Here is a 45,177-nt window from a genome sequence, read left to right as displayed (position 1 = left end):
TATCCCTTTAAACACATGGCAGCCCCAGTCACAATGGCTCGTGTGTCTGATTGGGTTCCTCTTCTATCGGCAGGACATTTTTCTTATCTGACTATCTGGCTTTTTCTGGGATTGTGTCTGATAGCTGGAATAGGGCTTCTTTTTTCTTATCGGGATGTTCCAAAAAACTTGGGACTTATTTTAGCATCGCTTTATTTTTCTTTTTTGGCCTTTAAGCATCAACGTTTCGTTTTTTATGCTGTAGTGGTGATGTTTGTTTTGTTGGGAAGTTTAAGTTCTCTTAAATGGGTACGGGAAAAAGCAGGAGAGTTTTTTTTGCGGGTAAAATTTCTTCTGTTGGGAATCCTTGTTGTGATCCCTTTATTGTGGGCCAGAAATGGCTGGATTCAAGGGGCGCGGTACAATGCTGAACAAGGCCGTCTGGATTTTATTTTAGGAAGATCTCTCAGTGTTGGATTTGATCATTCTGCTTTTTCGTGGGCGGGAGGAAATTATTTGTTTGCATACCCTCCAAAAGGAGCTGTTTATAATTCGATGGATTTGGGGGGATATCTGATTTTTCGTTTATGGCCGCGTAATAAGGTTTTTGTGGACACCCGCACTCCTGTTTACGGAGAAGAGTTTTTGCATCAGGTGATGGGCGTGGCCAATAAACCGGATGAACTAACCAAACTTTGGGAAAACTTGGGCGTTAAAACCCTGGTGCTTTCAAAAGCACATTTGGGCCAGAACAAACCCCTGGCCGATTATTTGCAATCCCAAGAGGACTGGGAAGTCGGTTATGATGATTCTTTGATGGGTGTATGGGTGAAAAAGGAGATTTGGTGAAGATCGGTTTATTAAAAGAAACAAAGAAGAATGAAGGGCGAGTGGCGTTAACTCCTGAAAATATTGGCGCGCTTGTTCGTACGGGCCATCGTGTATGTGTTCAGAAAGGGGCGGGGGAACTTTCCTCTTTTGCCGATAGCCAGTACAAAAAAGCAGGGGCCCGCTTATTACATTCATCTAAAGAAATTATTTTGCAATCAGACCTTCTGCTTAAAGTAAAAGAGCCCACCATGGAGGAACTTGAATGGATGCGGCCTGGCCAGATGATTTTTTGTTATTTGCATTTGGCGGCTTTCCCCAGGCTTACCCAAAAAATCCTTCGAAAAAAAATCATCGCCCTTGGTTATGAGACATTGCAAGCCCCCGATGGGCATTTGCCTCTTTTAATCCCCATGAGTCAGATTGCCGGTCGCCTGGCCACCCAAAATGGCGCCCATTTGTTACGCATTGATCAAGGAGGGCGCGGTGTTTTGATGGGGGGCACCGACAAAGTTCCTGGGGCTACGGTGGTGATTTTAGGGGCGGGAGTTGTGGGGGAAAATGCGGCGCAGATGGCCATGGGCCTTGGAGCCACCGTGCATATCTTGGATGTTTTTGAAAAACGCCTTCAAAATTTGAAGAGAAAATACGGGGACCGTTTGCATGTCCACCCTTCAACATCCAGGTGGAGAGCCAAGCTGGTTCCTATAGCTGACTTGCTTATAGGAGCGGTTCTTATTCCCGGAGCCAAAGCGCCCAAACTGGTTTCCAAAACTTTGGTCAAAAAAATGAAGAAGGGTTCCGTCATCATTGATGTCGCTGTCGATCAGGGAGGCTGCATTGAAACTTCGGAAGTAACAAGCCACGAAAATCCCGCCGTCGTCAAACATGGTGTGCTGCACTATGGGGTTCCTAATATTCCTGCAGTGGTTCCCTTGACCTCTACTTTGGCCTTAAGTACCGAAACCTTCCCTTACGTTTTGCGTATTGCCCATTATGGCTTGGTGGACGCTTGTAAGCGCTGGCCCGAACTTAAAGGGGCGATCAACTGTTACGAAGGTAAAATCATCCATCCTGCCTTGTTGTAATATAAAATTCAAAAATTTTGTAGTTCGAAGACAAGAGGATATTAAGGATGTAACATGGATTTTTTTGAGCAACTTTCCCCAAATTCAATCGAAAAGAGAGCATGTCATCCATTGCTAAAACACCCCCCACTTCCCCAGGAACTGTATCCATGGAGGATAAGCTTCCTGCCGACCCATCGGGACAGGGCGAACCTATGGCTGCTGGGGCACAGTCTGCATCGGGTCCCGATACTTTTGTGGCGGGTGGAGTTTCTTCTTCTGCTGCCACAGCTATGTTTCCGGTTTTAGATCCGGTTATCCAGGACGATGTAGCCGATGTGGTGGAATGGTTTCGGGAGGATGATACTGACATCCTGCCGCAAGTAGAAAAATATATCCATGGACCCTATCGGGAACATATCCGTATCAGCAGTGAAAATATCCTGAAAATGGCGGACAAAATAACCCGTGGCCATCGAGGAGATCCAGACTCTTCCAAACGACCGCTGGTCATGATCCTGGGTGCGGGCCCTTGCACCGAGATCCCACTTAGAAAATTAGCAAAAGATTTTAGGGTGATTCTTGTAGATATAAGCCTTGAAGATATCGACTGTGCCCGTAAAAATTTGCCGAAGGAATTGCAGCCCTATGTAGAATTGAGGGTGCGGGATGTTTCGGGAGGTATTACAGCCAAGTGGGTGCGTGGCGCCAAAGAAATCCTTAAACGGAATCTTAATATTTATCTCACACGTGCGCGTTATTTGGATTTACTTACCGATCTAGAAAAACAGGTGTCGGATGTTGATCCCACTGCAGGTGAAGATGTCGACTTTCTTATTTCCACTTTTGTCAGCAATGAGATGGCCTGGGGTCCGGATGCCGTATTTTCCAACCGTTTTTTGGAAAAATATAAAACTTCATTTTCGACAAAAATGGGAAGGGAAGTCTTTGAAAAACTGGCATGGAAAATGACTCAAACGCATGTGCAAGGTCTGGCACGGTTTGCCAAGAGAAAGGGGCGTCTGGTTTATTTTCAAACAGAGATCACTCATCGAAGGCCTCGCAATGATTTTTCATTTATTGTTAGCCCCGGGAACAAACCTGTGAATGATCTCAGCAAACTGGTTGAGGGGATAGAAGGGATTGATATTTCTGCTCCACTACAAGCCTCCTGGCAGTTTCCGGTTCGGCCTGGCCATACCATGTTTGAAGTAGGTGCGCTGGGGATGGCATCGGTGGTGGTTCCAGCAGACCCGTCCCCAGAACCTCCGCGAGGAAGTAAAAGAGTTCCAACAACTTCATCTTTATCTGCTCAGGGTGCGGTTTCCAGCATTCAATCTGGAAATAAAGGTCCTCACCGGGGACAGAGAACCATCCATAGGGGAGTGGTTCGTGGGTTGAGTCCCACTCATACCCGAATGCCGCGTGTGCCTGGATTAACAGGGATGGCTCGGGTTTTGGCTCGCTGATGGTTTTAAATAACGCAACCTTTTCTTCATCCTGCCGAGATTAAAAACATTCCAATTCAATGGGAGGTTTATGCCTGTATTGCTGAACACATTTCGGCCTGTGAGTGGTTTTGGTCCCAGGAGTTTTGCGCCTCGACGGATTTCTTTGAGCGTGATGCATCCTGCAAGCAAACCTCAAGTTAGACCGTCTCCGAATAGTTTGGCTTCTCTTTCTGGTGCTTTTAAGTGGGGAAGGAGAGTGGATTTGGGAATTTTTGGTAAAACGGTTTCCCCACAACCTTCTTCACCTGATTTTAACGACATCACTCATCCTAAAAAACGGCCCTATGAACAGATGGGATCCGCGCTTTTTGCAGGGGGTATGGTGGCGGCATCTGTGTTTGATCCTACGCTAGCGAATTCCCTCATGGTTCTTGGCGGTGATGCCAAAGGGCATGTGAGTACCGCCCTGACAACCTTATCAAACCTCTGGGTGAACCTGCGTGGAGGAAACTGTGTGTGGGAGGTCTGGGTCGATAATGAGCATCGAGAGGCTTTTTATGATGGGATTCGTGGCGCTGTTTTTAATTATCTTGAAACCAACCGATCCCGTTTACACCCCAAGCTTATCGATCCCAATCGTTTGGTTGATTATGTGCAAGCAAGATGTGCCGCAGGCGTTTTAAAAGAGTCGGCCATCGGGGAATATTTAAGAACCTTGGAAGCTTTTTATGAGCGTATTCAGTTTAAAGAAACAGGATTTCCCCATAGTTTCAATTTTGATTGGGATTCGGGCAAAGTTGTCATTTCTCTTTTGCCGAACGGAAACATTTGTGTGGAGCCGAGATATTTTTCTGAATATTCCCGCAAACAATGGGCCGCTATTACAGGAATTTTCCAAACTTTTGGTTCTGTTGTCGAAGGAATTGAAGAACTTGAATTCGGGGACGAAGCCGCTGTGGGTATGGTGGGGGCTAGTTGGGCAGGGCATTGTCTTTCTACCTTGGATGCAAGGCTTGTTGTGAAGGGGATTGAAAATCTGCCTCCTTCATCCCGGGGTTTTCTCATTGATGTTACCCACACAGGGGGCAGTATTTCCGAGGGCCCCCCCTTACTTTTGGCGGCCCAGATGCTTGGAATGAATTTTCGTGCGGTGGCCAGAAAAAACGTTCCTGTTCTTGGTCTTTTCCTTCAACTGGCAGATGGCACACGCAGCATCATGATTGACCGTGAAAAACCGCGGCAAGCACGGCAAAAAATAAAGGCGGATTCAGAAAAACAGGCGCTCACTGGGGCCACGGCTCGCCATACTTTTGTTTTTGGGTCGGGGACGCGAAGTGAAAGAGAAGAGGATGAGAAGGGGAATCTTGTTCATTCCCGGTTGCATCCCCATAAAACCCAGGTGGTGTTTATGTCGCTTATTTCAGGCCAACCCATTGTCCCCACCGTGGTGAACGGGGCTGGCATTATTGATCCCAAGGGAACTTGGGGATGGGTTGTCAAGGGGCAGACCATTGAAGTCATTTTTGGCAAACCCATTGATCCCAAACCCATTTTGGCCAAGCACCGGGAAGCCCTTTTAGGACTTATAAAACCTGGTGCGTATAGACTTACTGAAAAAATTTCTTCCGGAAAGAAAAAAGGCAAATACGAGACAAAACTAATGTCATGGCCCGAATCTTTTACTGAAGATGATTGGCAACAAGTTCTTAAAGAAGTCTTGTATTCTTACCATGTTGAAGGGGTGGAAATAATTCCCTTGGATGAAAAAGCCCAAAACAAATTCAAACAAAGAACGGGGCTTGAATGGGAAACAGTTTTGGAGACGGTATCGTATGGGGTTTTTAAATTGATCCAGCCGGACTTTTACGGGCCGATTCTTCAATTCTGGAAGGACAATTACAAGGGCCCCATTGCCCAAGAAGATGAACAATGGGTCGGATGAAAATCAATTTTTTTGACGAAACAAGCTTAAAATAAGCCCAAAGCTGATTCCAAAGGTAAAATGCAGGAAAAGCCCCACCCATAAAGGTGTGATCATGCGAAGGTAGGGATCAAAAGTGGGCATGAAGAGTTGAAAGCCGAAAACCCAAACAATGGCGCTTGTCACCCAGCCTAAAATGACCAAAGAAAGAGGGGAACTTTTTTCGTTTACCAATTGGGCAAAGAGGGAACCATAAAGGATACACAGACTGGCATGCAATGAAGCTCCGTAAGCCATGATGAAGACAGGGGCGTCAAAGGCTAAGGCCTCGCCCCCATAACGGATGGCGGCCAACAACTTAAGGGACTGGCTCCAATCGCCAAAGGTTTTGGCAGTAAAGATGGAGGCGATGACCATGGCCAATATCCCAGCACCCAGGGCACTGAAAATACCGGATAAAATCCATCTTAAGTTAAAGCGTGTCCAAATGTGAGTAATTGTATTGAGTTCGGAGTTTGTTGTCATAGGGGGCCCGAAATACTTAAAAAGTGTTTTTTGGGCAAGAAATTTCTCCATTTTTTTCTCCATTTCATTTTCATTTTCTTGACAAGCTCGGGGCACTCCACTATAAAATTTCCAGCTTATTTTTTGAGGCATTTGAAAATTGAATCCCAAGAAAGTACACAATTTGCCAGTTTCATAAAACCTCCCAATGGGAGGTTTTTTTTTGACCATGAAAAAACTGCTCGATACCAAACAACTTAAAGAGACCATTTCTTCCATGGCCGATACTTTGCTGGCTAGCTGGAAAAAAGGGGGCCTCAATATGCAGGACGTGGCTTTTGTGGGGATTCGTACGCGAGGGGTGCCCCTGGCTGCCCGGTTAAAACTTGAAATCGAGGGCAGAACCAAACAGAAGGTCAATATGGGGATTTTAGATATTACCCTTTATCGGGACGATCTATCCCAATTGGCAGAATACCCGGTCATGAAAAAAACTGAGATCGATTTTTCGCTGGAAGGAAAAACGATCTATTTGGTGGATGATGTTTTGTATACGGGACGCACAGTTCGGTGTGCGCTGGATGCCTTGTTTGATTTTGGTCGCCCCAAGGCGGTCAAGCTGGTGGTGATGGTGGAACGCAATGGGCGTGAGCTTCCCATTCAGGCGGATATTACGGGAGTGCGTTACGATGCCAAGCCCGGGGATAACGTCAAAGTCAAGTTTGTTGAAACCGATGGCGAGGATGGAGTGGGGGTGCTTGAATAAATGATGAAATTTGAAAGAAAGGATTTGTTGGGTATTGAAGATCTTTCGCGTAAGGAGATTGAATTTATTCTTCATACAGCCCGCACCTTAAACGAGGTTTCAAACCGCGCAGTCAAAAAACTTCCCACGCTCCGTGGAAAAACAGTCATTAATTTATTTTTTGAAAGTTCCACACGCACGCGCACTTCTTTTGAAATTGCCGGCAAAAGATTATCGGCCGATGTCATCAATATTTCAAAAAGTGGTTCTTCAATTGAAAAGGGAGAAAATCTTTTAGATACAGCCAAAAACCTTGAAGCCATGGGACCGGATATTATCGTATGTCGACATTCCTCGGCAGGCGTCCCGTGGGTCTTGGCCAAAAATTTGAAAGCTTCGGTCATTAATGCGGGGGATGGGGCCCATGAGCATCCTACCCAGGCCTTGCTTGATATTATGACCGTGCAAGATGCCAAGGGTAAAACCGATGGACTCAATATTAGTATCGTGGGGGATATTGCTCATAGCCGTGTAGCCCGGTCCAATATTTATGGTTTTTTGAAAATGGGAGCCAAGGTAACGGTTGTGGCCCCCTATACCATGATGCCCCATGGGATTGAAAAAATGGGGGTAAGGGTTTCCCATCAGTTGCAAGAAGGAGTTCGCGATGCCGATGTTATTATGATGCTGCGAATTCAACAGGAACGTCTGGGGTTGGCTCCATTTTCTACATTAAGGGAATATTCACAATTATATGGACTTAACCTATCAGTATTAAAGAATTGCAAGAAGGATGTAGTCATCATGCATCCGGGCCCGGTCAATCGGGGCGTTGAGATTGATGCCCAAGTGGCCGATGGCCCTTATTCTGTTATTTTAACTCAGGTGACCAACGGAGTTTCAGTACGGATGGCCTTGCTCTATCTGTTGGCAGGGGGGAAATAGTTGTGCTGATGTGCGGGGGTGCGGATGTTAATTGGGGGCTTCTAAAATTAGAAGAAAGATGAAAATGGGCACATTATTGATTACAAATGGAACGCTGATTGATCCCAAAAACAAGAAGAATGGGAAATGGGATCTTCTTATTGAAAATGGGGTGGTCAAAGATATTTTGAAATCCGGTTCCGTAGGGGCGGGTTTAAAACCCGCCCATAAAAATTTTCAGGTCATTGATGCCAAAGGGTTGGTTGTCGCCCCGGGCTTTGTTGATTTACACACCCACTTAAGGGAACCCGGCTTTGAATACAAAGAAACCATCGAAACAGGGACAGCTTCAGCCGCGGCCGGAGGTTTTACTTCAGTGTGTTGTATGGCCAACACCAATCCCGTCAATGATCAAGCCTCTATTACCCAATACATTTTAAAGCAGGCTAAAGAAAAGGGTCTGGTTAATGTTTTTCCTATAGGAGCTGTCACTAAAGGATTGGAAGGAAAAGAACTTTCTTTAATGGGGGAATTGAAAAAAGCAGGATGTGTGGCTGTTTCTGATGATGGAAAAACAGTTCGTAATGCCCAGCTCATGCGGTTAGCCATGGAGTATGCCCGCAGTTTTGATTTGCCCGTGATTACCCATGCCATTGATCCCGACTTGGCAGAGCGAGGGGTGATGAGTGAAGGATCTATGTCCACTTCTCTGGGGCTTCGCGGCATCCCCAATGAAGCTGAAGATATTATTATTGCCCGGGATATTTACTTGGCCCAACTCACCGGAGCTCGTTTGCATGTGGCCCATGTTGCCACGCGTGAAGGGGTGGAACTGGTGGCTAAAGCCAAGAAAAAGGGTTTGTCCATCACCTGTGAAGTGACTCCCCATCATTTTACACTCACCGATGATGCTGTATCCGGCTATGACACCAACACAAAAATGGCTCCCCCTCTTCGCAGTGAAGAAGACAGACGTGCGCTTATTGAAGGTTTGCGCGATGGCACCATTGATGCTATTGCCACCGACCACGCACCCCATGCGCTTATTGACAAAGAAGTGGAATATGATTGTGCCTGTTTTGGCATTGTTGGTTTGGAGACCGCTTTGGCATTGTCCCTTAAATTGGTTGAATCCAAAAAACTTAAAATTGAGGACGTTATTTCCCTGTTAACCTGGAAGGCGGCTTCCATTGTGGGTTTAAGGAAGGGAGATCTGGCTGTGGGTGCGGATGCGGATGTGGTGATTTTTGATCCAAACCAGGCATGGACAGTCCAAGCTTCGGCCTTTCAGTCCAAAAGCAAAAATTCCCCTTTCGATGGCATGAAGGTGAAGGGAAGGGTGAAAACCACGATTGTTTCGGGGAAGATTGTATATACGATGTAGGGACAATCCTAGGATTGTCCCTACGATTTCAATTTATGAAACCAGCGCATCTCATTTTACAAGATGGAACGATTTTTTCAGGGAGCTCGTTTGGCTATGCTGGTTCCAAGCACGGTGAAGTGGTTTTTAATACATCGATGTCGGGTTATCAGGAAATTTTGACGGATCCCTCTTATCAAGGGCAAATTGTGGTCATGACTTATACTGAAATAGGGAATTATGGGGTCAATGCCCTAGATGTTGAATCATCGAAAATTTATCTCTCGGGATTTGTGGTTAAAGAACTTTCACCCACGGTGAGTAATTTCAGGGCGCGGAGCGATTTGGCGGCTTATTTAAAAAAGAATCGCATTCCCGGCATTGAAGGCATTGATACACGAGCCCTTGTGCGCCACATTCGAGAGAAGGGTGCCATGCAGGCCCTTATTGTGACCGGGCCTTTAACCAACAAAACTTCTCTTGTTAAAAAAGCCCAAAAACTTCCAGGCATGGAAGGACAGGATTTAGCCAGAATTGTTAGTTGTCAGAAACCTTACCAGTGGAAGAAGGGCACCGAGTCTTTTATGCGGGCATCGAAGAATGCGAGAAGGCAGAAAAAATACAAAGTGATCGCTTACGACTTTGGCATCAAGCAGAACATTCTCCGAATGTTTGTGGATCATGACTGCCAGGTGAAAGTGGTGCCAGGAGATTATCCCGCTCAAAAAGTGTTGGCAGAAAATCCGGATGGTGTATTTTTGTCCAATGGACCCGGGGATCCGGCCATGTGTACGTATGCCATCAACAATGTCCAAAAGATTTTGGGCAAAAAACCTATTTTCGGAATTTGTTTGGGCCATCAAATCTTGGGACTGGCCTTGGGAGCTAAAACATACAAATTAAAATTTGGACATCACGGGGGCAATCAGCCCGTGATGGATTTAAGCACGCGCAAGGTGGAAATTACCGCCCAAAACCATGGCTTTGCTGTTGATTGTGAACACTTAAGTGATGTCCTGGTAAGCCACATCAATTTAAATGATCAAACCGTTGAAGGAATAAAACATAAAAAACTTGCCGCTTTTAGTGTGCAATATCACCCGGAAGCAGCCCCCGGTCCGCATGATAGCCATTATTTGTTTCAAAGATTTATTGATTTAATGAGGTAGGGGCGAACCTCGTGTTCGCCCGAGATATGCCAAAACGAACCGACCTAAAAAAAATCATGATCATCGGTGCCGGTCCCATTGTGATTGGGCAGGCCTGCGAATTTGATTATTCGGGAACCCAAGGGGTGAAGGCTTTAAAAGAAGAGGGCTATGAGGTTGTTCTTATCAATTCCAACCCTGCCACCATCATGACCGATCCCGGTTTGGCGGATGCGACCTACATTGAACCCATTACTCCCGAAGTCGTTGAAAAAATCATCGAAAAAGAACGCCCGGATGCCCTTTTGCCAACCCTGGGGGGACAGACGGCCTTAAATACCGCCATGGCTCTGGCTAAAAAAGGGGTTTTTGAAAAATATGGCGTCCAGCTTATTGGGGCCAATGTCGGGGCCATTGCAAAGGCTGAAGATCGTGATCTCTTCAAACAAGCCATGCAGAAGATTGGGCTTAAGGTTCCCAAGAGCGCCCTTGTTCATAACATAAAAGAAGGACTGGCTGCCGCCAAAGATATCGGGTTCCCTCTTATTTTAAGGCCTGCATTTACCTTGGGAGGTACAGGCGGCAATATTTCCTACACCATGGAGGAATACAAAGAGCACATCAAATGGGCTTTGGATTGTTCCCCTGTTTCCCAAGTATTGGTGGAACAATCCGTTTTGGGATGGAAAGAATATGAACTGGAAGTGATGCGCGACAGGAAGGACAATGTCGTCATTGTTTGTTCCATCGAAAATTTTGACCCCATGGGGATTCATACCGGGGATAGCATTACAGTGGCCCCCGCCCAAACCCTTACCGACAAAGAATACCAGTTCATGCGCAATGCCGCCTTGGCCATTATTCGTGAAATTGGGGTGGATACCGGGGGGTCTAATATTCAATTTGGGGTTAATCCAAAAACAGGGGAACTTGTCATCATTGAAATGAACCCGCGTGTTTCGCGTAGTTCGGCCCTGGCTTCCAAGGCCACGGGTTTTCCCATTGCCAAGTTTGCAACAAAACTGGCCGTTGGTTACACCTTGGATGAAATCAAAAACGACATCACCAAGGTAACGCCCGCTTCCTTTGAACCCACCATCGATTATGTGGTCACCAAAATCCCCCGATTCACTTTCGAAAAATTTCCCCAAGCCGATGACCGCCTGACAACCCAGATGAAATCGGTGGGCGAGGTCATGGCCATTGGCCGTACCTTTAAAGAATCGCTCCAAAAGGCCATTCGCTCCCTTGAAATTGGCACCTATGGTTTTGAAGAACAAAACTTAAAATCAACAAATAAGGCATCGCGTTTAAAAGAGCTTAAAGAACATTTAAAAGTGGTGCGCGGCGATCGTTTGTGGTGGGTGGCCCAAGGCTTTCGCGAAGGGTTAAGCGTTGATCAAATTTTCAGGGAGACATTTATCGACCGGTGGTTTTTGGTCCAGATCAAGCAGATTGTCGATTTGGAAAAAAATATCAGGAAGCTTTTTTTGAAATCAAAGGACAAAAAGTTCGGTACGCTTTCCTCAAAGCATGCTCCCTTATTTTTGCAGGCTAAAAAATGGGGATTTTCTGATCGGCGTTTGGCCAAGCTTACAGGTCAAACAGAAGATGGCATTCGTTCTTTCCGTGAAAAAAACAAGATCGTTCCCGTTTACAAGCGTGTGGATACTTGTGGGGCCGAGTTTGAAGCGTTCACACCTTATATGTATTCCACCTATGAACAGGAAAACGAAGCCCAGCCCACGACAAAAAAGAAGGTGGTTATTTTGGGCGGTGGTCCCAACCGCATTGGTCAGGGCATTGAGTTTGATTATTGCTGTGTGCACGCAAGCCAGTCCCTTGCCGAAGAAGGTTTTGAGACCATCATGATCAACTGCAATCCGGAAACGGTTTCAACCGACTACGACACTTCCGATCGCCTGTATTTTGAACCGCTGACCAAAGAGGATGTCATTCGTGTTTTGCAGGAAGAAAAGCCGGATGGAATTATTGTCCAGTTTGGAGGACAAACGCCGCTCAAATTGGCGGTTCCATTATACCAATGGGGCGCTCCCATTATCGGGACAAGCCCCGATGCCATCGACCGCGCTGAAGATCGGGAACGTTTTGCGGCCATGCTTGGTAAACTCAATTTACGTCAGCCCAAAAACGGCATCGCCCGTTCCACCGAAGAGGCCATTGTCATTGCCAAAAAGATCGGATACCCCGTTTTGGTTCGTCCTTCCTATGTTTTAGGAGGAAGAGCCATGGAAATTGTTTATGACGAAGATGATTTGAAAAAATACATGACAACAGCGGTGCAGGCTTCTGAAGACAGGCCCGTTTTGGTTGATCAATATCTGGAAGGAGCCATCGAAGTGGATGTGGATGCCCTCTGCGATGGTAAAGACGTTGTTATCGGCGGCATCATGGAACATATTGAACATGCCGGTGTACATTCAGGAGATAGTGCTTGTTGTTTGCCTCCTCATTCATTGGCAATTTCGGTGATTAATTCAATCCGTCAACAAACCAAAGCCATTGCCCTTGAACTTGAGACCAAGGGATTGATGAATATCCAGTATGCGGTCAAAGACGGTGAGGTTTATATTCTTGAAGTCAATCCCCGTGCCTCACGTACGGTGCCCTTTGTTTCAAAGGCCATTGGAGTTCCCTTGGCCAAAATGGCCGCCAAAATCATGGTAGGAAAAACTTTAAAAGAACTGGGTTTTACGCAGGAAATCATTCCCCCATTCCGTTCGGTGAAAGAGGCGGTGTTCCCTTTCACCAAATTCCCGGGGGTCGATACGCTTTTGGGCCCTGAAATGAAATCAACGGGCGAAGTGATGGGGATTGATCCCGAATTCGGAATGGCTTTTGCCAAAGCGGAACTGGCCGCAGGAACCATCCTTCCCTTGAATGGAGCTGCTTTTATCAGTGTGCGGGACAAAGACAAAGCAGCCGTTGTGGCTGTGGCCCAAAAATTGTCCCATCTTGGTTTTGACATTGTGGCCACCCATGGAACAGCCAATTATCTCAAAAATCGCAATTTGAATGTCATCAGGGTGAATAAGGTACGTGAGGGCTCTCCCCATATTGTCGATAAACTGAAAGCAGGGGAGATTACCATGGTGATCAATACCCATGAGGGCAAGGCCACCGCTGTTGACTCATTTTCCATTCGTCGCACGGCCCTTACCTCGCAAATCCCTTATTTTACGACCTTAGCCGCTGCCCAAGCGGCATCCAGTGGTATTGAAGCCCTTCAAAAGAAAAAACTGGAAGTGTCCAGCCTGCAAGATTACGCCAAAAAATTAAAAGAAGATAAAGTGGCTTGAACTTGGGGATAAGGGCAATTTGTGAATTGCCCTTATGACAACGTCATTCCCTCTTCAATTGGAAACGAATATCTTCGACGGTGCTTTCAGGGATGAGTTCCTTGATTTTTTCCAGGATTTGTCTTTTTTGAAACCCGAGTTCGTTCATCCATACAGAATTTGTCACGGTCACAACAAGTATTTTTCCTTGCACATAGGTGGCTTCACATTTTGCGGCGATGGTTTCTCCAACGATTTGGGGCCATTGTTTCCAAATGGGATAAACTTTGAAGGATCGATCGGCTTTAAGGTTTTTAAGAGTTTCTTCAATAATGTGAGAGGCTTTTGTTAGAGAGGATTTTTTATTCATAGATAAGGGATTGTTTTACCTATATCGTGGATTTTCTTCTTAAAGCAATAAGGCTTTTTTGATTGACAAAACCAGCCATGGTTTTATTATCAACGGTCTTTTACGGGAGGTTTTAATGAATAAAAAAGAATTAAAGTTTTTCAAAGAATTGTTGGAACAACGTCGCCAGGAGCTTTTTAGCCAGGCAGAAAGTACCAAGGAAAAGGGGTATGTTTTTGACCCGGATGATCTTCCCGATGAAGTTGATTTGGCTTCCTCCGAAGCGGATCAATCTTTAAACATGCGTCTTCGAGACCGTGAACGCGTTCTTCTACGAAAAATCGAAAAAGCCATCAAAAAAATTGAGCAGGGAGAATTTGGTGTTTGTGAATCCTGCGGTGAAGAGATTGGGGCCAAGAGATTGGAAGCCCGCCCTGTGACAGACCTGTGCATTAATTGTAAAGAAGAACAGGAAAAAGTGGAAAAATCATTTGCTGACACCTAATGTTCTTTAAAGGCTTTTGTTAAAAGGCCACGGCGTGGGAAGAGAACGCCCCTATCCATGCAGTCCAAAGACCAACTTAAAGCACTTCTTCTTACCCTTTCTTACGAAAAACGTGAAGTGACCCTTTCTTCAGGGCTAAAAAGTAATTTTTATTTTGATGGCAAACAAACGGCCCTTCATGCCCAGGGCTCAGCCTTGATTGGGCAGCTGATGTTTGAGCTTATTTCTGAAAAGATGCCCCAAGTTGAAGCGGTAGGAGGGTTAACCTTGGGAGCTGACCCTTTGGTGAGTGCTGTTTCTGTGATAAGTGCTCTTAAAAACAAGCCCATTCATGCTTTTATCATTCGAAAAGAGCCCAAACAACATGGGACCCAGAACTGGATTGAAGGAACAAAAAATCTTAAAGCAGCCATGAAAGTGGCCATTTTGGAAGATGTGATCACAACGGGAGGAAGTTCATTAAAAGCCATTGAGCGTGCCGAAGTTTTTGGTCTGGATGTTGTGGGGGTGGTAAGTTTGGTTGATAGGGAAGAAGGGGGAAAACAAAATCTTGAAGCGAAGGGGTATAAGGTTTATTCGCTCTTTACCAAGAACGATTTGATAGGGGACAAATCATGAAAATGGTTCGATTTATTTTTACACTTTTTTTTGTTTCTATCTCTTTGTCTGCTTCTGCAGGCCCCAACTATAAAAAAGTTTTAAAAAAATGGACGCGTTCCCATCATATTTATTCCCCCCAAAATTTTAATGCTTCTCTTTTGTGGCATGCAACCCTTCTCAATACCGAGATGAAACAATCTCAGAAAAACCGTACTCATCAAGCCTACGATGTCGATGGACATTCTGTTCATTCAGCCGATTTGATGATCCCGGGTTTGGATGCCTCTCATACGGTTTTTTTCGTTTCTTTTTATTCCCAGGAAAGACGCTTTGATGACTTTTTGGATAGTCAAAAAACATGGTCGCTTAATCTTGAATGGTGCGGGAATTTTTATCAGCCTAAAATAGAAAAACTGGCCAAAAATCCCTCGCCCCTTGTAAGGCTTCTCTATCCCTATCTTGATGTTTGGTCGAAGACATACCTCGTATCTTTTGATATTCCTCCATCCTCTTGCACCAAAGAGCTTACCTTGCATTTGTCAGGCCCCGTGGCTAGGTCGGAGCTTACGTGGAAATAATTACCTCAGGGTTCCAATCCGATCTTGATGGCCGCATCTCTGAAAACGTCAGGGCTGTTCTTGTTGTTGAGTCAGCCGATTTGGCCCAAAAGATGGTTCTTGGTTTGCCCATTTTCATTCGTACATTAAGACAGCTTCGTCAGGCTGGTTTCAAAGAAATTTGGATGGTCTCCAGACACCTTGAAAATTTAAGACCCCTGTTAAACCGTTTTGGCATGCTTGAATATATCCAGTTGTCCCACGATACCCCTCATTTTGAGAGTGGTGTTTCTATTTTTTCGGCACAGTATCATTACGAGTCTGAATTTATTCGTTGGGTCCATGTCAAGAAGATCACCAATCCGAGTGATTATTTGGGAAAGATAAACCCCATGTGGTGGCATCGTTTGGAAGATTCCAAGGCCAGTTTGAAGGCGATTGAAAAAAAGATTTTTCAAAATATTAAAGACAAAACCGAAGGCTGGGTGGCTCCCCACCTTAACAAGCCTGTTTCTTTTGCGATGACCAGGCAGTTGGTTAAAACAGATTTAAGCCCCAATACCATTACTTTTGTTAATTTGGCTTTGGCTGTTTTGACAGCTCTTTTGATCATGAACAACAATTATGGGTGGAGAGTGTTAGGGGCTATTTTGATGCAGTTTTCTTCCATTATAGATGGTTGCGATGGTGAAGTGGCCAGAATAAAGATCTTATCCAGCCGCTTTGGAGCCTGGTTTGACACGATAGCGGATGACTTGGCCAATAATCTTTTTTGGCTTGGGGTTTTTGTCGGTCTTTTCAGGACAACGGGAAACACTTTTTATTTCAATGGGGGATGGGTCCTTTTTGGGCTGTCTTTTTTGGTGAGTCTTTTTCTTTATTACCAGATGATGACACGGACAAAGAGTGCCAATGTGAAGGATTTTGTACCGGCATGGTCTGATAAACCGGCATCAGCCAAAGAAGGATGGTTTGAAAAAGTGCGTCCCCTCATGAAACGGGATTTTTTTGTTTTTTTAATGTTTGTATTGCTGATTCTTGATTTAAGAGTGCTGTTATTCTGGATAAGCACAGTCGCTATTAGCGCCACATTTTTGGTCCATGGGGCGTCTTTTGTTTTGTCCTTGGTGCGACGCAGGTGATGGGTCTTTGTAGAGGTCTTGTAAGGGCCTTTGTAAGGGCCTTTGTAAGGGCAATTCATGAATTGCCCTTACATGTTCTTATATAGTTTCTTCCATTTCCATTCCGAAACAATCCATAAAAAATTAAGTGGAATAGTAATGTAAAAAAAGACAAACAACAGCCCGGCTGGCGTCCATGGGGCCAAAAGAATTCCTAAAATCATGAGGGTGTTATGATGGCTTTCACCCAGCCAGCTCCACAAACGCATCACAGGAGTCAAGTTTAACCTGGCTTCCTCTTGTTGCTCTAAGGAGGGGAAGATGGATGTTTTTTGATGTTTTCCCCTTACAAAGAAATACATCTGAAAAGCCATACACACACATAAAAAACAGGTGAGAATATTTTTCTTTTTCCATTCTTCCTTGAGCAAGACTCTAATTTGAGAAAGGTCGAGATCTTTATCCGAATAACCAGGTTGTACCCGCTCGAGATATTTTATTTTTACACCATCATAGCGCCAGCAATGGACAACAAAAAAGAAACCGGCAGTCGACATGAGTAAAGTGATGTGGGGGATGGGGTGTTTGGTAAAGTAGGGACTGCGGTCCAGTAAGATCCAGAAACTGACAATCCATATCATGTCAAAAACACCATCGATGATGCGGCCAAAAGGGTTTTTATTTCCTGTAAGCCTGGCTACCTGGCCGTCACTGCAATCAAAAATGATGGCCATGACCATGCAAAGGGCGGAAGCCCAGAAATGCTCATGAAAAACAAAAAGTGAGGCTAATAACCCACTAGCCAGGCTTAAACCCGATATCATGTTTGGAGAAAATTTTAATTTAATGAAAAGGGGAACAAGCTTGTGAGCCAGTTTCCTGTAAAAAACGACATCCAGCCATTCTTCAACAGCCGCTGGCTTGAGGGATTTTTCAAAAGTCATGTTTTGGTTTGTCATGCAAGGTTCCAATTTAATCGGATGTGTTCAAGATCTTCCAATGTATCCACTTCCGACCATAGATAATCTTTTGTGGGAACAAGGGCCACTTTTTCATATTTATCCAGCGAGTTGGATATCACATCCTCATAATAAAGCTGGTTGTTTGAAGAGTTGGCAAAAGTGGTTTCCATCATTGATCTTAAAGTGAGGGCATTTTTTTCTGAAAAACGACATAAACCAATGAACTCACCATGGGCTTTGGATAAAGGAATTTTTTTCCCCAGCTCAATGATGGCATTGTCTGCGTTGGCGCGTGCTTTAAGAGCTTCTTCATCCAGGCGCTCGATGCGTATATCTGTCACCATGGCATTTTTGGAGTCTGTTTCAAGGCAAAGATTCAAAAGTTTTGGATCAAACAATAGGTCGCCATCAAATAGGACAAAAGATCCGGTGAGTTGTTTTAAAGCCAGGAATAGGGAATAGCCCGTATTGGTTTCGTTATATTTTTTATTGATGACAAACTGAACGGGCAGGTTTGGATAAGTATTGTGGATATGTTGGCTAATCTGTTCCGCCTCAAAACCAAGGACAATGATGAATTTTTTGATGTGATGGTTCAGACAGGTTTTAATGGTCCTTGAAATAAAAGATTCTCCCGCTATTTCAAGAAGGCATTTGGGTTTATTAAGTGTAAGAGGATGGAGTCTAGTTCCCATGCCTGCAGCAAGAATGATGGTTGTGTAATTCATTTTATCTTGGTGGGGAACCCCCGATTTAAAAATCATGCATGAAAAAATCCGCACCACTTCCCGTATTTGACATGCCACCGGCTTCAGCATCATCTGTTCCTGCGCCCAGCGGGACATCAAATTGTTCAAGCTCAACTTCTTTGGGATATACAAACTCGGTCACGGGAATATCTTTGAGAGCTTCTTGCATATAATACAAAAAAATGGGAGCGGCGGTTTTCCCGCCCGTTTCACGGGAACCGATTTTTTTGACCTGGTCAAAACCCACCCAGACCCCGGCAAATAGTTCAGGGGTAAACCCGACAAACCATGTGTCCGATTCTTCATTGGTGGTTCCTGTTTTTCCTGCGGCGGGTCTTTTAAGTTCTTTGACTTTGTATCCCGTTCCAAAATTGACGACGTCATTCATCAAATGCATCATGGTGTAAGCGGTCTTTGGAGAAATGGCATATCCTTGGGGGATATAATTTCCGTAAAGTATTTGTTTTTCGATATCACTTAAGGTGAGTTTGTCTTTTTTGATCCATTCCTCACCTTCCTTCAAGCGGTTCGGGTCAAGTTGTACTTTCACTTTAACAGGTTCGGCGGTGTCGTCAGGGGCAGGGTTTACGACAGGAGCTTCCTTTTTTGGCTGTGCATTAAAAGCGATTCTTTCCTTGGGAACGTATTCTTCAAGTGTATTTCCATAACGATCAACAATTTTGGTGATAAAAACAAGATCGGGCAAAACACCTCCTGTTGCAAATACTCCAAAGGCACGGCTTACTTCAAAAAGGCGCATGTCGTTGGCTCCCAAGGCCATGGCATAATATTTTTGAATGGGGGACTCGACTCCCAGTTTTCGGGCATAGGCATCTATATATTCAACACCGATGTCCATGAGAATACGTACGGAAACAATGTTTCGCGAAAAAACGAGCCCGTTCCTGAAAGGAGTGGGGCCCTTGTATTCACCTCCATAATTTTGAGGGGACCAAAATTTTCCGGGGAGATATTCATAATAAATGGGAGAATCATCAATGATGGTTTCAGGCGTGTAGCCTTTGTCGAGGGCGGCTGAATATAAAAGGGGTTTGAAAACCGAGCCTGTTTGCCTGAAGGCCTGCATCGCCCGGTTGTATTCACTTTTTGAAAAATCTTTTCCTCCCACCATGGCTTTGACAAACCCGGTGTGTTGATCATAGGAAAAAAGGGCACTTTCAGCTTCAGGAATTTGTTCCAGGCTGAAGTAGGTTTGTCCTTTGGCATAGCCCTTTTCCTGATATTCCTTTTCGGAAGGTTCCTTTAATTTAACCCAAATAACATCTCCTTGGTAAAAAGTCCCCTTGGGATCTTTTACATAGGTGGCGTCATCATAACCTGCTGAGTTGAGATTTCGCTTACGGGCCCATTTGTAGTCGTGGACACGTATCAAACCGGAAATATTTCCAACCAAAACATTTACGGTTTGCCCTTGAGAATCAAGTTTTGTGACCACCGCTTTATAGTAAGTGTTGGGAGCTAAGGGAGCTTTTGTTTTCAGGATTTCGTCGTCGGGAAGCGGGTGCATAAAATCCCAGTTTGGGTTTTCACGAGTAAGGCGTAGTTGTTCTTTTTTTGTGAAATTACGGATAGAGTCTTCTGAGTCGAGTTTTTGCAATGGGCCAGAATAACCCTCCCGTTTATCTAATTCGGCCAAACCTCTTGAAACGGCTTTGTCAGCAGCTTGTTGCATTTTCAAATCAAGAGTGGTGTAAATTTTAAGCCCATGAGTATAGGGAACCTGCTCGCCATATTTGGCCTGAATGGTTCTGCGGACATATTCGGTAAACCATGGGGCATATTGATTGTTATATTCCTTGTCTGTGCCCGCCTTGTAAACGGTAAGATGGGCCTGTTTGGCTGTTTTGGCTTGTTCTTTGGTGATATAGCCCACGGCATACATCCGGTCGATAATGTATTCCTGACGGTTTTTGGCCATTTTGGAATTGGTCAGGGGGGAATAGGTGGAAGGGGCCTTGGCCAAACCTGCAATCAGGGCGGCCTCGGCAATGTTTAGCTCCTTGGCTGATTTGTGAAAATAATTTTGGGCTGCCGCTTCAATGCCGTAGGCACGGTTCCCAAAGAATGTCTGATTCAAATAAAGATATAAAATTTCATTCTTGCTGAATTTTTTTTCAATTTCGGTGGCAAGCATGGCTTCTTTTATCTTGCGTTCGAAGGTGCGTTCACGAGTCAAAAGAAGGGATTTGGTGACTTGTTGGGTGATGGTGGAGCCCCCTTGGACAACGTGGCCGGCTTTCAGGTTTTCGAGCATGGCGCGGGCGATACCCCAATAGTCAATTCCCTTGTGATCATAAAACCGGTCATCTTCACCGGCCACAACAGCCTGAATGGCCACTTTGGGAAGTTCTTCCGGTTTGAGCAAGATTCTTTTCTCCGTCCAGAATTCGCCGATCTTGCTTTCGTTTTTATCGTAAACTTCGGAAACAACGGGAGGATTGTAGTCTTGAAGAGTGTCTAGTTTGGGAAGATCGTTTCGATAGTAGGCAATAAGACCTGTAAAACTGATGAGAAGAAATACAAAAAAAGCCAGGATGCCATAGATGATTCCCCTGACCAATTTAGTAAGCTGCCTTGCATTTGAATTTGATTTTTTCCTTCTCATGAAACCAATTCTTTTAACATAGTCGCCTAAAGGGGGACAAGGAATTTGGCGTGTCGGTAGCCTTTTGAATTAAGAATTGATTTGCCCGAGGATCCATCCTATAAAGAAAAACCACTTTTTTAAAAAGCGCGAGTGGCGGAACTGGCAGACGCACTAGATTCAGGTTCTAGCGGCCGCAAGGCTGTGGGGGTTCAATTCCCCCCTCGCGCACAAATTTGCGGTAGCAAATTTGTTCCGATACACGATACACGGAAGGAAAACTTGCAAAGCAAATGTTGAACAAACTAACAGTCTGTTGATAAACTCAAATTGACCCTTCGACAAGCTCCCTCCAGAGGCGGGCAAGCAGGGTGTCCATTATTTTTCAATTACCTATAGGACATGGTGAGCTCCGTCGAACCATGAAATGGGACTTTATCAACAGACTGCTAATACAAAGTATAAAAAAACCAACTTTTGCCTTCCACATAAATCATGAAATCAAAACACCATTTTTCTCGTCAAAAAAAAATACATTCACCTAAACCTGAAAAATCTAGCCAGAAAAAACTTGTCGGCAGCTTAAAACTGCATCGTGATGGGTATGGTTTTGTTCTGCCTGATAACCCCGATGAACCCGATGTTTTTATTCCTCCGCGCTTTATTAACGGGGGGCTGCCCGATGATAAAGTTGAAGTGGATGTTTGGGCGACCCCGGGTGATCTGCGCCGGGAAGGCCGCATTCTACGGGTTGTCGAACGTGGCCGCAAACGCTGGATCGGAACCTTGGAACAAAAGGGGCGTGTTTTTTTCGTTGTGAACCATGATTATTCAACCGACATCGTCATGGTTGTTTCGGGGAAAAATCTCAAATCGTCCCTTGTTGGCAAACGGGTTTTGGTTGAAATTGATGATGCGGGGGCCTTTTCAAACCCCATGACGGGGCAGGTGGTTGAAGTGTTGGGGGCTCCCCTTGAAAAAAACACGGAAATCGCCTCCATTTTGGCCAAGCATGCCATCGAGCGCGAGTTTCCCTCCGCCGTTGAGCACGAATCAAAATTATTAAGTGATTCTCTTGATGAACATGAAGTTTTAAAACGAATTGATTTGCGGAAAATTCCGCTTATCACCATTGACGGAGAAACGGCCCGTGATTTTGATGATGCTGTTTATGCCACCAAAAAAGGGAAAAATTATCTTCTCTATGTTTGCATTGCCGATGTGGCCCATTATGTAAGGCTTGGGAAACCACTTAATGCCGAGGCCTTCAAGCGTGGCACCTCTGTTTATTTTTCCGATTTCTGTGTGCCCATGCTTCCTGAAAAACTTTCCAACCATCTTTGCAGCTTAAGGCCCAATGAAGATCGGCTGGTTCTCTGTTGCGAAATTGAATTTGGCCCGGATGCCACCCCGCTTCATGTTCGTTTGTATGAAGCGGTTATGAACAGCTGGCATCGCGCGACTTATACCGAGGTGCAAAAAGCGCTTGATTCCCATTTTCATCAAACCCGTTTTCAACCCAAAATCATTGAAAGCATCAAGGCGATGAAGGAAGTGGCCGATTTGCTCATCAAACTTCGCAAGGACAGGGGAGCCATTGAATTTGATTTGCCGGAAGCGAAAGTTATTTATGATGAAGCCGGCCAAATGATGGCCATTAGCAAGACGGAGAGGTTCTTTGCCCATTTACTTATCGAGGAACTCATGATCGCCGCCAATGTCGCTGTGGCTACTTATTTTGCGCAAAATCATATTCCCCAAATCTATCGTGTGCATGAAGAACCGGATGCTTTCAAGCTGGAAGAATTTGAAAAATTTGTGAAAGGGCTTTCCATTAAAAAGCATGTGGACCGTCTGCGGCATCCCAAGGATTTTGCCCATTTTTTGGCGTCCATCCATGCTCATCCCATGTTTGATGTGGTCAGTCAGGTTTTGTTGCGTTCGATGAAACAAGCTTCTTATTCGCCCAAGAACAAGGGGCATTTTGGGCTGGCTTTAAGAAACTATGCCCATTTCACCTCGCCCATCCGGCGTTATCCTGATCTGTTGGTGCATCGGCAATTAAAGACTTTGCTGCATTCCTCCAAAGAGGGGGTTGTTTCCTATAGTCCCAAACATGTTTCCAAGCCGGAGATCAAGCGGCATGGAGCGGCAAAGCTTCTGTCTGTTGAAGATCTGGAAGGTATGGCTGCACAGTCCTCGCGCAGGGAGCGCGAGGCCATGGAGGCGGAACGCGAAATGTTTGATTTGTACCGTGTGTGGTTCATGGAAAAATATGTGGACAATGTCTTTGAAGGGAAAGTGCGGCGGATTGTCAAGTTTGGCCTGTTTGTCGAATTGATTCCCCATTTTGTGGAAGGCCTGTTGCATGTGCGTGACATGAGCGATGATTTTTATATTTATGACGAAAAACATATCCGTTTTGTGGGCCGGAAAAGAAGAAAGTCTTTCGGCGTGGGGGACAAAGTGCGGGTATTTATCAAGGAAACTTCAGTGGCGGACCGGATGGTTTATTTGGGGATGGAGAAAAGGCACACATCATCTGTTTGACAAGTTGGTGTCTTTATTTTAAAGGGGTAAAACTTTTTTCGTGCTTGCGGCCTTGTGCCGCGGGTCACGATCCGCCTTCGGCGGATTTGCGGGAGTAGCTCAGTGGTAGAGCTCTTCGTTGCCAACGAAGAGGTCGCGGGTTCGAGCCCCGTCTCCCGCTCATTTAAATGAGTTAGTAGGGGCGAATCTTGTATTCGCCCAATAATGAATTTTCCCTCACGCCCTCCGAAAAGCCATCATATATCCCCAATTAAATGTTCCTGCGCGGGCAAAACGGTTAGAGGCTCGAATTCCCATTTCGGAGGCAAAGGGACGGTAGGGTTTTATGCCCATTTCCCGTAATTGATTTCCATGAAAAGGACGGGGCGCATAGGCAAGGGTTGTGATTTTCCCTCTTTTTTCCTCCAAATGAGCCACAGATTCAGCCAAAACATGGAGATCTTCAGTGACCAAAAAACCAAGGCCTCCCGGTTGTAAAACATCAAGACTGGTGTCCAGCATGCTTTTGGCACTGTGCGCCAATTGATCTCCATCGGTCGAGCACGGGTAAAAAATAGAACTGACTCGAGCTCCATGCCGTCCTGCTGTGTGAAGCGAGGTATCATGCAGACCTTGATAAAAAGAAGATGAGTCAGGCACACCGCGAGTTTGGGTTAAAACTGTATATGTGGCATTGCTAGGATTGTTACGTCCGTGGGGACGTCCCAATGTTTTTTCTTCTTGAACACTCAAGGACTCATCCAGATCCAAACCTAAAAACGAGGCCATAGAAAATTTTCGGGCCAATTGGCATAGGGTGTCCCCATTCCCTGTTCCTAAATCAATCCATAAATCTCCCTGACTCAAGGTAAGACCTCCAAGCAGAGCTGCCATAGTGGCTAGATTCACTTCAACATGGTTTGTTCTGCGAAAGGAAGGAGGGGGCCATGTAAATAAATTCCGCCAGGAAAAGAAAAGGGGTGCGGTGTATTTTTGAAGCAGGACATTGTCAATCACATCTTCATCAAACGAATCGATAGGAGATTCGGGAAAATCCAATTCCAAGGGGCTTAATAATTTTGGATGTTCTGTCAACTGGCCGAGCATGGGTTCATGATCGCGCATGCGAATCAATAAAGTGCGGATGTAGCTTAGGGTCTCCTTAAGTTGCAGAGGCCAAACATCGGCTTGCGACAAATAAACTTTAATTTGCGTAAGGATTCCTTCAGCTGATTCACGTAAGTTTTCGCCTAATTGTACCAAGGCCCTTATTTGAGTGGGGGTTGGTTTGCCTTTGTGTGATTTGAGAGCCTCCAACCGTCTTGTTTCAGTGCCTAAATCTATAGCGATGCGTATTGAAAAGGTCCCTAAAATTTCTTTTCTTTCTTCGGTCCCTTCCCGCCCACCAAACGCCAGATAAAGACCATGTTCAAAAGCTTGCAGAAGTTCAAGGGGTGTGGCGTCAGGACGGGTAACATGATCCACCCAGTCTTGGAATGGGGGGACAAAAAAATCCCGCGAAGCGGCCTGTATTTGGGAGACGATGGAGCTCATGGTTTTTTCCGGTTTGGTAACTTATCGGAAGGGGAAGGAAAAAGTTGTTGCAAAATTTTGTTGATTTATACTCCATTTGGAGTATAAGTGGGGTATGAAAGTCAAGACATCAATCACACTATCTTCTTCTGTTTTAAGTCGACTCGATCGGGCCCTGGGGCAGGACGAAACCCGGTCCGAAATCATTGAAAAGGCCGTTCTTGCCTTTTTGGAACAAATGGCCCGAACGCTTCGGGAAAGTCGGGATTTAAAAATACTCAACAAGAAGGCCAGGGCTTTGAACAAAGAGGCGGAAGATACGCTTAGCTACCAGGTGGATTTATGAAACGAGGAGATCTCTACAGGGTTTACAAACCGGGCAAGCAAGACCCGAAAAAATTCCGTGTATTCGTCATTGTTAGTCGAAACACATTATTGGGGTCCCAATTTTCAACCTGCATTTGCGCCCCTGTTTATTCCCGCTATGACGGCCTTTCAACCCAAGTGGCCATTGGCACCGAAGAAGGGCTCAAACATTCCAGCTCCATTCACTGTGACGAATTGGTCAGCCTTCCCAAATCATCACTCACCCATTTCATAGGATCACTTTCCCCCGAAATAATGGAAGAACTCAATTCATCCCTCAAAATAGCGCTTGCTGTGGAGTGATGGGAAGCATTGGCGGCGCCTACCAACCATTCTGCTAAGACCATTTTTAATCTCCCAGATTCCGGTTGCCGCTTTGAAAGCGATGGTTTAGTATTCTCGCCCATGTCTGAAAAAATAGATCAGTATCGCAACAAAATTGATTCCATCGACGATCAAATCCTGAAGCTTTTGTCAAAGCGCGGTGAATGTGCTCTGGCCATTGGCAAGCTTAAAGGAAAAGAGGGTGCGGCCATTCATGTGCCGGCCAGGGAAAAAAACATTTTTGACCGCCTCATTCAGACAAATCCCGGTCCTTACAAGCCTGAAGGGATTCAATCCATCTTCCGAGAAATTATTTCAGCCACCCGGGCAGTTGAAGCTCCTGTGCGTGTGGCTTTTCTTGGGCCGGAAGCCACGTTCACCCATATGGCGGCAGTTAAATATTTTGGATCTTCTTCGCAAATGTTGCCGGTTAAAAGTATCCAGGCCATTTTTGAAGATGTTGAAAAAGGACACAGCGATTATGGCGTGGTTCCCATTGAAAATTCAAGTGAAGGGGTGGTTAGCCATACCCTGGATATGTTTGCCAATTCAAATTTGAAGGTGTGTGGTGAAATGGTGCTAAGGGTAAGCCATCATTTGTTAAGCCATGAAACGGATTTAAATGCCATCAAGGTGGTCTATTCCCATCCCCAAGCCCTGGCTCAATGCCGCAACTGGCTGGCCAATCATCTTCCCCATGTTGTTCTTAAAGAAACGGAAAGTACGGCCATGGCCGCAAAGCTTGCGGCCGAAGAAAATGGGGTTGCGGCTATCGCTTCTGAAATTGCGGCCAGCGTGTATCAACTTCCCGTTTTGGAGCAAAGTATTCAGGATCAAACCCAAAACTATACCCGTTTTTTGGTCATAGGGACTCATGCTGCAGGCAAAACAGGGGGAGATAAAACATCTATTTTGTTTGTGGCCCGCGATGAAGTGGGGGCGCTCTACAAAATTTTGGGACCTCTGGCCAAGGCTAAAGTGAATCTTTCTAAAATCGAATCCCGTCCCTTGAAAAAGAAGGCGTGGGAATACATGTTTTTTGTCGATTTGGACGGACACGCCGAAGACAAGCGCATTGCCAAAGCGCTGGAAGAGGTAAAAAAACGATGCTCCATTTTCAAAATTTTGGGTTCGTATCCGAAGAGTGCCGTCGTGGCTTAACGGGATTTGATGTATGTTTCAAAAAGTAGCCATTTTGGGTGTAGGATTGATTGGTGGGTCTTTTGGATTGGAACTTAAACGCAGGCGCTTGGCGCGCCAGGTTGTAGGCGTCGGTCGTTCCAAGGCTAATCTTATTCAAGCAAAAAAAAGAAAGCTCATCGACACCATTGGGGTCAATCTTGAGTCAAGTGTTCGTGATGCCGACCTTGTAGTGCTTGCAGGTCCGGTTCAAGCTATTTTAAGACATTTAAAAGATATCGCTCCCCATTTAAAAAAAGGGGCCATTGTCATTGATGTTGGCTCAACCAAACAAACCATTGTTGATCAGGCTTCCAAAAAACTTCCCAAACATGTTTTCTTTGTGGGGACTCACCCCCTGGCCGGTACTGAAAAATCGGGAGCTATGGCGGCCATTCCCGATTTGTTTCGGGGAAAGTCATGTTTGATCACGCCTGTGGCGACGACACATCCGGTTGTCCTTAAAAAAGTGATGCAGGTTTGGCAAAAAATGGGAGCCAAGACCATTCTTGTTCCTCCCAAAGAGCACGACCGGCTTTTGGCTTATACCAGCCATTTGCCGCAAGTAATGGCCACCACTCTGATGAATGTTATTAGTCAAGGGTTGCCCATCGAGACGATCAAGCAATTTTCAGGGGGAGGTTTTCGTGATACCACGCGCATTGCAGCTTCTCCTGCAGAAATGTGGCGGGACATCTGTTTTTCCAACAAGCCCCATCTTTTGAAAGCCATAAAAATTTTTCAGAAAGAACTCACAAAAATTTCCAATTTTCTTTCCAAAGGAAAACAAAAGAAAATGTTGAACTATTTTGAATCCGCTCAGTCCCTAAGACAAAAAATCTCATGAACTCAATCACGATTCATCCTGCCCAAAAACTTGAAGGGGCTATCACTGTTCCAGGGGACAAGTCCGTTTCCCATCGTGCCGTGATGTTTGGTTCGTTGGCTGAAGGGGAAAGCCGTGTTGAAAATCTGCTTTTGGGCGAAGATGTTTTGTCCACCATGCGTATTTTTCAACAACTGGGGGTGCGCATGTCCCACAAACCAGAGGATTTAAGTCCCAGTGACACCCTTGTTATTTCCGGGGTGGGGCTTGATGGCTTAAGGCCCTCCGATCAAATTTTAGATTGTGGTAATTCCGGCACAACCATGCGTCTGCTTCTGGGGTTGTTGGCCGCCCAGCCTTTTACATCACGTTTTACCGGAGATGCCTCTCTTAATCGTCGCCCGATGGAAAGGGTGATCGAACCTCTTAAAAAAATGGGGGCCCAGTTTGAAGTCAACCACGAGGCGAGTGGAAGACGCATCATTACGGTGAAGGGGAATAAAAATTTAAAAGGCATTGATTACACAATGCCGGTGGCCTCAGCTCAGGTGAAATCGGCTATTTTGTTGGCAGGATTGTATGCCAAAGGGGAGACAGTGGTGCATGAACCTGCCCAGTCGCGTGACCATACGGAACGCATGCTTAAAGGTTTGGGGGCTTTCTTCAAATCAAGAAAACTGACCCATTCTGTTCGTCCGGGGTCAAAGCTTAAAAATTTTCAGATGAGGGTGCCCGGTGATTTTTCAAGTGCTGCTTTTTTTATGGTGGCAGGGCTTGTGGTTCCTCATTCAAAACTTCTTATTCAAAATGTGGGTGTGAATCCGACGCGGGATGCCCTGATGAGTGTGCTAGAAGAAATGGTTGTTTCCAAGAAGGGGAGTAAAGAAAAAAAACTTTCGCTTGTAGATAAACGCGAAGTGTCCGGTGAACCCGTGGCGGATATTGAAGTTTTAAGTGCGGATCTTAAAGCCATATCCATTGGTGGGGATATTATTCCAAAACTCATTGATGAGATTCCCGTTTTTTCAATTGCTGCGGCTAGGGCCAAAGGGGATTCTGTGGTTGCCGATGCCAAAGAATTGCGGGTCAAGGAAAGCGATCGCATCAAAACCATGTGCCAGCATTTAAAAACCTTGGGAGTGGGGGTTGATGAAAGAGAAGATGGCTTTAAGGTTCATGGCGGCAAACCCTTTCCTTTTAAGGCAGGGAAGTTTCAAAGCTTTGGTGACCATCGCGTGGCGATGAGTTTGGCTGTTGCGGCGCTTGTTGCTGATGGCCCTTCCGTCATTGAAGATATCGACTGTGTGGCCACTTCTTTCCCCGGTTTTTTTGATCTTCTTTTGAAATTATCGCTAAAGTCGGTGTAAATTTCCCCTCCAAATTTAAGTCTATATAAGTAAGTCTATATAAGTAAGTTGACAAATAAGGGATCGGTTTATAAGTAAGAAGTTGAATTACGAGTGATGAGTCATGAGAAAAATTTTGGTCTCATCACTCATCACTCATAACTAAAAGGAGTCCACCCCATGTCCACCACTCAAGATATTACCGAAAAAAACAAATCCATTGCCCTGGCCCTTTCCAGCATTGAAAAGCAGTTTGGCAAAGGTTCCATCATGCGATTGGGGGACGATGAAGCCTCAAGAAACAAGGCCATTGATGCCATCCCCACCGGGTCGCTGGCTTTAGATATTGCCCTGGGTATTGGGGGGCTTCCTCGTGGACGTATTGTTGAAGTTTACGGCCCGGAATCATCGGGGAAAACAACACTCACCCTCCATGTGGTGGCTGAAGCCCAAAAACTGGGAGGAATTTGTGCCTTTATTGATGCTGAGCATGCCTTGGATGTTCAATATTCCAAAAAAATTGGGGTTAAAACGGAAGATCTTCTTATTTCACAACCCGATTATGGCGAACAAGCTTTAGAAATTGCTGAAACCCTTGTCCGTTCCAATGCCGTGGACGTGATTGTGATTGATTCAGTGGCGGCTTTGGTTCCCAAAGCAGAAATCGAAGGGGAAATGGGGGATGCCACCATGGGGGCCCAGGCCCGTTTGATGAGTCAGGCTTTGCGCAAGCTGACAGCCACTGTGGCCCGTTCCAAAACCCTTCTTATTTTTATCAACCAAATCCGTATGAAAATCGGTGTGATGTTCGGGAATCCTGAAACAACTACTGGAGGTAACGCCCTCAAGTTCTATGCCAGCGTACGCATGGATATTCGTCGCATTGGGGCGATTAAACAAGGAGAACAAATGGTAGGGAATCGTACCCGTGTGAAAGTTGTAAAAAACAAGGTGGCTCCTCCTTTTCAGGAAGTGGAATTTGATATGTTTTACAATCAGGGTATTTCCAAAGAATCGGATATTTTAAATTTGGCTGTGGAACATGAACTTATTGAAAAAAGCGGTTCCTGGTTTTCTTATGGCCCCGAACGCATTGGGCAGGGGCAGGAAAATGCTGTTCAATTTTTGAAACAAAACAATGGCATCACCCAAAAAATTGAAACCGAGATCCGCAAATTGGCAGGGCTTGGTGGGCCGGAAGCAGCAAAGGCCGCGTTGGTTGCAGAGAAAGATAAAAAAGCGGTGAAGAATTAACATATCTCCGTAGGGCGAACCTTGCCTGCCCGCCTCAGGAGGGTGTTCGCCCTACAATCCAATATCCATGACAGGCAACGAAATCCGCGAAAAATTCCTTAAATATTTTGAAAGCAAAAAACATAGCCGTGTTGCGTCAGCATCGCTTGTGCCCCAAAACGATCCGACCCTGTTTTTTGTCAATGCCGGCATGGTTCCCTTTAAAGACGTTTTTACCGGGCAGGAAAAACGTCCGTATTCCCGCGCTACCAGCTCTCAGAAATGTTTGCGTGTTTCTGGCAAGCATAACGATTTAGAAAATGTCGGCCGCACACCGCGTCACCATACTTTTTTTGAAATGCTGGGCAATTTCTCCTTCGGTGATTATTTTAAAAAAGAGGCGATTGCCTATGCTTGGGAATTTTTAACCAAGGAAGTCGGCATTCCCAAGGAATGGCTCTGGATTACGGTGTTTCGCGAAGATGACGAGGCCGAACAAATTTGGATGAAGGAGCAGGGAGTGCCCAAGGAACGCATTCTTCGTCTGGATGAAAAGGATAATTTCTGGTCCATGGGCGAAACGGGACCTTGCGGACCATGCTCAGAAATCCACGTGGATTTAAAACAATTGCATGGAGAGGGCGTTGCGAAAGGAAACCCAGCGATCAATGATGCCGATTTTATGGAAGTGTGGAACTTGGTCTTCATGCAGTTTGACCGGGATGCTTCCGGAAAAATGACACCCCTTCCCAAACCCTCCATCGACACCGGCATGGGCTTGGAGCGCTTGGCGGCAGTCCTCCAAAAAAAGAAAAGCAATTACGACACCGATTTATTCCAGCCCATCCTCCAATATTTTGCGAAGCGCACCGGGAAGGTTTATGGGGCCAACCCCAATGACGATGTCAGCCTGCGTGTTTTGTCGGATCATCTCCGCGCTGCGGGATTCCTCGTTGGCGATGGCGTGCAACCCTCCAATGAGGGACGGGGTTATGTTCTTCGCCGCATTATGCGCCGGGCGATCCGCCATGGAAAAATTTTGGGGATGAAGGAACCCTTTTTTCACGAAGGTATCGGCATTCTTGTCCGCGAAATGGGGGGCGCTTATCCGGATTTGAAGAAGAATCAGAGTTTCATCGAGAAGGTAGTGAAGACTGAAGAAGAGAGATTTTTGGAGACACTTGAAAACGGGTTAGGGGTTTTAGAGGAAAAGATGGATCGAGCAATAAAGCAAGGACGGAAGGAAGTAAGCGGGGAATTGGCATTTCGGCTGTATGATACCTTCGGTTTTCCTCTAGATTTAACACAACTTATTGCGGAAGAACGCGGCTTGATAGTGGATCAGAGTGAATTTGATCGCAAAATGGATGAGCAAAAAAAGCGCGCGCGGGCCGCCTGGAAGGGGTCGGGGCAGGAGAAGGTCGGCGAAATTTATCGCCAGATTTTCAATGAAAAAGGAAAAACAAAATTTGTGGGTTACGAAGCGCTTGTCGCTGACTCAAAGATCACGGCGTTGTTGGTCGAGGGGCAGGTGGCCAAAGAAGTGAATGTTGGGCAAAGTGTTGAAGTCTGTCTCGATCAAACGCCTTTCTACGGTGAGTCTGGCGGACAGATGGGAGATTCCGGAATAATTTCTTCCTCGAGCGGAAAAATACAAATAGAAGACACGCAAAAACCTGTTGATGGTTTGTGGGTGCACCACGGAAAAGTTTTGAGCGGAAGTTTTAAAGCGGGAGAGAAGGTTCATACAGAAGTAAGTTCGGCGACGCGAAGGCCAACGATGCTCAATCATACAGGTACGCACATCCTTCATGCTGCTCTCCGCGAAATTCTTGGAGATCACGTCAAACAAGCCGGTTCGTTAGTGGATGCGGAGCGCCTGCGTTTTGATTTTAGTCATTTTGAAGCCCTAACGCCCGAACAAATCCAAAAAATTGAAACACGAGTGAACGAAGTGATCCAGGCCAATTACCCGGTCACGAAGGAAGAAATGAGTTTGGAACAGGCCCAAAAGAAGGGCGCTCTTGCTTTTTTCGGCGAAAAATATGGCGACCGTGTACGTGTGGTAACCGTGGGCCCCTACAGCATGGAGTTTTGCGGGGGCACGCATTTGAATGCCTCGGGCGAAATCGGTCTGTTTAAAATCACGAGCGAGTCCTCCGTTGCCTCCGGAGTGCGCCGTATCGAAGCCATCACGGGGATGGCGGCCTTCAAAGCCTTCCAGGAACAGGAGCGAACGCTCAAACAATTAGCCGATACTCTGAAAGCAACACCGTTGGAAGTTTCGGATCGTGTCAAGAAGATGAATGACCGTATGAAAGCTTTGGAGCAGGAAATTTCAAAACTAAAAACCAAGGTTGCCAGCGGTGGAGCCGGTGCCGATTATATGTCCCAAGTGAAGGAGATCAACGGAGTCAAATTGCTCGCGTTTGAAGCAGAGATCGATGACCCCAAAGCGCTGCGAGATTTCTCCGACCAGGTCAAAAATCGTCTGGGAAGCGGCATTGTTGTGCTGGCCTCCAAATCTGACGGAAAAGTTTCTTTGCTCGTCACGGTTAGCAAGGATTTGACATCAAAATACCAAGCCGGAAAAATTGTTGGTGAACTGGCACAGATTGTCGGTGGTAAAGGGGGTGGTCGGCCGGATATGGCGCAGGCAGGGGGAAATCAGCCAGAAAAAATTTCAGAGGTTTTTAAGAGAATAACCGAATTATTGTAGGCGAACCTTGTGTTCGCCCGTAAATAAGGGCGCAGCAAGCAGCGCCCGTACGGGTCACCTGCCTGAGGCAGGCACGGCGCGACCTGTCACTACCGTTAATGGACGAACACCCTCCAAAGGCGGACAGGTAAGGATCGCCCCTACACATTATCCTCTTTAAACACATGCAAACCACATTCCTTGTGGTCATCGCCCTTAACATTAAACCAGCGCCAACGACCGGCGCGGCGGGGTTCTCCAGGGCCGATGGGGGTGGTGCAAATCACACAGCCGAGCGATTCGTAAAACCACCCGTTTTTATTTTCTTTAAGGAGAGGGTGGAGGGGGACTTTGTTTTTGGCGATGTAATCGCGCAATTGTTTTTCTGTCCAGTCGACAAGGGGGGCCACTTTTAAAATGGGCCTTTTTTTGGGGCCATGTTCAATGATCTGGAATTTTTTTGTACCGGCCCGCGATTCGGACTGGTCAGTTCGTAAACCCGTAAGCCACACATCCAAGGTTTCAAGTACGCGTTCGTTGGGTTCTACTTTGCGCAATTGGCAGCAGTATTCCTGTTTTTCTTTGCTATCAAAAAAGAGGAATTCTCCATGGTCTTTGACCATTTTTTCGATTTTTTTTGGATCGGGTTTGAGGCGTTCTATTTTGAATCCGTATTTTTTTTCGATTTCACCAAAGAGGGTATAGGTTTCTGGAAAGAGGCGTAATGTGTCTATGGTAAAAATGCGGGGTCTGGCCTTTCCATGCGAGGCCATATCGATCATGACGGAACCTGTGAGTTGACCACTGGTGCCAATGGCAGCACGGTTTCCAAAACGCTTGAAGATTTCAGTGATCAAGGCTTGGGGGTCGCTGATTTTTTCTAGGTCGGGAATGATGTTTTTGTCGATGGACATGGGGTTCTTTTGTAGGGGCAGGTCTGTGACCTGCCCTCATATGGCGTCACAGACCTGCCCTCTACGGGTGGGTCACAGACCCACCCCTACATCATAAAAATTGTTTTTCTTTCAAAAATGCCAATACGTTTTCAACGCTTTTCGCCACTTCTTCTTTTCCTGTATTTAAAACCAAATCAGGCTTAAGGGGGGCTTGGTAAGGGGAAGTAATCCCCGTAAAATCGGCAATCTCACCCGCCCGGGCTTTTTTGTAGAGCCCTTTGGGGTCACGTTTTTCACAGGTGGCCAGATCAGCTTCACAATAGATTTCAAAAAAGCGTTCGGCACCGATGATTTTTTTTGCGGCTTCACGGTCTTTGCGAAAGGGCGAAATAAAAGAAGTGATGGCAAGCACATTGGCATCACAAAATAGTTTGGTGACTTCGGCCAAACGGCGGATGTTTTCGGTGCGATCCGTGTCTGAAAATCCAAGATTGCTGTTCAACCCATGGCGGATGTTGTCGCCATCTAAAACAAAGGCATTCTTTTTTAGTTGAACCAATGCGGCTTCCACTTCATGGGCAACCGTCGACTTGCCAGAACCCGAGAGGCCTGTAAACCAAAGCACCATCCCTTTTTGTCCTAGAAATTTTTCACGTTCGGCAGGTGAGACTTGACCATGATGCCAGACAATATTGGTTGCTTTTTGCCTCATGAATTGGTTGTAACACCGGCTTGATGAAATTCTCAATCAAAAAACAAGGCAAAACGGGCTTTGCCCGTTTGGGTGAAATAAGTACCCCCCATGGCATTATTCAAACCCCCGTGTTCATGCCGGTGGGAACCGTGGGCACTGTCAAGGCCCTACGCCAGGATGATCTTAAAACGCTGGGGGCGGAAATTATTTTGGGAAATACCTATCATCTTTATTTGCGCCCCGGACACGAGCTTATCAAAAGGCGGGGAGGGCTTCACAAGTTTATAAGTTGGGATTACCCCATTCTTACCGATAGCGGTGGTTTTCAGGTTTTTAGCCTGGGACGTAATCCCCAATCCCGCCAAGTTCCCCGTGATGAGGCAAATCCGGCCACTCGAAATACCAAACTTGCTCGAATTACAGAAGAAGGGGTCGAATTCCAATCTCACGTTGATGGATCCAAACATTTTATGAGGCCGGAAGATTCAATAGCCATTCAGGAAGCTTTGGGTGCTGATATCATCATGGCCTTTGATGATTGCACGCCCTATCCGGCCACCAAGGAAGAGGCGCGCACTTCAATGGAACGTACTCTCCGCTGGGAAGAACGTTCCCTTAAAGCAAAAACCCGTGAGGATCAGGCCCTGTTTGCCATTGTCCAAGGCGGCCTATATCCGGAACTAAGGAAGGAATGTCTGGAAAGGTTGATGGAGATTGGAAGTCGGGGTGGGGGATGTCATGATTTTTCCGGTTACGCCCTTGGAGGCCTCTCAGTTGGTGAGCCCATTCCTCAAATGTATGAACTAGCCGAATACAGCGCCTCTCTTTTACCCAAAGACAAACCACGTTATCTCATGGGTGTTGGGACGCCGGAAGATTTGGTTACCTGCATCGATTTTGGTCTGGACATGTTTGATTGCGTCATGCCCACGCGCAATGCCCGCAATGGCACGCTTTTTACCGAAACAGGATCTGTTGCCATCAAACAGGCCCAGTTTGCCGAAGATGACGGCCCCCTTGATGCCCAGTGTTCTTGTTTGACCTGCCGCAATTATTCCCGGGCCTATCTTCGGCATTTGCACATGTCCAAGGAAATTCTTTCATCCATTTTAAGTTCAATTCACAATTTACATTACTATTTGAATCTGATAAAAAAAATCCGTCTTGCAATTCAAGACGACCATTTTGATCAATTCAAAAAGGAATTTTTTAACAAGAGGAACCAACTATGAATCTCTTTTTTTCTTCCATGGCCATGGCCCAGGAGCAGGCAGCGGCCGCTGCACCCCAAGGCAGCCCCATCAGCATGTTTTTACCCATGATCATTGTCGTGGTTGTTTTTTATTTTCTTATTTTCCGTCCCCAACAAAAACAACAAAAGGTGCGCAAGCAGATGCTTGGCGAACTTAAACGGGGTGATGAAGTCATCACCAATGGTGGTATTTATGGCAAGGTGACCGATCTTGCTGAAGCTTATGTCATGCTTCAAATAGCGGGCAATGTTGTCGTTAAATTAGACCGCTCCCAAATAAACACAGTGTTGAATCCTGTTTCAGACAAGAAGGAGTCCTGATGAATTCCAATTGGAAGTTAAAAAGTGCAACCACTTTGGCTTTGGTTGTTTTGTCCATTTATATCTTGATTCCTTCCTTTTGGGGGATTTCCGGTTCAGGGCAAAAAAGCTGGCAAAAATTTTTCCCCCAGAAAATTTTGAACCTTGGTTTGGACTTAAGAGGGGGGCTCTACCTTGAAATGGATGTCGATCTTGATGATTCATTAAAAAACCGTGTCGATCTGCTGATTGCCGAAATGGAACGGTCTTTTCCCAAAGAGACTTTTGCCGATCTTAAGCTTTCACGCATGGACCCTACAAATAACGTTCGTGTTCAAATTCCTTCAAGCCAATCTTCCGACTTTATAAATAAACTCAAGGACATTTTTGGGGATATTTTTGTCAAAGGGGAATCCGTTGAAAACGGGTTCGAGCTAAAATTGGCTGATCCTTATGTGTCGCGCTTGAAAGAAGAAACCTTAAAGCAGGCAGAAGAAGCCGTGCGTAATCGCATTGACCGTTTTGGTGTATCGGAAGCTTCCATCCAAAGGCAGGGGGATCAAAGGCTTGTCATTGAATTGCCTGGGCTTAAAGACCCCGACCGCGTCATTGATATCGTGAAAAAAACGGGTTTGCTTGAATTTAAACTGGTGGATGATGCCGAAAAAACAAATTTGGATGGCCTTGTCAAAGAAGCCTTTTCCCAGATTGGGGTACAAAACGATTATTCCAAACAAGCCGTTGAAAAAATAAATACGGTTCTCCAGGGTAAAATCCCTGAGGATGCCGAGGTTGTTTTTGAACTTGAACGTGACTCCGTTTCTCACCAAATTACAAAAGGCATTCCTTATCTTGTTAAAAAACGTACGGATGTTTCAGGCGATATGTTGCAAGATGCGCGTGTAGGTATTTCCAATAATGAACCCCATGTAAGCCTTAATTTTAACAACGTAGGTTCCAAAAATTTTGGTGAACTTACCAAAAACCACGTCAGAGAACGGTTGGCTATTTTGCTTGATGGAGTTCTGGTGACAGCGCCCGTCATTAACGAACCCATTTTGACAGGGCAGGCTCAGATCACCCTTGGATATGGTGATTATAAATCCCTTCTAAAAGAAGCCGAAGATTTGGCCCTTGTTTTACGAGAAGGAGCTTTGCCAGCTTCCTTAAATGTCGTGAATAAAACGGTTGTGGGGCCTTCTTTAGGAAAAGACTCCATTAAAATGGGGCTTACCTCCATCATGGTGGCGGCTTTTGTGGTGATTGTTTTTATGATGATTTACTACAAACTGGGTGGAATTATTGCCAACATCGCCCTCATTTTAAACATTGTTTTTCTTTTTGCCATCATGGCCCTGTTTCAGGCTTCTTTAAGCTTGCCTGGTTTGGCGGGGATTGTCCTTACCATGGGGATGGCTGTTGATGCCAACATCATTATTTTTGAACGCATGCGTGAAGAGCAAAGGCTGGGGAAAACAGCGCGCTCCATCATTGAAAGCGGGTACGATAATGCCATGTCCGCCATTGTCGACTCAAACATCACCACTCTTATTTCCGGTATTGTTTTGTATCAGTTCGGCACGGGGCCCATCAAAGGTTTTGCAACAACCCTTTCCATCGGGATTTTAACCACCATGTTCACAGCCATTGTGGTGACGCGGTTGATGTATGATTATTTTGTTTATGGCAAAAAAATACAGAAAGTGAGCATTTAAAATAATGAAGCAACAAAATTCACAGTCAGAACCTGGTTCAAAAGCAGAACGAAAGGTTTTCCATTTTTTAAACTATAAATGGCATTTCATGGCCATTTCCATTTTCTTTTTTGTGGCCAGTTTGTATCTTTTGTTCACCAAAGGTCTCAATTACGGTGTTGATTTTTTGGGAGGTATTAAGCTTGTCTATCAATTTAGTGGTGATTTAAATGAAGGAAATATTCGTGGTCAAATTGAAGGGCTTGGCTTGGGTGATGTTCAGGTGGTTAGTTTTGGAGAAAGTTCCAAACGCCAGTTTCTTATAAAGACAAAGGCCATTGATGGTCGTAATGTGACTGATGAAATTACCTCAAAATTAAAGACCCTCGATGCCCAGGCGGAACTTGTTTCAGAAGAAAACGTGGGCCCCAAGGTAGGGGCTGAACTGAGGAAACGCGGGGTTTTTGCCGTTGTTTTAACTTGGGTTCTTATTTTGGTGTATGTGGGAATACGATTTGATTTTCTGTTTGCCCCTGGTGCCATTGTGGCCTTGATTCACGATATTGTTATTCCCATTGGTTTTTTTGCCCTTTTGGGGAAGGAATTTAATTTGCCCATTTTGGCAGCGTTGCTTACCATTACTGGGTATTCGGTTAACGATACCATCGTCATTTATGATCGTGTTCGCGAAAATTTAAAAAAACTTCCTGCATCCATCCCTTTGACTCAGGTAATTAATCAGTCCCTTACTGAAACATTGTCCCGCACTATTGTCACTTCACTGACTGTGTTTTTTGTTTTGTTGGTGGTGTTTCTTATAGGGGGGCCGGTTCTTCATGATTTTGCTTTTTGCATGTTGTTGGGGATTGTTTTTGGCAGCTATTCCACGATTTTCATTGCATCTCCTGTTTATTTGGGGTTGCAAAAGATTTTCCCTCACCATGGGCTTCAACGTCACTCCAAGAAAAAATGAAAAAATGGTCTCTTCCACAGCTTAACCAGGAAGAAATTAGAAACTTTGCCGACCAGCTTAAGCTGTCGCCTTTAGTTGCCTCCCTTCTTTATAACCGTGGAATTACAAGTTTGGATCAAGCCCGGGATTTTCTTTTTGCCGACTTGAAGGATCTCCCCAATCCTTTTTTGTTGGCAAGCATGGACGTGGCTGTGGCACGCATTTTAAAAGCCATGGATGCTGGCGAGAAAATAACCGTTTATGGTGACTATGATGTGGATGGGACGGTTGCGTCCTCCCTTTTGTTTCTTTTTTTTAAAGAGATCGGTTTTCCCGTGCATGTGTATATTCCCCACCGGTTGAAGGAGGGATATTCCTTAAACAAGCAAGCCCTTCAAAAATTAAAAAATGACGGGACAAAAATTGTCATCACAGTTGACAACGGGATTGTGGCCCACCAAGAAGCCCTCTTTTGTCGCGACTTGAATTTGGATCTTATTATTACCGACCATCATGAAGCTTCTTCTCAATTGCCTGAAGCCTTGGCTGTTCTTAATCCAAAAAGAAGCGACTGCTCTTTCCCGGCTAAACAGATTTGTGGAACGGGTGTCGCCTTTTTTTTCGTCATGGCTTTGCGTCAAGCGCTAAGGGAGAAGGGGCATTTTTCAAACCGACCCGAACCCAATCTGAAAAAATTTCTTGATCTGGTGGCCTTGGCCACCGTGGCTGATGTGGTCCCATTAACCGGAGTCAATCGTATTTTGGTCAGGAACGGATTGGGTCAATTAAGAAAGACATTCTGGCCAGGATTGCGTGTTTTGAAAGTAAAAGCCCAGGTGGGGGAGGATGCCGATGCGACTTCTTTGGGGTTTCGGTTAGGTCCTCGTATTAATGCAGGGGGCCGCTTATATGATGCCATGACAGGTTTCAGGATGCTGACAGCCTCTAGTGAAGACGAGGCGCTCCCCTATGCGGACAGTCTGGAAAAAGCCAATGCCGAAAGAAGAAAAATCGAACAGGATATTTTGGACCAAGCTATTTCTCTTGTTGAGTCTAATGCTGATTATTCCAAAAAGCTGAGTCTGGTCCTGTTTCATGAGTTGTGGCATCCGGGAGTGATTGGCATTGTCGCCTCACGGTTGGTTTCAAAATATAGTAAACCGGTTATCTTATTGGGTCTGGATGGCCCCAATCTTAAAGGTTCGGCCCGTTCCTTTGGGGGCTTGTCCATGGTTGACCTGTTAAGAACTTGCCAAGAGCACTTGATAAAATGTGGGGGACACAAGGCTGCCGCGGGGCTCAGTTTAACCAAAGAAAATTTGCATTCCTTTGTTGCTGCTTTTGAAGAAGCCGTCAAAAGCCGGGTTTCCTCGGATGATTTAAAACCCCATCTTCGTGTGGATGCTCATTTGTCACTTAAAGAAATTCATGTTCAACTTTTAAAAGAATTACAATTGTTGGAACCTTATGGTGAAGGAAATCCCCAGCCTGTTTTTGTTTCCACCAATAATACGATTCGTTCTGCCAAAATTGTGGGAACGGATCATTTAAAATTTGATCTACAACAAGAAGAGGCTAGGTGTAGAGCCATGGCCTTTAAAATGGGGAAATACCATTCAAGTTTGGGAGAAAAGGCAGATGTTGCTTACACTTTAAATTTAGATACTTATTTTGGTGACCCTCAAGTAGTTCTTCATATCAAAGATATCCATTCTATTATATAGCTCAATAAAATGAGTTAGTTAGACAATATTTTTCTTTTTTATGCGGCGCGTTATTTTTTGTGTTGACAATTTTTGACGCGTTGTGTTACTCAAGAAACCGTTGGTTGGTTGAGAGGAAATTAAAAAATTTTTAAACGGGGAGAATTTATGGTTGCCAAAAATAAAAATCACAAAAAGTTTTTAAAAAATCGTTTTAATCAAATAAACAAAGCCATCGGTAAATTTGAAACTGAGGTTGAAAAAGCCGTTAACAAGTTTATGAAACGTGGCGAAGAATCAAGCCGCATTATTCGTAAAAATCTTGAAGAAATTTTGGAAAAAATCAGTGCCTCTGAAGTTTATTCCAAGGCCTCTGAAAAAACAGAAGTCATTACCAAAGAAGTTCGTAAAATTGCTGATGATGTTTTGTTAAAGCTTAAGAAGTTTGATTTGGGCAAGGCCAATGGGGTTCTTAAAGAAGTCCGTGAAGGTATTGACCAGATTGTCGAAAAGGTTCAGCATCTTGAAATTGTTGAAATTGCCCGTGAGAAGGCTGTGGATACACGTAAGCAGGTATTAAATGTGCTTCGTATCCCTTCCAAAGATGAAGTTGAAAGCCTTTCTCGCAAAATAAAGGGTTTGGAAAAGAAGATCGAAAATCTTTCCAAACAGGCTGCTTAATCGTTTTTTAAAAGCTACCTCCCTCTAAAAAAGGCCCGTTGGTGGAGAGTTTACTCGAAACCAGCGGGCTTTTTATTTTTTTCCTCCATTTCATCTTACTTTAAAAAATCGTGGGCATAAGAGAAGGAATCTTGCATAATAAGCAATTCATGCAGCCATCACGAACTTTTAAAGTAGGTTTGATTTTCTTACTTGTAGCCCTTGTTTTGGGTTCAGCCTATTTAGTCCGTGTTTTTCGGTTTAAAGCCTCCATCCCTTATAAATTAAGTGCCACCCTGGTTACAGGAAGCCCCGAAATCGTAGATGCCATTGGGCCCATTATTTCTTTGGGGCATTTTCCCCGTTGGAATGTCCATCAAGAAAAAAACTGGGCCGAAGCCCATATTGAATTCAAAGTAATTGGACAAACTGACCAGGGTGAAGCTGAAGTGTGGTTGTATCAGGAAAATGGCATCTGGCTTATTAATGACGCTGTTTTAAGGATTGAAGGCAAAACCGAGCTCAGCCTCATCCCTCTTGAATTAGTTAATTTTACGTTTCATTCGGAGTCAAGCATAGGGCCTCTCAATGAAAGTCATGAATATGAGCTGGGGGAAGATATTTTCATCAAACTCGTTTTGGGACGTTTGCACCGGATCAATGGGCGTATCAAGGTGAAAGAGGGGATTACAGTCAAAAATGACAAGGGAAAGGAAGTCTATTCAAATCCTTCTTTTATGGTCTTTGATGAGCAGAGCGATACGACGGTTTACACTTTTGAAAATACATTAAAGTTGGATGAGGCGGGGACTTATCATATTGCCATCGATGTAGCCGATGAACTCACAGGCCGTGTTGAAAGAGTGGAGGATAAAATCAAGATTGTAGAACCCCAAACGGTCAAAATAAGATCCTTTCAACTCAAAAAAAATGGTTTTGATGGTGTTGTCAATGAATCCGGTTTGTTTAAAGAAGGAGAAGTTATTTATGCTTCTTTTCAGGTGATGGGGTTTAATTTGCGTACAGGGCAAATTGCCATAGGGGAAGATCTTTTTGTTCTGGATGCAGACGATAACCCTGTATGGCAAAGCCCCAATATTGCCAGCCTCAAAAAAGCGTGGGCCACCGATGAGATTGTCCTGTTCCAAAACAAGATCGAATCCCTAAAAGCAGGTTCTTATAAGTTAAAAGTGATCATTCGTGATGAGAACCATGATGTCTATGACAGCCTTATTGTCCCCTTTAAGGTGGAGTAAATTCTTTTTCCCTCATGGCTTTTCCCCAAATTTGGGGTATTCTATTTTAGGCTATTCTATTTTAGACTTGCCTTTAACCTTCAGAAAAATTAAGGCAAGCCATTATGGGAAATGAATTAACTGTCTGTCTACAAAAGGAAAACTATCAAGATATCCATCTCCAAAAATCAGGATCATCCGAGTTAAAATTAAAGCAACTTCAAACCAATGCTGAAGCTATTAGAACATGTTTAAGCAATGATCCCATGGCACAAGCCCAAAGGCTTCGCGAAGATTTCGAAAAATTTATTCAAAAATATCCTGAAGAAGATACAGCCTATCCGCGCACCTGGTTTTTTTCTGAAACGCCACCCTCTCTTACCCCCCCGGCAAACCAAGATACCAATGTCCAAGAATGCCTTAAGGAAAGATACAAATTGTACTCTGAAAATGATGGACTTGATTTTGGAGAGAAATTTGATGAAAACATAAAGACCATCCGTGCCTGTTATGGGGCTTTCCCTCAATTACTTGATTGGCGTTTAAATCTTGAAAGGGAATATACGAAAACAGCATTAGGCCTCCTGTTTTTTATCCGTAATGGAGAAGAAAATAGAGCGGTACAGGCTCAAACATTTGAGGAAGCTCATCCCCATCTCTATCAACCCTGGGAACCTAAACTGCCTGAATCGGAATTAACCTATTGGGATATATCGTCGGAGGTCGTAGAGTGTATGGTAGCAGTCATAAACACGATGACACTCGGAATGCCGATTTTGCTCACCTACTCTGAGAGGGGAAAATTTGCCCAGCATTTGGCTTTAACCAGGGATCTCATTTATTTTCACGACGAAGGTGTGGTGTACGATGATGATTTTAATTTTCATATTCCTAAAAAAAATAAACTGGTGGGCCCTAAGAACTTAAAAGAGGTCCAGCAATGGGTTAAGAATTTTGATTTCCCCCCTAATGTTACGCGTCTTTTGATTACGTTTAAACAAGACGGTCAAAATATCTATTATCTTGTACCCATTGAAACCTTTCCCGAACCCAATCCAAAGGATTTTGAAGTGTGCTCTTGGGAACTCAAAGAAACCACTCCCCATTGCAAAGGTATGACTCTTGCCCCTTCTTTTGACAAGGCGCGTGAACAATACCATCATGCCCTACGCACTATCGCGCTTCTTCAAGGATTTCATGAAAACAAAAACATTCAAGTAACTATTAACGCAAAACCTGCACAGTTAATGAATGTTCAACTTTTATAAGTTTTTCATATGGCTACAACCAACAAAATAGAAAATGTTTGTCATGCGATTCAAAAAACCGATATCACTCTTGAGGCTCCAAATGGTGGCTTTGTTAATGGAAAAAATATTCGTTTCAAGGATGCCTGTAACCAACTGTTCTCTGAAGCAAGTAGAATTCCACTGTCAGATGAGTTTGAAATGATTAATCCAAATCATGTGAAAATTCTTGCACAATTTTCAACTCAGACTGGTATTAAAATTCGAATAAGACGTGATGCCTCACGATTTTCTGCCCGAGCAAATCCAGATGGAAATAAGATTGAGTTCGCCCCAATCGTTGACAGCGGGGCAAAAGGAATCAAGCGTGCCTTATTCCATGAGTATGGGCACATACGTGACAATGTTGTTATAAAAAAGAATGCTTCAGCAAGATTTGCTTTACCAAAGGAGGCTTCTCTTGAGCAACGGAGAGAAGCCCTTTTCCAATTATTAATATTGATGCGCCATGAACTCACACCAAAAGAGCAAGCGCGTTTCGATGCGTTCAACACAAAAATTATTGGAGATATAGAAAATCTAAACGGGTCTAACATTTTTGCGTTGTTTGATACCATAGACGAAGTTTTTCGTTATGGTGAGGAGATAAACACGGCAACTTTTAGGTCGTATGCCATGTCGGATCATTTTCCTTTTTATAAAAAACCAACGCCAAATTTCGTGGGAGAGAGATATGATCCATTCATCACGCCAGAGAACAAACGCATTGACCTAAAACTTTCATTTGCTCGAGCCCGCTTGGAAGAAGCAGGACTTTGGGAAGAGTTTCAGGCCAAGCTTTCTACTTCTGATAAATATGACCCTTCATCTGTAGGAAAGGAAGATCCTGAAGTTGTTGAATTTTTAAGACTTGCTCTCCGTGGTTCAGGAAAGTATCCAAGGGCTCCCCAAGAATGGAAGCCTTGACACATCCCAAATTTGAAGCTTAATAAACCCCAAATTTGAGCTTAATAAATGAATTGACTCCTTCGTAAAGGAGGACTAAAGGCTTCCCATCTTTGTAAAAGAAATCGAGGTGGCGGGTGAAGCAGTTCCTGTGGCTATTTTTCTTCTTTTTTTCTTTTTTCCCTTCGCAATTAGTTATTGCTGATCATGATCGTGCGTCAGCGAATGTCTTTAACCTGAACCAAACCATACAGAATTCCCTAGCGGCTAACGATACGACTGATTGGTGGAGAGTCAATATTGCCCCACTCTCTGCCGGTGCCTTTTTAGAAGTCAAGCTGACTGTCCCTGCCAATGCCGATTTTGACCTTCAAGTGACCAACGGTAATGGAACTGTCCTTGCCTCGTCAGCTCGCGGTGTCGGTCAAACTGACTCTGTTCGCTTTCAGATGAATTATTCAGGGAATTATTATGTTCGTGTTTATTACTGCTGTGGCAATGTCTATGGAAACTATGGTCTGAGTGCGATTGTAGAAGGAGCTGACTTCTGGACCGAAAATTATCAAGATGGTTCTGATTTTTCTCCGGGTCAGGTTTTTACCAAGCGATGGACATTGAAAAATACGGGATCGCTTGCTTGGAACAACGGAACCTGTCTTCGGTATGTAAGTAATTCCGGCACGAGAATGAGCGGCGTCGGTTCGGTTTGTGTTCAAGGGTCCGTCAATCCGGGATCAACTTATGACTTTAATGTTTCGATGACGGCACCACAGCAGGTTGGCAATGGGTATCGTGAGGATTGGAGGCTCGCTAATCCCAGCGGAACAGCTATTCCAGTTTATGGCAATAACCAGTTGTTTAACACGGTATGGATTATTGCCGATGTTG

The 45,177-nt window shown here is 44.9% G+C and carries 38 protein-coding genes, 2 tRNA genes and 3 pseudogenes (3 of these 43 cut by a window edge); 35 read left to right on the top strand and 8 right to left on the bottom strand.

The annotated features are described in order from the left end of the window. The 5 genes and pseudogenes from A2048_03335 to A2048_03315 form a co-directional block, all read left to right on the top strand. Positions 1-91, top strand: a pseudogene (locus A2048_03335) (hypothetical protein); it begins 548 nt to the left of the window's first position. Then, positions 34-828 carry a hypothetical protein gene (locus A2048_03330; protein ID OGP07767.1) on the top strand — a complete coding sequence of 265 codons (795 nt, stop codon included), beginning with the start codon at positions 34-36 and terminating at the stop codon, positions 826-828. Before A2048_03335 ends, A2048_03330 begins: the two are co-directional and overlap by 58 nt. After that, positions 825-1,895 (top strand): alanine dehydrogenase, encoded by a 1,071-nt coding sequence (locus A2048_03325; GenBank protein ID OGP07788.1) that lies wholly within the window; start codon positions 825-827, stop codon positions 1,893-1,895. Before A2048_03330 ends, A2048_03325 begins: the two co-directional genes overlap by 4 nt. 149 nt (positions 1,896-2,044) lie before the next feature. Further along, positions 2,045-3,343, top strand: coding sequence for a hypothetical protein (locus tag A2048_03320; GenBank protein OGP07766.1), 1,299 nt, complete (start codon positions 2,045-2,047; stop codon positions 3,341-3,343). 238 nt (positions 3,344-3,581) lie between these two features. Beyond that, the gene (locus A2048_03315; GenBank protein OGP07765.1) at positions 3,582-5,267 is read left to right on the top strand and encodes a hypothetical protein; all 1,686 of its coding nucleotides are present in this window, start codon (positions 3,582-3,584) and stop codon (positions 5,265-5,267) included. Between the two features lie 3 nt (positions 5,268-5,270). Here A2048_03315 and A2048_03310 read toward each other — a convergent pair whose 3' ends face one another. Then, on the bottom strand, positions 5,271-5,981 hold the full coding sequence (locus A2048_03310) for a hypothetical protein (GenBank protein ID OGP07764.1): 711 nt from the start codon (positions 5,979-5,981) through the stop codon (positions 5,271-5,273). Between A2048_03310 and A2048_03305 the strand changes: the two genes are divergently transcribed. The 5 genes from A2048_03305 (at position 5,959) to A2048_03285 (ending at position 13,250) form a co-directional block, all read left to right on the top strand. After that, positions 5,959-6,516: a hypothetical protein gene (locus A2048_03305; protein OGP07763.1), complete on the top strand. Its 558-nt coding sequence runs from the start codon at positions 5,959-5,961 to the stop codon at positions 6,514-6,516. The genes A2048_03310 and A2048_03305 overlap by 23 nt on opposite strands. Positions 6,517-6,519: 3 nt before the next feature. After that, positions 6,520-7,440: an aspartate carbamoyltransferase gene (locus tag A2048_03300; GenBank protein ID OGP07787.1), complete on the top strand. Its 921-nt coding sequence runs from the start codon at positions 6,520-6,522 to the stop codon at positions 7,438-7,440. 64 nt (positions 7,441-7,504) lie between these two features. Beyond that, positions 7,505-8,803 (top strand): dihydroorotase, encoded by a 1,299-nt coding sequence (locus A2048_03295; protein OGP07786.1) that lies wholly within the window; start codon positions 7,505-7,507, stop codon positions 8,801-8,803. A 35-nt stretch (positions 8,804-8,838) separates the two neighbouring features. After that, positions 8,839-9,951, top strand: a complete 1,113-nt coding sequence (locus tag A2048_03290) for a carbamoyl phosphate synthase small subunit (GenBank protein ID OGP07762.1) — start codon at positions 8,839-8,841, stop codon at positions 9,949-9,951. A gap of 26 nt (positions 9,952-9,977) precedes the next feature. After that, the gene (locus A2048_03285; GenBank protein ID OGP07761.1) at positions 9,978-13,250 is read left to right on the top strand and encodes a carbamoyl phosphate synthase large subunit; all 3,273 of its coding nucleotides are present in this window, start codon (positions 9,978-9,980) and stop codon (positions 13,248-13,250) included. 43 nt (positions 13,251-13,293) lie between these two features. On the opposite strand, the gene A2048_03280 is transcribed toward A2048_03285, so the two are convergent. Beyond that, the gene (locus A2048_03280) at positions 13,294-13,599 is read right to left on the bottom strand and encodes a hypothetical protein (protein OGP07760.1); all 306 of its coding nucleotides are present in this window, start codon (positions 13,597-13,599) and stop codon (positions 13,294-13,296) included. A gap of 115 nt (positions 13,600-13,714) precedes the next feature. Here A2048_03280 and A2048_03275 point away from each other — a divergent pair, with 115 nt between their 5' ends. Genes A2048_03275 through A2048_03260 form a run of 4 tightly spaced genes read left to right on the top strand, consistent with a single transcriptional unit; the run spans position 13,715 to position 16,382 of the window. Then, positions 13,715-14,083, top strand: coding sequence for an RNA polymerase-binding protein DksA (locus A2048_03275; GenBank protein ID OGP07785.1), 369 nt, complete (start codon positions 13,715-13,717; stop codon positions 14,081-14,083). 57 nt (positions 14,084-14,140) lie between these two features. Then, positions 14,141-14,701 (top strand): orotate phosphoribosyltransferase, encoded by a 561-nt coding sequence (locus A2048_03270; GenBank protein OGP07759.1) that lies wholly within the window; start codon positions 14,141-14,143, stop codon positions 14,699-14,701. Beyond that, positions 14,698-15,261: a hypothetical protein gene (locus tag A2048_03265; protein ID OGP07758.1), complete on the top strand. Its 564-nt coding sequence runs from the start codon at positions 14,698-14,700 to the stop codon at positions 15,259-15,261. The genes A2048_03270 and A2048_03265 overlap by 4 nt, the downstream gene beginning before the upstream one ends. Next, the gene (locus A2048_03260; protein OGP07757.1) at positions 15,252-16,382 is read left to right on the top strand and encodes a hypothetical protein; all 1,131 of its coding nucleotides are present in this window, start codon (positions 15,252-15,254) and stop codon (positions 16,380-16,382) included. The genes A2048_03265 and A2048_03260 overlap by 10 nt, the downstream gene beginning before the upstream one ends. A gap of 68 nt (positions 16,383-16,450) precedes the next feature. Here A2048_03260 and A2048_03255 read toward each other — a convergent pair whose 3' ends face one another. Genes A2048_03255 through A2048_03245 form a run of 3 tightly spaced genes read right to left on the bottom strand, consistent with a single transcriptional unit; the run spans position 16,451 to position 20,698 of the window. Then, the gene (locus A2048_03255; GenBank protein ID OGP07756.1) at positions 16,451-17,320 is read right to left on the bottom strand and encodes a hypothetical protein; all 870 of its coding nucleotides are present in this window, start codon (positions 17,318-17,320) and stop codon (positions 16,451-16,453) included. Further along, entirely contained in the window at positions 17,317-18,087 is a 771-nt protein-coding gene (locus A2048_03250) for a hypothetical protein (protein OGP07755.1), read from the bottom strand. Before A2048_03250 ends, A2048_03255 begins: the two co-directional genes overlap by 4 nt. Further along, complete coding sequence (locus A2048_03245; protein ID OGP07754.1) at positions 18,077-20,698, bottom strand: hypothetical protein; 2,622 nt, start codon at positions 20,696-20,698, stop codon at positions 18,077-18,079. Before A2048_03245 ends, A2048_03250 begins: the two co-directional genes overlap by 11 nt. Before the next feature lie 126 nt (positions 20,699-20,824). On the opposite strand from A2048_03245, the gene A2048_03240 reads away from it, so the two are divergent. The 3 genes from A2048_03240 (at position 20,825) to A2048_03230 (ending at position 23,387) form a co-directional block, all read left to right on the top strand. Beyond that, positions 20,825-20,911 (top strand) — tRNA-Leu (locus A2048_03240). Positions 20,912-21,172: 261 nt separating this feature from the next. Further along, on the top strand, positions 21,173-23,227 hold the full coding sequence (locus A2048_03235; protein ID OGP07753.1) for a ribonuclease R: 2,055 nt from the start codon (positions 21,173-21,175) through the stop codon (positions 23,225-23,227). Positions 23,228-23,315: 88 nt separating this feature from the next. Next, positions 23,316-23,387 (top strand) — tRNA-Gly (locus A2048_03230). A 56-nt stretch (positions 23,388-23,443) separates the two neighbouring features. On the opposite strand, the gene A2048_03225 is transcribed toward A2048_03230, so the two are convergent. Continuing rightward, positions 23,444-24,760, bottom strand: coding sequence for a hypothetical protein (locus tag A2048_03225; protein OGP07752.1), 1,317 nt, complete (start codon positions 24,758-24,760; stop codon positions 23,444-23,446). Between the two features lie 94 nt (positions 24,761-24,854). Between A2048_03225 and A2048_03220 the strand changes: the two genes are divergently transcribed. The 7 genes from A2048_03220 (at position 24,855) to A2048_03190 (ending at position 32,732) form a co-directional block, all read left to right on the top strand. Further along, a complete protein-coding gene (locus tag A2048_03220) occupies positions 24,855-25,085 on the top strand; it encodes a hypothetical protein (protein OGP07751.1) in 231 nt (76 codons plus the stop codon). Beyond that, the gene (locus A2048_03215) at positions 25,082-25,408 is read left to right on the top strand and encodes a MazF family transcriptional regulator (GenBank protein ID OGP07750.1); all 327 of its coding nucleotides are present in this window, start codon (positions 25,082-25,084) and stop codon (positions 25,406-25,408) included. Before A2048_03220 ends, A2048_03215 begins: the two co-directional genes overlap by 4 nt. A gap of 102 nt (positions 25,409-25,510) precedes the next feature. After that, positions 25,511-26,590: a chorismate mutase gene (locus A2048_03210; GenBank protein OGP07784.1), complete on the top strand. Its 1,080-nt coding sequence runs from the start codon at positions 25,511-25,513 to the stop codon at positions 26,588-26,590. Between the two features lie 13 nt (positions 26,591-26,603). Further along, positions 26,604-27,455, top strand: a complete 852-nt coding sequence (locus A2048_03205) for a hypothetical protein (GenBank protein ID OGP07749.1) — start codon at positions 26,604-26,606, stop codon at positions 27,453-27,455. Beyond that, positions 27,452-28,801, top strand: a complete 1,350-nt coding sequence (locus A2048_03200; protein ID OGP07748.1) for a 3-phosphoshikimate 1-carboxyvinyltransferase — start codon at positions 27,452-27,454, stop codon at positions 28,799-28,801. Before A2048_03205 ends, A2048_03200 begins: the two co-directional genes overlap by 4 nt. Positions 28,802-28,960: 159 nt before the next feature. Further along, positions 28,961-30,034 (top strand): recombinase RecA, encoded by a 1,074-nt coding sequence (locus A2048_03195; protein OGP07747.1) that lies wholly within the window; start codon positions 28,961-28,963, stop codon positions 30,032-30,034. A gap of 67 nt (positions 30,035-30,101) precedes the next feature. Continuing rightward, complete coding sequence (locus A2048_03190; GenBank protein ID OGP07746.1) at positions 30,102-32,732, top strand: alanine--tRNA ligase; 2,631 nt, start codon at positions 30,102-30,104, stop codon at positions 32,730-32,732. A 140-nt stretch (positions 32,733-32,872) separates the two neighbouring features. Here A2048_03190 and A2048_03185 read toward each other — a convergent pair whose 3' ends face one another. Both A2048_03185 and A2048_03180 read right to left on the bottom strand, forming a co-directional pair. Continuing rightward, positions 32,873-33,619, bottom strand: a complete 747-nt coding sequence (locus A2048_03185) for a hypothetical protein (protein OGP07783.1) — start codon at positions 33,617-33,619, stop codon at positions 32,873-32,875. Positions 33,620-33,716: 97 nt separating this feature from the next. Continuing rightward, positions 33,717-34,319 carry an adenylyl-sulfate kinase gene (locus A2048_03180; protein OGP07745.1) on the bottom strand — a complete coding sequence of 201 codons (603 nt, stop codon included), beginning with the start codon at positions 34,317-34,319 and terminating at the stop codon, positions 33,717-33,719. 23 nt (positions 34,320-34,342) lie between these two features. Here A2048_03180 and A2048_03175 point away from each other — a divergent pair, with 23 nt between their 5' ends. Further along, positions 34,343-35,533, top strand: coding sequence for a tRNA guanosine(34) transglycosylase Tgt (locus A2048_03175; protein ID OGP07744.1), 1,191 nt, complete (start codon positions 34,343-34,345; stop codon positions 35,531-35,533). A 23-nt stretch (positions 35,534-35,556) separates the two neighbouring features. Then, the gene (locus tag A2048_03170) at positions 35,557-35,874 is read left to right on the top strand and encodes a preprotein translocase subunit YajC (GenBank protein OGP07782.1); all 318 of its coding nucleotides are present in this window, start codon (positions 35,557-35,559) and stop codon (positions 35,872-35,874) included. Further along, on the top strand, positions 35,874-37,568 hold the full coding sequence (locus A2048_03165) for a protein-export membrane protein SecD (protein ID OGP07743.1): 1,695 nt from the start codon (positions 35,874-35,876) through the stop codon (positions 37,566-37,568). The genes A2048_03170 and A2048_03165 overlap by 1 nt, the downstream gene beginning before the upstream one ends. A gap of 4 nt (positions 37,569-37,572) precedes the next feature. After that, positions 37,573-38,520 carry a protein-export membrane protein SecF gene (locus tag A2048_03160; protein ID OGP07742.1) on the top strand — a complete coding sequence of 316 codons (948 nt, stop codon included), beginning with the start codon at positions 37,573-37,575 and terminating at the stop codon, positions 38,518-38,520. Further along, on the top strand, positions 38,517-40,223 hold the full coding sequence (locus A2048_03155) for a single-stranded-DNA-specific exonuclease RecJ (protein OGP07741.1): 1,707 nt from the start codon (positions 38,517-38,519) through the stop codon (positions 40,221-40,223). The genes A2048_03160 and A2048_03155 overlap by 4 nt, the downstream gene beginning before the upstream one ends. Before the next feature lie 147 nt (positions 40,224-40,370). Then, entirely contained in the window at positions 40,371-40,883 is a 513-nt protein-coding gene (locus A2048_03150) for a hypothetical protein (protein ID OGP07740.1), read from the top strand. A gap of 149 nt (positions 40,884-41,032) precedes the next feature. Continuing rightward, positions 41,033-42,118: a hypothetical protein gene (locus A2048_03145; GenBank protein OGP07739.1), complete on the top strand. Its 1,086-nt coding sequence runs from the start codon at positions 41,033-41,035 to the stop codon at positions 42,116-42,118. A gap of 104 nt (positions 42,119-42,222) precedes the next feature. Further along, a complete protein-coding gene (locus A2048_03140) occupies positions 42,223-43,365 on the top strand; it encodes a hypothetical protein (GenBank protein ID OGP07738.1) in 1,143 nt (380 codons plus the stop codon). Positions 43,366-43,374: 9 nt separating this feature from the next. Continuing rightward, positions 43,375-44,310 carry a hypothetical protein gene (locus A2048_03135; protein ID OGP07737.1) on the top strand — a complete coding sequence of 312 codons (936 nt, stop codon included), beginning with the start codon at positions 43,375-43,377 and terminating at the stop codon, positions 44,308-44,310. Between the two features lie 116 nt (positions 44,311-44,426). Continuing rightward, a pseudogene (locus tag A2048_03130) lies at positions 44,427-45,177 on the top strand (hypothetical protein); it runs 50 nt beyond the window's last position. Continuing rightward, a pseudogene (locus A2048_03125) lies at positions 45,158-45,177 on the top strand (hypothetical protein) (it continues 7,180 nt past the right edge of the window). The pseudogenes A2048_03130 and A2048_03125 overlap by 70 nt, the downstream one beginning before the upstream one ends.

This window comes from Deltaproteobacteria bacterium GWA2_45_12, from assembly GCA_001797365.1.
Lineage (GTDB): Bacteria > UBA10199 > UBA10199 > UBA10199 > UBA10199 > UBA10199.
The sequence above is the reverse complement of the archived record's forward strand: the minus strand, read 5'-3'. Positions and strand labels throughout refer to the sequence as shown.

Coding starts and splice junctions, on each gene's coding strand:
- A2048_03305 (OGP07763.1), top strand. CDS start 5,959: ATGGGAGGTTTTTTTTTGACCATGAAAAAACTGCTCGATACCAAACAA.
- A2048_03160 (OGP07742.1), top strand. CDS start 37,573: ATGAAGCAACAAAATTCACAGTCAGAACCTGGTTCAAAAGCAGAACGA.
- A2048_03200 (OGP07748.1), top strand. CDS start 27,452: ATGAACTCAATCACGATTCATCCTGCCCAAAAACTTGAAGGGGCTATC.
- A2048_03250 (OGP07755.1), bottom strand. CDS start 18,087: ATGATTTTTAAATCGGGGGTTCCCCACCAAGATAAAATGAATTACACA.
- A2048_03275 (OGP07785.1), top strand. CDS start 13,715: ATGAATAAAAAAGAATTAAAGTTTTTCAAAGAATTGTTGGAACAACGT.
- A2048_03170 (OGP07782.1), top strand. CDS start 35,557: ATGGCCCAGGAGCAGGCAGCGGCCGCTGCACCCCAAGGCAGCCCCATC.
- A2048_03245 (OGP07754.1), bottom strand. CDS start 20,698: ATGAGAAGGAAAAAATCAAATTCAAATGCAAGGCAGCTTACTAAATTG.
- A2048_03190 (OGP07746.1), top strand. CDS start 30,102: ATGACAGGCAACGAAATCCGCGAAAAATTCCTTAAATATTTTGAAAGC.
- A2048_03220 (OGP07751.1), top strand. CDS start 24,855: ATGAAAGTCAAGACATCAATCACACTATCTTCTTCTGTTTTAAGTCGA.
- A2048_03255 (OGP07756.1), bottom strand. CDS start 17,320: ATGACAAACCAAAACATGACTTTTGAAAAATCCCTCAAGCCAGCGGCT.
- A2048_03205 (OGP07749.1), top strand. CDS start 26,604: ATGTTTCAAAAAGTAGCCATTTTGGGTGTAGGATTGATTGGTGGGTCT.
- A2048_03265 (OGP07758.1), top strand. CDS start 14,698: ATGAAAATGGTTCGATTTATTTTTACACTTTTTTTTGTTTCTATCTCT.
- A2048_03215 (OGP07750.1), top strand. CDS start 25,082: ATGAAACGAGGAGATCTCTACAGGGTTTACAAACCGGGCAAGCAAGAC.
- A2048_03280 (OGP07760.1), bottom strand. CDS start 13,599: ATGAATAAAAAATCCTCTCTAACAAAAGCCTCTCACATTATTGAAGAA.
- A2048_03225 (OGP07752.1), bottom strand. CDS start 24,760: ATGAGCTCCATCGTCTCCCAAATACAGGCCGCTTCGCGGGATTTTTTT.
- A2048_03285 (OGP07761.1), top strand. CDS start 9,978: ATGCCAAAACGAACCGACCTAAAAAAAATCATGATCATCGGTGCCGGT.
- A2048_03290 (OGP07762.1), top strand. CDS start 8,839: ATGAAACCAGCGCATCTCATTTTACAAGATGGAACGATTTTTTCAGGG.
- A2048_03210 (OGP07784.1), top strand. CDS start 25,511: ATGTCTGAAAAAATAGATCAGTATCGCAACAAAATTGATTCCATCGAC.
- A2048_03140 (OGP07738.1), top strand. CDS start 42,223: ATGGGAAATGAATTAACTGTCTGTCTACAAAAGGAAAACTATCAAGAT.
- A2048_03320 (OGP07766.1), top strand. CDS start 2,045: ATGGAGGATAAGCTTCCTGCCGACCCATCGGGACAGGGCGAACCTATG.
- A2048_03295 (OGP07786.1), top strand. CDS start 7,505: ATGGGCACATTATTGATTACAAATGGAACGCTGATTGATCCCAAAAAC.
- A2048_03270 (OGP07759.1), top strand. CDS start 14,141: ATGCAGTCCAAAGACCAACTTAAAGCACTTCTTCTTACCCTTTCTTAC.
- A2048_03180 (OGP07745.1), bottom strand. CDS start 34,319: ATGAGGCAAAAAGCAACCAATATTGTCTGGCATCATGGTCAAGTCTCA.
- A2048_03155 (OGP07741.1), top strand. CDS start 38,517: ATGAAAAAATGGTCTCTTCCACAGCTTAACCAGGAAGAAATTAGAAAC.
- A2048_03195 (OGP07747.1), top strand. CDS start 28,961: ATGTCCACCACTCAAGATATTACCGAAAAAAACAAATCCATTGCCCTG.
- A2048_03145 (OGP07739.1), top strand. CDS start 41,033: ATGCAGCCATCACGAACTTTTAAAGTAGGTTTGATTTTCTTACTTGTA.
- A2048_03165 (OGP07743.1), top strand. CDS start 35,874: ATGAATTCCAATTGGAAGTTAAAAAGTGCAACCACTTTGGCTTTGGTT.
- A2048_03235 (OGP07753.1), top strand. CDS start 21,173: ATGAAATCAAAACACCATTTTTCTCGTCAAAAAAAAATACATTCACCT.
- A2048_03135 (OGP07737.1), top strand. CDS start 43,375: ATGGCTACAACCAACAAAATAGAAAATGTTTGTCATGCGATTCAAAAA.
- A2048_03310 (OGP07764.1), bottom strand. CDS start 5,981: ATGGTCAAAAAAAAACCTCCCATTGGGAGGTTTTATGAAACTGGCAAA.
- A2048_03300 (OGP07787.1), top strand. CDS start 6,520: ATGAAATTTGAAAGAAAGGATTTGTTGGGTATTGAAGATCTTTCGCGT.
- A2048_03175 (OGP07744.1), top strand. CDS start 34,343: ATGAAATTCTCAATCAAAAAACAAGGCAAAACGGGCTTTGCCCGTTTG.
- A2048_03330 (OGP07767.1), top strand. CDS start 34: ATGGCTCGTGTGTCTGATTGGGTTCCTCTTCTATCGGCAGGACATTTT.
- A2048_03150 (OGP07740.1), top strand. CDS start 40,371: ATGGTTGCCAAAAATAAAAATCACAAAAAGTTTTTAAAAAATCGTTTT.